General features: G+C 47.1%; 56 protein-coding genes and 5 tRNA genes. 31 read left to right on the top strand and 30 right to left on the bottom strand.

The genetic code is table 11. From position 1 onward, the window contains the following. Window positions 1-380: 380 nt before the first annotated feature. Window positions 381-770 carry a YybH family protein gene (locus AC27IB_RS20575; protein ID WP_487123264.1) on the top strand — a complete coding sequence of 130 codons (390 nt, stop codon included), beginning with the start codon at window positions 381-383 and terminating at the stop codon, window positions 768-770. 94 nt (window positions 771-864) lie between these two features. Here AC27IB_RS20575 and AC27IB_RS20570 read toward each other — a convergent pair whose 3' ends face one another. Further along, the gene (locus tag AC27IB_RS20570; protein WP_487123262.1) at window positions 865-2745 is read right to left on the bottom strand and encodes a winged helix-turn-helix domain-containing protein; all 1881 of its coding nucleotides are present in this window, start codon (window positions 2743-2745) and stop codon (window positions 865-867) included. A 180-nt stretch (window positions 2746-2925) separates the two neighbouring features. Here AC27IB_RS20570 and AC27IB_RS20565 point away from each other — a divergent pair, with 180 nt between their 5' ends. Next, entirely contained in the window at window positions 2926-3678 is a 753-nt protein-coding gene (locus AC27IB_RS20565; protein WP_296052131.1) for a sterol desaturase family protein, read from the top strand. A 146-nt stretch (window positions 3679-3824) separates the two neighbouring features. Here AC27IB_RS20565 and AC27IB_RS20560 read toward each other — a convergent pair whose 3' ends face one another. The 4 genes from AC27IB_RS20560 to AC27IB_RS20545 form a co-directional block, all read right to left on the bottom strand. After that, window positions 3825-4859, bottom strand: coding sequence for a glycoside hydrolase family 62 protein (locus tag AC27IB_RS20560; protein ID WP_487123260.1), 1035 nt, complete (start codon window positions 4857-4859; stop codon window positions 3825-3827). A gap of 151 nt (window positions 4860-5010) precedes the next feature. Beyond that, window positions 5011-6498, bottom strand: a complete 1488-nt coding sequence (locus AC27IB_RS20555) for a hypothetical protein (protein ID WP_487123258.1) — start codon at window positions 6496-6498, stop codon at window positions 5011-5013. Between the two features lie 11 nt (window positions 6499-6509). After that, window positions 6510-8411, bottom strand: a complete 1902-nt coding sequence (locus AC27IB_RS20550; protein WP_487123256.1) for a hypothetical protein — start codon at window positions 8409-8411, stop codon at window positions 6510-6512. Window positions 8412-8518: 107 nt separating this feature from the next. After that, the gene (locus AC27IB_RS20545) at window positions 8519-9718 is read right to left on the bottom strand and encodes a hypothetical protein (RefSeq protein ID WP_296052140.1); all 1200 of its coding nucleotides are present in this window, start codon (window positions 9716-9718) and stop codon (window positions 8519-8521) included. Between the two features lie 347 nt (window positions 9719-10065). Between AC27IB_RS20545 and AC27IB_RS20540 the strand changes: the two genes are divergently transcribed. Then, window positions 10066-10902 (top strand): hypothetical protein, encoded by an 837-nt coding sequence (locus AC27IB_RS20540; protein ID WP_487123254.1) that lies wholly within the window; start codon window positions 10066-10068, stop codon window positions 10900-10902. A 58-nt stretch (window positions 10903-10960) separates the two neighbouring features. Here the strand turns inward: AC27IB_RS20540 and AC27IB_RS20535 are convergent, their stop codons facing one another. Further along, window positions 10961-11311 (bottom strand): hypothetical protein, encoded by a 351-nt coding sequence (locus tag AC27IB_RS20535; protein ID WP_487123252.1) that lies wholly within the window; start codon window positions 11309-11311, stop codon window positions 10961-10963. A gap of 103 nt (window positions 11312-11414) precedes the next feature. Here AC27IB_RS20535 and AC27IB_RS20530 point away from each other — a divergent pair, with 103 nt between their 5' ends. The 3 genes from AC27IB_RS20530 to AC27IB_RS20520 all read left to right on the top strand — a co-directional run bounded on the left by AC27IB_RS20530 (window position 11415) and on the right by AC27IB_RS20520 (window position 14449). Further along, window positions 11415-12266 carry an aldo/keto reductase gene (locus tag AC27IB_RS20530; protein ID WP_487123250.1) on the top strand — a complete coding sequence of 284 codons (852 nt, stop codon included), beginning with the start codon at window positions 11415-11417 and terminating at the stop codon, window positions 12264-12266. A 334-nt stretch (window positions 12267-12600) separates the two neighbouring features. Then, window positions 12601-13050 (top strand): cyanase, encoded by a 450-nt coding sequence (gene cynS / locus AC27IB_RS20525; protein ID WP_296052010.1) that lies wholly within the window; start codon window positions 12601-12603, stop codon window positions 13048-13050. A gap of 196 nt (window positions 13051-13246) precedes the next feature. Then, window positions 13247-14449: an MFS transporter gene (locus AC27IB_RS20520; protein ID WP_487123248.1), complete on the top strand. Its 1203-nt coding sequence runs from the start codon at window positions 13247-13249 to the stop codon at window positions 14447-14449. On the opposite strand, the gene AC27IB_RS20515 is transcribed toward AC27IB_RS20520, so the two are convergent. Beyond that, the gene (locus AC27IB_RS20515) at window positions 14420-14809 is read right to left on the bottom strand and encodes a diacylglycerol kinase (protein ID WP_296051997.1); all 390 of its coding nucleotides are present in this window, start codon (window positions 14807-14809) and stop codon (window positions 14420-14422) included. The genes AC27IB_RS20520 and AC27IB_RS20515 overlap by 30 nt on opposite strands. Window positions 14810-14961: 152 nt before the next feature. Here AC27IB_RS20515 and AC27IB_RS20510 point away from each other — a divergent pair, with 152 nt between their 5' ends. Next, window positions 14962-16092 carry a mechanosensitive ion channel family protein gene (locus AC27IB_RS20510; protein ID WP_487123246.1) on the top strand — a complete coding sequence of 377 codons (1131 nt, stop codon included), beginning with the start codon at window positions 14962-14964 and terminating at the stop codon, window positions 16090-16092. Window positions 16093-16129: 37 nt separating this feature from the next. Here the strand turns inward: AC27IB_RS20510 and AC27IB_RS20505 are convergent, their stop codons facing one another. From AC27IB_RS20505 to AC27IB_RS20495, 3 genes are all read right to left on the bottom strand, one after another. Next, window positions 16130-16555, bottom strand: coding sequence for a universal stress protein (locus AC27IB_RS20505; protein ID WP_296051992.1), 426 nt, complete (start codon window positions 16553-16555; stop codon window positions 16130-16132). 117 nt (window positions 16556-16672) lie between these two features. After that, complete coding sequence (locus AC27IB_RS20500; RefSeq protein ID WP_487123243.1) at window positions 16673-18304, bottom strand: FMN-binding glutamate synthase family protein; 1632 nt, start codon at window positions 18302-18304, stop codon at window positions 16673-16675. 13 nt (window positions 18305-18317) lie between these two features. Beyond that, entirely contained in the window at window positions 18318-19205 is an 888-nt protein-coding gene (locus AC27IB_RS20495) for a cation diffusion facilitator family transporter (protein ID WP_296051988.1), read from the bottom strand. Between the two features lie 241 nt (window positions 19206-19446). On the opposite strand from AC27IB_RS20495, the gene AC27IB_RS20490 reads away from it, so the two are divergent. The 4 genes from AC27IB_RS20490 (at window position 19447) to bfr (AC27IB_RS20475) (ending at window position 22741) form a co-directional block, all read left to right on the top strand. After that, window positions 19447-19917, top strand: a complete 471-nt coding sequence (locus AC27IB_RS20490) for a hypothetical protein (RefSeq protein WP_296051986.1) — start codon at window positions 19447-19449, stop codon at window positions 19915-19917. A gap of 179 nt (window positions 19918-20096) precedes the next feature. After that, window positions 20097-21662 carry a cation:proton antiporter family protein gene (locus AC27IB_RS20485; protein WP_296051985.1) on the top strand — a complete coding sequence of 522 codons (1566 nt, stop codon included), beginning with the start codon at window positions 20097-20099 and terminating at the stop codon, window positions 21660-21662. 135 nt (window positions 21663-21797) lie between these two features. Continuing rightward, entirely contained in the window at window positions 21798-22274 is a 477-nt protein-coding gene (gene bfr, locus AC27IB_RS20480) for a bacterioferritin (RefSeq protein ID WP_105934754.1), read from the top strand. Next, window positions 22274-22741, top strand: a complete 468-nt coding sequence (bfr, locus tag AC27IB_RS20475) for a bacterioferritin (protein WP_105934753.1) — start codon at window positions 22274-22276, stop codon at window positions 22739-22741. Before bfr (AC27IB_RS20480) ends, bfr (AC27IB_RS20475) begins: the two co-directional genes overlap by 1 nt. 1 nt (window position 22742) lies before the next feature. Here the strand turns inward: bfr (AC27IB_RS20475) and AC27IB_RS20470 are convergent, their stop codons facing one another. Then, window positions 22743-23210 carry a hypothetical protein gene (locus tag AC27IB_RS20470; protein ID WP_487123241.1) on the bottom strand — a complete coding sequence of 156 codons (468 nt, stop codon included), beginning with the start codon at window positions 23208-23210 and terminating at the stop codon, window positions 22743-22745. Between the two features lie 228 nt (window positions 23211-23438). On the opposite strand from AC27IB_RS20470, the gene ccoN reads away from it, so the two are divergent. From ccoN to rssA, 12 genes are all read left to right on the top strand, one after another. Further along, window positions 23439-24866 carry a cytochrome-c oxidase, cbb3-type subunit I gene (gene ccoN / locus AC27IB_RS20465; protein WP_105934751.1) on the top strand — a complete coding sequence of 476 codons (1428 nt, stop codon included), beginning with the start codon at window positions 23439-23441 and terminating at the stop codon, window positions 24864-24866. Between the two features lie 12 nt (window positions 24867-24878). Then, window positions 24879-25484, top strand: coding sequence for a cytochrome-c oxidase, cbb3-type subunit II (gene ccoO, locus AC27IB_RS20460; RefSeq protein ID WP_296049231.1), 606 nt, complete (start codon window positions 24879-24881; stop codon window positions 25482-25484). A gap of 1 nt (window position 25485) precedes the next feature. Then, on the top strand, window positions 25486-25647 hold the full coding sequence (locus tag AC27IB_RS20455) for a cbb3-type cytochrome oxidase subunit 3 (RefSeq protein WP_296049228.1): 162 nt from the start codon (window positions 25486-25488) through the stop codon (window positions 25645-25647). A gap of 15 nt (window positions 25648-25662) precedes the next feature. After that, complete coding sequence (gene ccoP / locus AC27IB_RS20450; protein WP_296049227.1) at window positions 25663-26619, top strand: cytochrome-c oxidase, cbb3-type subunit III; 957 nt, start codon at window positions 25663-25665, stop codon at window positions 26617-26619. 146 nt (window positions 26620-26765) lie between these two features. After that, on the top strand, window positions 26766-27257 hold the full coding sequence (locus AC27IB_RS20445) for a FixH family protein (protein WP_487123238.1): 492 nt from the start codon (window positions 26766-26768) through the stop codon (window positions 27255-27257). After that, complete coding sequence (locus tag AC27IB_RS20440) at window positions 27257-29635, top strand: heavy metal translocating P-type ATPase (protein ID WP_487123236.1); 2379 nt, start codon at window positions 27257-27259, stop codon at window positions 29633-29635. The genes AC27IB_RS20445 and AC27IB_RS20440 overlap by 1 nt, the downstream gene beginning before the upstream one ends. A gap of 9 nt (window positions 29636-29644) precedes the next feature. Further along, window positions 29645-29848 carry a cbb3-type cytochrome oxidase assembly protein CcoS gene (gene ccoS / locus AC27IB_RS20435; protein ID WP_296049221.1) on the top strand — a complete coding sequence of 68 codons (204 nt, stop codon included), beginning with the start codon at window positions 29645-29647 and terminating at the stop codon, window positions 29846-29848. Further along, complete coding sequence (locus AC27IB_RS20430; RefSeq protein ID WP_296049220.1) at window positions 29841-30509, top strand: sulfite exporter TauE/SafE family protein; 669 nt, start codon at window positions 29841-29843, stop codon at window positions 30507-30509. Before ccoS ends, AC27IB_RS20430 begins: the two co-directional genes overlap by 8 nt. A gap of 26 nt (window positions 30510-30535) precedes the next feature. Then, entirely contained in the window at window positions 30536-31273 is a 738-nt protein-coding gene (gene fnr / locus AC27IB_RS20425; protein ID WP_296049218.1) for a fumarate/nitrate reduction transcriptional regulator Fnr, read from the top strand. 122 nt (window positions 31274-31395) lie between these two features. After that, window positions 31396-32313, top strand: a complete 918-nt coding sequence (gene uspE, locus AC27IB_RS20420) for a universal stress protein UspE (protein WP_487123233.1) — start codon at window positions 31396-31398, stop codon at window positions 32311-32313. Window positions 32314-32433: 120 nt separating this feature from the next. Then, entirely contained in the window at window positions 32434-33360 is a 927-nt protein-coding gene (gene ttcA, locus AC27IB_RS20415; RefSeq protein ID WP_296049215.1) for a tRNA 2-thiocytidine(32) synthetase TtcA, read from the top strand. 7 nt (window positions 33361-33367) lie between these two features. Then, window positions 33368-34345, top strand: a complete 978-nt coding sequence (gene rssA / locus AC27IB_RS20410; protein ID WP_296049213.1) for a patatin-like phospholipase RssA — start codon at window positions 33368-33370, stop codon at window positions 34343-34345. A 52-nt stretch (window positions 34346-34397) separates the two neighbouring features. Here the strand turns inward: rssA and AC27IB_RS20405 are convergent, their stop codons facing one another. From AC27IB_RS20405 to AC27IB_RS20370, 8 genes are all read right to left on the bottom strand, one after another. Next, window positions 34398-35033, bottom strand: coding sequence for a DUF2987 domain-containing protein (locus AC27IB_RS20405; RefSeq protein WP_487123230.1), 636 nt, complete (start codon window positions 35031-35033; stop codon window positions 34398-34400). Next, window positions 35030-35821, bottom strand: a complete 792-nt coding sequence (locus AC27IB_RS20400) for a glucosaminidase domain-containing protein (RefSeq protein ID WP_296049210.1) — start codon at window positions 35819-35821, stop codon at window positions 35030-35032. The genes AC27IB_RS20405 and AC27IB_RS20400 overlap by 4 nt, the downstream gene beginning before the upstream one ends. Beyond that, entirely contained in the window at window positions 35814-36563 is a 750-nt protein-coding gene (locus AC27IB_RS20395) for a hypothetical protein (RefSeq protein ID WP_487123227.1), read from the bottom strand. Before AC27IB_RS20395 ends, AC27IB_RS20400 begins: the two co-directional genes overlap by 8 nt. A gap of 76 nt (window positions 36564-36639) precedes the next feature. Further along, complete coding sequence (locus AC27IB_RS20390) at window positions 36640-37266, bottom strand: LysE family translocator (RefSeq protein ID WP_296049206.1); 627 nt, start codon at window positions 37264-37266, stop codon at window positions 36640-36642. A gap of 14 nt (window positions 37267-37280) precedes the next feature. Beyond that, a complete protein-coding gene (gene cobB / locus AC27IB_RS20385) occupies window positions 37281-38003 on the bottom strand; it encodes a Sir2 family NAD+-dependent deacetylase (protein WP_487123225.1) in 723 nt (240 codons plus the stop codon). Next, entirely contained in the window at window positions 37996-38832 is an 837-nt protein-coding gene (locus AC27IB_RS20380; RefSeq protein WP_487123223.1) for a sulfurtransferase, read from the bottom strand. The genes cobB and AC27IB_RS20380 overlap by 8 nt, the downstream gene beginning before the upstream one ends. 116 nt (window positions 38833-38948) lie before the next feature. Next, a complete protein-coding gene (locus AC27IB_RS20375) occupies window positions 38949-39812 on the bottom strand; it encodes an AraC family transcriptional regulator (RefSeq protein WP_487123221.1) in 864 nt (287 codons plus the stop codon). An 85-nt stretch (window positions 39813-39897) separates the two neighbouring features. Then, window positions 39898-40713: a mechanosensitive ion channel family protein gene (locus AC27IB_RS20370; protein ID WP_487123219.1), complete on the bottom strand. Its 816-nt coding sequence runs from the start codon at window positions 40711-40713 to the stop codon at window positions 39898-39900. A 400-nt stretch (window positions 40714-41113) separates the two neighbouring features. Between AC27IB_RS20370 and AC27IB_RS20365 the strand changes: the two genes are divergently transcribed. Further along, window positions 41114-42262 carry a methyl-accepting chemotaxis protein gene (locus AC27IB_RS20365; RefSeq protein ID WP_487123217.1) on the top strand — a complete coding sequence of 383 codons (1149 nt, stop codon included), beginning with the start codon at window positions 41114-41116 and terminating at the stop codon, window positions 42260-42262. 9 nt (window positions 42263-42271) lie between these two features. Continuing rightward, complete coding sequence (locus tag AC27IB_RS20360; protein WP_487123215.1) at window positions 42272-43108, top strand: nitrate- and nitrite sensing domain-containing protein; 837 nt, start codon at window positions 42272-42274, stop codon at window positions 43106-43108. A gap of 8 nt (window positions 43109-43116) precedes the next feature. Here AC27IB_RS20360 and AC27IB_RS20355 read toward each other — a convergent pair whose 3' ends face one another. From AC27IB_RS20355 to AC27IB_RS20310, 10 genes are all read right to left on the bottom strand, one after another. Then, window positions 43117-44997: a GGDEF domain-containing protein gene (locus tag AC27IB_RS20355; RefSeq protein ID WP_487123213.1), complete on the bottom strand. Its 1881-nt coding sequence runs from the start codon at window positions 44995-44997 to the stop codon at window positions 43117-43119. Between the two features lie 197 nt (window positions 44998-45194). Next, window positions 45195-47153: a glycoside hydrolase family 97 protein gene (locus AC27IB_RS20350; protein ID WP_487123211.1), complete on the bottom strand. Its 1959-nt coding sequence runs from the start codon at window positions 47151-47153 to the stop codon at window positions 45195-45197. A 230-nt stretch (window positions 47154-47383) separates the two neighbouring features. Continuing rightward, a tRNA-Leu gene (locus AC27IB_RS20345) sits at window positions 47384-47470 on the bottom strand. A gap of 46 nt (window positions 47471-47516) precedes the next feature. Beyond that, window positions 47517-47590: transfer RNA gene (locus AC27IB_RS20340), tRNA-Cys, on the bottom strand. A gap of 54 nt (window positions 47591-47644) precedes the next feature. Beyond that, window positions 47645-47720, bottom strand: a tRNA-Gly gene (locus tag AC27IB_RS20335). Window positions 47721-47941: 221 nt separating this feature from the next. After that, window positions 47942-48511 carry a CDP-diacylglycerol--glycerol-3-phosphate 3-phosphatidyltransferase gene (pgsA, locus tag AC27IB_RS20330; protein WP_296049189.1) on the bottom strand — a complete coding sequence of 190 codons (570 nt, stop codon included), beginning with the start codon at window positions 48509-48511 and terminating at the stop codon, window positions 47942-47944. A gap of 98 nt (window positions 48512-48609) precedes the next feature. Continuing rightward, complete coding sequence (gene uvrC / locus AC27IB_RS20325) at window positions 48610-50427, bottom strand: excinuclease ABC subunit UvrC (protein ID WP_487123209.1); 1818 nt, start codon at window positions 50425-50427, stop codon at window positions 48610-48612. A 16-nt stretch (window positions 50428-50443) separates the two neighbouring features. Next, the gene (gene uvrY / locus AC27IB_RS20320) at window positions 50444-51082 is read right to left on the bottom strand and encodes a UvrY/SirA/GacA family response regulator transcription factor (RefSeq protein WP_105934399.1); all 639 of its coding nucleotides are present in this window, start codon (window positions 51080-51082) and stop codon (window positions 50444-50446) included. Between the two features lie 287 nt (window positions 51083-51369). Further along, on the bottom strand, window positions 51370-51852 hold the full coding sequence (locus tag AC27IB_RS20315) for a hypothetical protein (RefSeq protein ID WP_487123206.1): 483 nt from the start codon (window positions 51850-51852) through the stop codon (window positions 51370-51372). A gap of 71 nt (window positions 51853-51923) precedes the next feature. Further along, window positions 51924-52015 (bottom strand) — tRNA-Ser (locus AC27IB_RS20310). Between the two features lie 260 nt (window positions 52016-52275). Between AC27IB_RS20310 and AC27IB_RS20305 the strand changes: the two genes are divergently transcribed. Further along, on the top strand, window positions 52276-52872 hold the full coding sequence (locus AC27IB_RS20305) for a hypothetical protein (protein WP_487123204.1): 597 nt from the start codon (window positions 52276-52278) through the stop codon (window positions 52870-52872). Window positions 52873-53344: 472 nt separating this feature from the next. Here the strand turns inward: AC27IB_RS20305 and AC27IB_RS20300 are convergent. Then, a tRNA-Ser gene (locus AC27IB_RS20300) sits at window positions 53345-53436 on the bottom strand. A 242-nt stretch (window positions 53437-53678) separates the two neighbouring features. On the opposite strand from AC27IB_RS20300, the gene AC27IB_RS20295 reads away from it, so the two are divergent. The 5 genes from AC27IB_RS20295 to AC27IB_RS20275 all read left to right on the top strand — a co-directional run. Next, on the top strand, window positions 53679-54347 hold the full coding sequence (locus AC27IB_RS20295) for a Bax inhibitor-1/YccA family protein (protein ID WP_296045962.1): 669 nt from the start codon (window positions 53679-53681) through the stop codon (window positions 54345-54347). Window positions 54348-54398: 51 nt separating this feature from the next. Continuing rightward, window positions 54399-54788 carry a sulfurtransferase complex subunit TusD gene (tusD, locus tag AC27IB_RS20290; protein ID WP_487123202.1) on the top strand — a complete coding sequence of 130 codons (390 nt, stop codon included), beginning with the start codon at window positions 54399-54401 and terminating at the stop codon, window positions 54786-54788. Further along, the gene (locus AC27IB_RS20285; RefSeq protein ID WP_487123200.1) at window positions 54788-55147 is read left to right on the top strand and encodes a DsrE family protein; all 360 of its coding nucleotides are present in this window, start codon (window positions 54788-54790) and stop codon (window positions 55145-55147) included. The genes tusD and AC27IB_RS20285 overlap by 1 nt, the downstream gene beginning before the upstream one ends. Then, the gene (locus tag AC27IB_RS20280; protein WP_487123198.1) at window positions 55147-55410 is read left to right on the top strand and encodes a hypothetical protein; all 264 of its coding nucleotides are present in this window, start codon (window positions 55147-55149) and stop codon (window positions 55408-55410) included. Before AC27IB_RS20285 ends, AC27IB_RS20280 begins: the two co-directional genes overlap by 1 nt. Further along, window positions 55407-55747: TusE/DsrC/DsvC family sulfur relay protein (locus AC27IB_RS20275; protein ID WP_487123196.1), on the top strand; the 341-nt coding region annotated here is incomplete at its 3' end. The genes AC27IB_RS20280 and AC27IB_RS20275, both read left to right, overlap by 4 nt.

Raw genomic sequence — 55747 nt, 5'->3', positions numbered from 1 at the left:
CAGCGTACTTAACACTGGGCAATTTACTGCGTTTTCTACTCAGAGTTTAATTAGCGTTTGGTTAATGTATATCCCATAATTTTATGGGTTTAATCCGTTGTAGGCGTTTGCTTTAGCGCTCGTTATGTTAGCTCGCCCTCAAGTCTTGCTCGTTAAACCGTTGACATTTAATCTTATAAATTAAATACTCTTGCTATGAATATGACAGTTACGCATCAGGTTGATTTAGCCTCAGCCCCTTCACACATTATTCTGCTCGCTATTATTAATGATTGGCGGGTTTGATTGTGCGTAATTAAAGTTATCGAAACCCGCCGCAAAGGCGGGTTTTTTGTTCATCAGTCTTTGCGGCACCACCTAACGTTACAGAGACTATAACCATGAAACAATCAATCACTGAATTACTGAGCCATTTACATCAAGCTGTAAATAACGGTGATCTGCAAGCTATTTCAAATTGTTACAGTGACGATGCCAAAATCGTTGCTACCCCATTAGGCCAGCAACAACACGATAGCATTACCGCACTGCAGGCGTTTCAGAAAAAGTATATGCCATCGCATTTGGTTACCACTGGAGATGAAATTGTTATCGAGGCTGGTGATATTGCCTTGGTAATTAGCAAGTTATATCTCGTACCTAAGGCTACGCCACTGGCAACACCCTGCGAGGGAAAGCGAGCTTTGTACGTAATGCAGCGTCAGCCACATGGTGAATGGCGCTGTATTATCGATAACTTTTTTGGTACCGATTTACTCGATTTTGCTTAATGATTTTAATGGTTCAGGGCCGAGTCTCATTGGCCCTTCACTTTATAAAATCGCATTGCAGTTGATTTATCGCTTTAAAGCCTAAGCTTGTTTTTTATTTTGAATAGCGCACTATAGATTGATCATCTAAACCGATACGCTTCAACAATATCAGATATCTTGGATCTTCTTTTATGGGTGCTAAGCGGGGATCTTGTCGGGTAAATACAAGGCAATTTGAGCGTGCTTCGATGGCGTCCTGCAAATTAGCAAAAGCCTGGTCTATGTCATTCAGTAAAATATAATTAATTGCCTTTTCGTAAGGACAAACATAACTGTCAAATTGATCAGCCTGTTTTAGTAAATCTAAAATCTTTTCCTGTTGTCCTGCATAACCATATGCCTGAGCTAGTGCTAAATATGAGTATGGCGATTCAGGGTCGAGCAGGATCCCCTGCTTTGCCAGCCTGATCGCTTCTGAATGTTCCTTTCTTAGTGACGCAGACATACTCGCGCCGCTGAAGATCATCCCTACTTTCGGATGCAGTGTTGTTTTCTCCTGACTCCAGTGCTTCGCGGCTTCCAGTTCACCTACCATGGCCAGCAGCCAGTGTCCCCAATCTGCGATTTCAACGTTCAATGGATCCAATTTATCAGCAAGGGTGATTGAGTTAAGAACATTTTTTCTATCACCAATACCGCTATAATAAATTGCCAAACCCAATTCCGTTTGCGCCAACCTTGGATTGAGTGCCTTGGCGGCAGAGAGTGTTCGTATCGCATCTTCCCAACGCCATGCAAAAGCATAGGCTAAACCAAGAGAGGATAACGCTTCGGCGGAATCACCCTGATGACTAAGCGCGGCGTTCACAGCTGTGGCGACTTCAGGTAATACCTCCACAGGCCTTTCAAAATACGCCATGACATTCCGATACGCATCGGCTTTTGCTAAATAGGCTAACGCAAAGTCAGGATCCAGTTCTATAGCTTGATCAAATAGAGATATTGCATGAAGCAAAGCATCATGGTTTAGCTTGCTCGCTTCATACTGGCCATTTACGTAGAGCTCATATGCGGCTAAATTAGCGGTAGGGAAGCTTGCCAGTGCATGTTGTTCAGCCTGCCCTAATATGAGCTTCAAAGAGTTGGTGACGGAGCGAGCAATATCTTCCTGGACGGAAAAAAAATTGGTATTGTCGATAGTAGTTTCATAAGCTTTATTCCAAATAATTTTATGCTTTTCAATCTCCGATAACTCTGTAGTGATACGTATTTTGCTATCCCCTGACACATTCACAACCGCCGACAATACTAAATTTACTTGAGGCAGGTTATCTTCAAGACTGTCATTATTTGTTTGTTGATTAAATGAGAAAGCCGACGTGGCCGGGACTACTTTTAAGGAGGAAATCCGGCTTAGTTTGCGAATTACCTCGCGGGTCATCTGGTCGGCAAAAGGTTGCCAATTCCCCTCTTCCATACTGGAAATTTCAAAGGGCATTACCAGTATATGCGGCGCCGGTTGTTTAGTGAGTTTTAGTGATGCGATCCCGATCAGTCCAATTAGAAATAAGGTGACAATTGCATAAACTAGGTAACCAGGCGCCCGTAACAAGATTGGAGTGCGTTTTGCTGCGTTGGATATTGATTGTTGATCAATAGGTTTCGAATCTTTCGTTACCGCTGAATGTTCTACTACTTCGCCAACAAATTGATAGCCTCTTCCTCTTACGGTTTTAATTACTTTTTGCAGATCACCGTCATCGCCCAGTACCTTTCGCGCTGATTTTATGTGATTACTCAGGGTTGTGTCTGAAACCGCCCTGCCTTTCCAAATTTGGGAAAACAGCTCATCCCTGGTTATAACTACATCGCGATGGGTTATCAGATAAATAATCAAATCAAATACTTTCGGCTCAACAGAAATAGCCCTGCCGTCGGCCATTACTTTAAATTGTGTTGTATCAATCTGAATATTACCCAGCTGATAAATCATAACGAGGTCAAGTCCTTCTATTAGCCATTATGTCGCGCCGGATTATAGTCACGCACCAATATTTTCACATTTAGATAATCGTTATCTAAATATTATTCAATCGTGTGCTCTTGTTCATGATGAATATTTTCTGCCAGGCATAATTTTAAAACAATTTGGCTATCTATATCCGGAGCGATCATGCCTACACCACTAGAAGTATTACTCGACCCCATTTCACTGGGACTCTTCGCAATGTATTGCGGACTATTTTTAATAGAACATCTATTCCCTGGCAAAAAATTGCAGCGCCCCAAAGCCTGGTACCTGAAATGTACTATAGCGTTAATTAGTTATTTTTACCTGGCCAGTTACATGCCACTCATTTGGGACAATTATCTGGCAAATTATCAACTCTTTGATTTAACCCGGTCAAACGCTTGGCTCAGTGCTTTTACCGCCCTGTTTATTTTTGAGTTATTAATATATATTTGGCACAGAGCGATGCATGAATCCAACTGGTTATGGCGGATATTCCACCAAATGCATCACAGTGCTGAAGTCGTTGATTCGATTGGAGCGTTCTATTTTAGCCCGCTGGATATGATTGGATTTACGCTGCTCGGCAGTATAAGTTTGGTCGTTGTGGTAGGCGTCTCACCAGAAGCAGCAACCTACTTCCTTTTTATTAGCCAGTTTTTAGCTGTATTTCAGCACAGTAATATTAAAACCCCCTACTGGTTGGGCTACGTGATCCAACGTCCAGAAAGTCACAGAGTTCACCATGGCAAGGGGATTCATCAATATAACTACAGCGATTTACCTATTTTTGACATTGTTTTTGGCACATTCAGAAACCCCAAAACTGATGAGCTAGAAACGGGGTTCTATAACGGGGCATCTAACCGGGTTGTAGAGATGTTGTATTTCAAAGATATCTATACCCGAAAATAACCATTGGATTTACTTAAAAAGGACTCTGTTAAGAGTCCTGTATTATTATAAAACTTCAATGGTCCTTACTTTATTTTAATAATTCAATTCAACCGCTTACAGTTGTAGATTGAACTAACCGATTTTCTCAAAGCAAAATATTTATGTTACTTCAGTGTCAACACGCCCAGTTTATAAGGTTCACCGCCATAACCGCCGTTCAGCGATACGCCAGAATCCCCCTGAAAGACAAACTGTAAGTTACACGGGTCAATGGTTAGATATTCATCATAGCCCGAACGAATCATTTCGCCGTGGCTGATTCCATCTGCCCACTTGCCTTCAACCCAGTCAACATTGGCGTTACCCGCAAAGGGGTTTTGTTCGGTATCGGCTAAAGGTGTCCATGGGCCATCTAAATCAGTGGCTGTCCATGAGCGGAAAAATCTTGGTCCATAACTCCCCTCCTCACTATTATAAGCCTCAACCAATAACAGGTACTTACCGGTACCATCAATTTTATATACATTGGCGGCTTCAAATAAGAAGCTATTACCGTTACCGCGATGGTCTTCCATGACGACTTCGTAGCCTACAAAGTTCGGGAAGTTTTCTCTGGATGTTTTCGACTTATAAAGTACACCATCATCCCTGGAAAAGAATAAATGGCAATTCACATCATCACAAATTACCCAGTAATCGAGTTCCGGTTTACCTGTCTCAACGGGCGGACCATCCTGTAAAAAGTCTTTTCTTGGCGTCCAGCTATTGATATCGGTAATGTCACTGGTAGTAGAGTAACCCCGGCCCCATTGGGTAAAGTTGTACCATTTATTGTGCGGGCGATAGAAAAAGACCTGGGGAGCAACGGTATTACCAACGTTAGTGCCGCTCATTGGCTGCTGAACTGCTTTGGTCGCATCCTTCCAATCGGTAAAGTTAAAGTAGACCGACTTCCAGTTTCCATCATTAATAGTGGCCCAAATATGATACTGATTGTCATAAAAAACCACCGACGGATCCTTAAGGCCAAATATCCCTTCATTAGGTGAAACCAGCGCTGAGCTGGCCTCCCACTCAAATTTCGACGGTAATGGACAGCTGGAAGCTAACTCTGTGTTCTCGGTACTGCCTGTTCCGGTGCAACCTGCCAACCAAATAGCTGCCGTTATTAAGCCAACCACCTTTGGATAAAATTTCATCCCGATATTCCTACTCAGTTACCACCGCGATACGCCTCCCTTAGGAAGAATATCACTGTTAAAGTAATGTAAATTAATAGGCCATCATATTGGTATCAACCTGGGATGAAATTATTTTATAAAAGATCTACATTGCGTTATTTGGCAAAGGTTATTCATCCGGGCTTACCTGTTGGGATTGAGATTCTTTGGATTTTGCCAGCTTAAATAGAAAACTGTAATCAGAAGCAAACTCGGACGGTGTTGTGTTTGATGTTTTTGAAGTTGATAACGTTGCTATGTGGGCGTGAGCATGGCATTCAACGCAGCTTGTTTGCTGTACATAGGTTTCCAGTACAGTATTCGCCACGGGAAACGTCTCGGGATTCGGCCGAAATCCGGTTAATGACAAACTATCAACGGGCAACGCTTTAGCTTTATTTTCATCTACCGTGGAGTCGTTCCAGATGACATTAACTAACTGATAGTTCTGATACACCGAATCCGGATTCTCCTGTCTTATTAGCGCGTGCGCCATGTCGTTGATATCCCTAACCGGGTTTTCATTTGTATTGGGGATTGGATATTCTCTGACTACCTGAATGGGATAAGGTAAGCATTGCCCAACGGGCTTGCCTGCCTCGATATTCAGGCCAAATTTTGGTGCAGTATTGGGTTCACAAGTCGTGGTGACTGCTTTGTCCTGGCTTGCAGTTCCCTTTATACAGGCGCTTGGTATTGCCTGCTCTGTACAACTCTCGGAATAAAAATTGTAATCTCTCTTAAGTACTTTTCCACTATTGATATCGGCTTTGTCCGGCGCATTATCAACATGTTCGAAAGTGGACCATATCCAGCTTGGCTGCGACACGGTTTTATGAATTATATGCATACCTATCAGCGCCACAGTATTGCTGCTGCAGTGCTCGGTATCGTCACAAAATACCCCGTTTGCCAGCTTGTATCGTTGCCATTTTGGATCGTCGGGCTCCTCTACTGTCAGCCAGGCCGTTTTAATTTCCATAGCCCCTACTCTGCCGCCCAATTCGCCTTTCGGCAGGTTGATATGGATCCCTTGGCTGGCGGCTTCATTTTGCTTCTTCGCATTATAAAAACCATTACGATAGAAATAGTCGTATTCGTCCTGGTTAACTAGCACTTCATACCACACCAGGTTACCTTGTTTATCGGCCAGCCAGGCGTTGGGACTGGGAGCCGCTTCTTCAATATCACCTGAATCAAAACCATCACTAAATTTGGAAGTTCTGCTCAGATACCGGGGGTGAGCTACCTTCTCACCATTTACCACGGTACTGGTGGTTTGATTACGCCAAGGACCGGGATCGCTACCATCCCCGCCTAAGAATGAATGAATATTCTTATAAGTTTCAAAAACTTTTGGGGTGTAATCACCGGGTGTACCAAAGGTCTTAGCGTCGGCATTAAGATCTGCCGACCAGTTCAATGCAATAAACTGTTGCCACGCCATACAATTAAACGATGCCTGATCGCTTAGCTTGGTATCCTGAGGGATAGTGGATGAAACCGCTACGTTAATCAGGCAATGTGGCTGGTTTACTGACTTTTCTTGTTTATTCTCATCACATGCCGAAATCAACCCACACATTATTAGCATCACCACGGGAAAGAGACGTTTCATATAATGATTCCTTATGGTTGGGCTACAACGGTTAACGCCGCCGGTACGGGTGAAGGGACACTGTCTGGATAATTACTCACCCGAATTCCATATTGGCCTGGCGCGACATTCTCTCCAATATCAATATCAAACACATAAATGATAGTACTGTAGAGCTTATGCTTGCCGGGCACCTGGTTATTACTTGGCGTGTAGTAAGTTATATTTTCCAATTTAATGTCTGCCGCCACGGTGCCATCGGGATTGGTAAATTCGATGGTGGGATTGCTGCCTCCCTCCAACGCTTCGAGCGCCATATCGGTTAACCGACTGCCGGCTTCAACCACCGGTGGCAGCAACGGAATGGTAGCGGCACTAATTGAAGGCGTATTGTTAATGGTTTTAAGCACCGAATTTTTAACCAGAGGCTGCGGCCACGGTTGTTGTTTTTGAGGTGTGCCGACACCGGGATGGCTTGTGGAGTCTTTTAATGGTTGCTTGGTATAAGCGGTGGCGGCGAGGGCCTGATTAAAGGTTTCTGCTATTTGAGAGCCCCACCAGATAGGTTTACCATTAATGGTGATATCACTCACGGTATACCCTCTGTCTGCGGGAACTTCAAAGACGGCGTGGAGGATCTGGTCATAGTTGCGACCTGTCTCGCTGGCCGTTTTACCACGTAGAATTTTAAAGAAATCCCTGGCTTTAGCGTTGGGATCTGTTTCTGTATCTGGCAGTTGGTAATTCGAAAAATCAGGCATTTGCATGTATAGCGCAATAGGATTACTTAATGAAATAGGATAGTTAAGTTGTTTGACAACCTGATTGGCCTGAAACCCAATGTTCGGATCACTGTTACGAAATGAAGAGCCATATTCTGATACACAATTGTTTTCTTGCGGTGAGTAATCAGCCGGGTTTAAATCACGTATTATTGTTGCAGCAGCCCCCAAAAATATCTCAGCCCCCACAGTATTCGGTGGGCTGGTGAGATGTGCCGCACCACCCCTTGATGAAGTGGCCCGATTCCCGTAATTCCATTTATTTAACGGGTTGTAGTAAGGCTTATTACGATAATCATTAACGGTTTTGCCTTTCGCATCCTTAAGGTAAAGGTCCTCCAGGCGAACATTCTCACTCACCAGTTCACGATACAGTTGCAGTACCTTTCCTGGGTCTACATGCCACAGACTAAACCAGTACTCAGGGTTCTCCGCTGTAAAGTTCACGCGAATAATTTTGCCTTGCTCATTGCGCGTGACTACCCACTCATTATATTCGTCTTTCCAGCCTCGGGGGCCTGGCGGCCCAAAGCTATTGAATGATGTTCCGGTCTTCCACTTATCCTCTGGTTGTTGCCAGTTAACGGTCGGGCAAATATCCGATGGCACCGGAAGTTTCGCAAAATTGCTAATATCGTCGCTTGTCAGCGCGGGGTATTTTGTTAGTAATCGATAAAGTTCTTTTTTGAGTGATGGTGATGACTCCCGGCTCACCCAGGCAATGAGCGCAGGATCTTCCGGGTCAAGCCGGCCATCATCAGCAAGTGGATAAAGCAGATCCGTTGGGATCTGGTAAGGGTTGTTCTGGCTGGTACTAAAATACCAGTTAACTCTGTTTGGAAAGGCAGTCCAGGTTATAGGATGAATAACCGTTTGACTCTGTGTCCCGTATTCGTTGGGATCAAGGTAATTACTGCGCGGTGAATCCTGTTCGTTAGTCCAGGGGTTGCCTTTAATCGCCTGCAGATTAAAGGCATTCATATTGTTATTCCATAGCTGATTAAGCGCCTGCTGCTTTTTTGGATCATCAGCAAAATCCTGTATATTTGCCGGCACTTCATAGCGAAACGGCGCGGTCGACTCCCCAATGGCAGGATGAACCGCAGTGGTGGCCAGTATCCAGCTTAAAACCGCTAGTGCTTTACTGTTCATTCTTCTCTCCCCGGGTGAACGTAAAAGTAATCGGTGGCTACATGAATTGCCCCGCCAAACACAATCTCAGAATCATTGCAGCCTGACTCTGAGCAATCGGCTTAGGATTATTTGGTTTGAAATACAATAGGCCACATAAAATCAAGCGGCTTAAACCCCTGTCCAAGGTACACCGTTGACCCATTGCTATCGGCGGCGTTATAGGCAGGATCAAGTGCACCGGTAGGTGAGGAGAAAGGGAATGTTGCCCTGGTAGCAGGATTATAGGCTGCGGTGGCATGGCAACTGTGACAACTGGCGTCAAACGACGTCCAGTAAGCGGGTTGAGCAGTATTCGGCTTGCCAGCAAAATCTTCCATATCGGTGTGTCCCAAAATAACCGGGGTCACGCCATCTGCATTATCGGTAAAGCGTATTTGGGTGCCATTAGGGGCAAAATTCTGGTACTCGGGCGAAGTGAGATCGGCCGCCTGGAGCAGATTCTCGATTTCGCTTTTACTCAGCGATTTTCGCTGCGTAATTAATTGCTCTCTGACGTGGCGAATCCCCGGGTTACCATTAAACTCAAAAGTCGACCAGAACCAACTGGGCTCTTCACTGTAAAACACTTGCGCAGGGTCTTCTAACACACGCATTTTTACCATGATGTGGAGACCTCGCCACCAGTATTTGCCCGCATCAAATTCAAACGTTAGGGCACCCTCCGGCGCCGGGCTTCCGGGCGTTACCTGTAGCCAGGACGCTTTTAGTTCAACCGTGCCAACCGGCATATTCACGTAGTCATTGTTCTCGAAAAAGGCAGCAATATCGGCACGGGTTGTCAGGTGGTTTTCAATCAAATAATCGTAGGAAATGCGATTACGGGTGACTTCTTCATTCGCGCCATCGGGATTTGCCGTGGATACATTACCAACGTTGAGATCCTTCTTCTCCGCTGATGGCATCATCGCAGTGCGAGGCGCGCCAGAAAAATCAAACGGTTTAGTGGTAGCAAAAGTATCCGGGTCGGTAGGCCACGCCATCCATTGCGGCACGGTTTTACCACCGGACATTCCTTTGTGTTTACCGCTGGCTATTTGTTGGTTCACTCTGGCGAAAAACATCCAGGCAATCTTCTGACGCTCTGCCAAATCGCCCTCAAAAGCCATGTTGGCGCAATCCGCAGCAAAACGGGCATCAGATTTATTGATCCAACCTTCTTCTGTACAGGATGAAAAGCGCTTTTCTGCGCCCATAACAGGTGATGTGATTAAGGCACTAACAGCCAGTAATACAGCAGATGTGACAATATAGTTAGGTAGAAGCATGCTCCCCTCCGCAGATAATACAACCATGGTTACGATTGAACAGCACACTGCCCTAATGACACTGTGCTTTACTGCCAGGGACCAAAACCCTTTATTGGCTGGCGTCACATAAAATAACGAGACCAGCCAATATACTTGTTTTATATACTGTCACTGATTGCTCAAAAATCACACTAAAAAGTAAATTAATTTAACATTTCAGTGTGTAACTGCTTCCCTCTACAGCCTCCAGCCCCTCCTTTATAGGTGGCCTATGAGAAAAAATCCTTTATTAATCATGAGAGAAATGGCAATTTAAGTTCACTTTATAACTATAAAAATAAGCAACGCATTAAAGGCGGCCAGTCATGCACACAATAATAAAAGACAAACTTTGCTTACTTACCGATCAGCAGGATGGGGTTAAAGTGAAATTTGGCCTGGCCCTGGGCGTACTGATGTCACTAATGATTGCCTGGCTGGCCCTGAATTTGCTTTTTCCAAAAGACATAAAATCTAACCCGCCGGCAATTATGTACGAACTGGAAAGGTCTGGGCGTCCTGCCACAACTTCTGAACTAAACGAGATCTTTCATTATTACCGCACCATCTGGCAATTCGATTACGACTATATTCAGGCCAACAAAAACGTTATTTTTCAGGACAACCTAACATCCGGTTTACGGCCTGCACACCAGTATTATCATGCCCGGGCCATGGGCGTAGCCCCATTACTGGATAAACCTTTAAGTGAATGGCATGAACAGCTGATAAACGATCCCGCCCCTGCGAGATCACAGGTTTTTCATGCGCTACAGGAAATTTACGGCCGGGCCAATCATTGTGAAGCTTTACTGACACTGGAAAAATTAAGGGCCTGGCATTTCACTAATGCTTACCGAGAACGCCAGCTATCCTGCGGCTCAGCAAGCCAGCGAAGTTTGTTTGAATTTTTATCTTTGTATAACTTAGAAACCCGCCGCCAACCTGCTTTAATATTTGCAGCGATTGCGCAAATCGAAAATCCTTCGCGCAGGCAGTCATTACTGGCCAGTTATGAGACGTATCTAACTACGTTAAGCGAGCTATTTCACCGTTATAATGGTGCGCAAAAATTATTGGAAGCCAGGGAAAGCAGGATGTCATCGCAATTGAAAATTAACTGGTATCTGTACCTGCAGGCCATAAAGAATAAGGCCGCATGAATACGCGGCCAGTCTGTACTGCATGGTAAGCTTCAGGGCTGAAGTTAGCGCAATGCAACTAACCCATAGCATTTGCCTGTTGGTAAAAATGCTTTTCTAACTCACTGTATTCTTCGTTTAATGCTTCAAACCGGCGGTGTATTTTTTGACTCACGTAGGTTGCCATCAGTTTTCTACCGCCAAGAATGACAACCAGAGTCGCAACGCAGAATGAAATGGCCAGTGCTGACACGTCGAGTCCCATACTGGCAATCACCGACATCACCAGTAACCAGGTAATAAGTGTTAAAACAATCCCCACACTTAACAGCAAATTAATAGCATTCTGCTGGTTCATACAAATAGGCAAGGATTTCAGAGTATCCTTCAAATCCAATTCAGAGTCATAACGGAATAAGTAAGTACACATGTTAAGTCAGCACCACAACGTCGCTGATTTAACAGGTTTATACGTGACAGCAAGCGTCGCACTGCGCGTCTGAATTTTGGATAAGACAACAAGGAGACGATATATGTTGAACGAATATTACACATTAGCTAACAACGTACTCATTCCCAAGATTGGCCTGGGTACCTGGATGGTTGAAGACAAAGACGCCAATCAAGTCGTTGCCAGCGCTATAGAAGCCGGCTATCGCCATATCGATACAGCGCAGGCGTACGAAAACGAAGCGGGGGTCGGCCGTGGTATCAAAGAAAGTGGCATACCGCGCGATCAATTGTTTATCACTACCAAGCTGGTGGCCGAGGCGAAATCATACGATGAAGCAAAAAAAGCCATCGATGAGTCTCTGAGCAAACTGCAGCTTGATTACATCGATATGATGATTATCCATAGCCCGCAACCCTGGGCAAACTTTGGTGACGATGATCGTTACTTTGAGGGAAACCTCGAAGCCTGGAAAGCGCTGGAAGAAGCCTATAGCGCTGGCAAGCTCCGCGCCATCGGCTTATCAAACTTTCAGCAACAGGATATTCAGAACATTCTTGATAACTGTGCGATCAAACCGGTCGTTAATCAGGTGTTGGCACACGCCAGTAACACCCCTTTTGAACTGATTGATTTCGTTCAGAAACAGGAAATGCTGGTTGAGGCCTATTCGCCGGTAGGCCATGGCGAACTGTTTAAAAATGACAAAATCAAAGCGTTAGCCGAGAAATATGGCGTGTCGGTGCCACAGCTGGCAATTCGCTACGATTTACAACTTGGCCTGCTGCCACTGCCTAAGTCAACCAATCCGGAGCATATGAAAAATAATGCGGACGTAGATTTTGTCATCAGCGATGAAGATATGGAAACCTTAAAAAATCTGCCGAAAATAAAAGATTACGGCGATGCCAGCGACATGCCGGTCTTTCAGTAGATTGTTCATGAACTAAAAAGCCGCTTCGTTGCGGCTTTCTTCATTTAGAGCTGACCCTGGCGCGCTAACCTGGTGCTTTACCAGGGTATCAATGCGCCATTATAGTTCATTAGTGCGGCCTAACGCCCCCTAAAAAAAGCCACACCTTTGTTTATTATAGCTTTATTAATATGGCATCGATAATGCTTTGGGTTAATGAACAAATTAATTCATAAACACGGTCTATGTGTTTGAGCAAAGACGCTCATGCTGTTCCAGCTTGCTGGAGGCGGTATGGGCGTTTTTTTGTGCCCAAAATTTAACAATGTTTAACACAATACAGGAAGCTATCACCATGATTACCGATCGTACCCAGGTTACAGCAATCATTCAGTCTGCCAAAATTACTAAGGGCATTAAATGGTCTGAAATCGCCGAAGTTGTAGGGCAGTCAAAAGAATGGAGCACTGCCGCGTGTTTAGGCCAGATGGCTATGACTAAAGAGCAAGCCGAAGGTGTTGGCGCCCTGCTCGACCTGAGCGATGAAGCCGTTGCCTGGTTACAAATTGCCCCGTATAAAGGCTCATTGCCCACCGAAGTCCCAACCGATCCATTAATCTATCGTTGGTATGAATTGGTTAATGTTTACGGCACCACCCTTAAAGAGCTTATCCATGAGGAATTTGGTGATGGCATCATGAGTGCTATCGACTTCTCCATGGATTTACAGCGTGAGGAAGATCCCAAGGGCGACAGAGTTCACGTAGTGATGTCAGGTAAATTCCTGCCCTACAAAATGTATTAAAGGTTTCATTGGCTGTTCCCGGCCGGTTTCGCAACCTAACACCGTTTAGGTTGCGCCTTTTTTCCCTATGGGTGGTTAATTTAAACCTGAAATCTGTTATTCCTGACCTAAGTTAGCCCACAGCGTCGAGCGAATCTGTTAGCATATCGCTACTTTATTAATGGCTTCAACGCCCTGCTCCCCAATATTTCCCATAATGACACAATCTTCGGTTTTTACATCTCGCTTTGTCTGGTTTTTGTTTGGACGCGGTATTTTTAGTGCCATTGAATCAATCATGGCAGTGGCTTTTGCCTGGCATTTGTATGAACGCACCGGTGATCCCTTCGATTTAGCACTGGTGGGGTTGTTCCAGATTGTGCCGGTATATTTACTCTTTCCGATTACCGGCTGGGCCGTTGATCATATTTCCCGCAGTAAAATTCTACTGGCGGGCGCTACCATGCAGCTCGCCGTGCTCAGCGGTTTCGCTCTGTTGATGATGATCCCGGAGTTTAATAAATGGTATCTGCTGGCCTTAATTAGCTTACATGGTTGTGGTAAAGCATTCATGTCGCCGGCATTACAGGCAACGTTACCTAATCTGGTTCCGCCCCATCACTTAAACCAGGCTGTGGCTATCACCAGTACCGTCTGGAATATCGCGCTAACAGTTGGGCCATTTGTAGCCGGGATTTTAATTGCCTTGTTAGATCGCCATATCTACTGGTTATTAGTGGCCGCTGCCCTTGCTACCCTTACCTGCTTTTATCAGATCCCGACCATGGGGGCTGCTAACACCGGCAAAGGGAAAAGAGACCTTCTTGGCGGTTTACGATTCGTCAGACACAATCAAATAGTCCTGGGCAGTTTAAGCCTGGATCTGTTTATTGTGTTACTGGGTAGTGTGGTGGCGTTGCTACCAGTGTATGCGGCAGACATTCTGAAAGTCGGTCCCGAAGGGCTGGGATTTTTGCGCGCTATGCCAGCAGCGGGTGCAGTATTAATGGGCATTTATCTCTCCCGATTTAAAACCGAATTTGACAATACAGGCACTACGCTGTTTGTATCACTGGGCGTGTTTGCCCTATCCATTATTACTTTTGCTTTGTCTGATACTATGTGGCTGGCTGCCGCTGCGCTATTTGTTTATGGTGCGTCAGATATGATAAGTGTGGTGATCCGCGGTGCGGCGGTGCAATTAAATACCCCGGATGAACTGCGCGGACGGGTGAGTGCGGCCAATTCTATTTTTATCGCCTCTTCTAACCAGCTTGGCGACTTCCGTGCCGGTGCGATAGCCGCGGCGGTAGGCCCGGTAGCAGCTACCCTGGCTGGCGGAGCCTGTGCAATGGTTATTGCCGTAGGCGGCGCAGTTTGGTTTAAAGACTTACGACGCTTGAAAAAGATCGAAAATTAACGGGTACAGGATAGTTGCCCAGCAAAACAGCGCCAGCATAATGGCCACGAACACCGCTGCCGAACCAATATCTTTGGCCTTGCCGCTGAGCTCATGAATTTCAGGGCCTATTCTATCCACCACGGCTTCTACTGCGCTGTTAAGTAACTCAACAATAATTATCAGTAGCAAACTGCTCACCATCAATACCCGCTCTACTGCAGTCACGTCCAGCCACCAACTCAGTGCCACGCCACATACCAGTAAAGCCAGCTCCTGCCGGACTGCGGGTTCACTCAAAAAAGCCGCTTTCAGCCCTTTAAGTGAATACCAGGTTGCATAATATAACCGTTTAATGCCGGTAACTTTGGTGACAAACATCGCTGCTCCATGACTACTCTGCGTATTACGCCGGACTACTTTATAACACAAACTTACGCCGCAAAAATGAATGTGTGGTGTACAGATTGCAAGAATAATTATTGGTTGCTTTTCTGTAGTGTAACGCAATTAGATTAAGGGAATCTTAAGTCATGGAATTTATTGATGTTTTGACAACAAAGCAAAGCATGGTTGCCGGCGCTTGCCTGGCCATTATCGTGATTCTGTTCATCGCAAAACGCCTTTTTCTGGTGCGTTTACGCGCCCAGATGCAGCAACAGGACAGCGAACATAATCATTTTTATCAGGTACTTATTCTCGCACTTAACGCCCCCCTCAACCTTACTATTTTCACTATTCTGCTGTGGCTGGGTCGTTATGGTGTCACCATTACCGGGGTGTTGCCCAAAGAAGATACCGAAATTCTCGGCCATATCATCAAAGCAATGGTCATCATCACCCTTATTTTGTTTATCGAACGCTGGGTAACCTACGCTATTAAAGTGTATGCCTCCCGTTCGCCATTACTGAACAATACCCGCAGTATTGCCAGTGGTGCCATCCGAGCCTTACTGATTGGGTTATGTATACTGCTGGTACTGGGCTCCCTTGGCATATCCGTTACGCCTTTAATTGCCTCTTTGGGGATCACATCGTTAGCGGTTGCCTTAGCACTACAGCCTACTCTGGAGAACTTCTTCTCCGGCGTGCAAATCCTTATCGACAAGCCTTTTCGCATTGGAGATTTCATTGAACTGGAAAGCGGTGAACAAGGCTTCGTCGATAAAATTGGCTGGCGTTCAACCTGGATTAAAATGCTGCCCAATAACATTGTGATAGTGCCAAATAGCAAAGTCTCCCAGTCGAAAATTATAAATTATTACTATCCTGAAAAGGAGCTTTCTGTACCGGTAGAGGTTGGGGTGCACTATAATTCGGATCTGGAGTTTGTCGAGAAGGTCACCCTGGAAGTGGCCAATCAGGTGCTGCTGGACCACGAATGGGGCGTTGAGTCTTACGACCCTTTTGTGGTGTATCACACCTTTGATAATTCCAGCATTAACTTTACGGTGATGCTAAGAACCAAAGAGTATTTCAATCGGTTTTTTGTTAAATCGACGTTTATTAAAGCACTGCACAAGCGTTTTAATGAAGAGCAGATAGTGATCCCCTTCCCGATTACCGCGCTTAACTTGCAGCAGGAAGGCGCCGAAAACGTCATGGCAGGCAGGTATGCCGAGCAACTTAATGCCGGTCATTCCGAATCTACCGAAGGTCAGTAAAACCACCACACAGCCCGAGTGGGCTGTGTGGGTGCATTTAGACTTTTACGGCCAGCAAATCACATTCAATGCCGTGCAACACAGAATTAGCTGTGGAGCCAAGCAACAATTGCACGCCACTTTGGCCATGAGTGCCCATAACAATTAAATCGGCACTGAGCTTTTTCGCCATTTCGTGGATTTCTTCGGCGGCAGAGCCAATTGCCACGTGCAGATGGGTACGTGGAATACCGTGTCCATCAGCAATTCCCTGCAGTTTTTTCAGTGCCTGTTCGCGAACTTCTTCCGAGAAATCACGTTCCAGAAATAAGCCGTAGGGCTCAAAATTAGTTTGTGGATAGGCCACATATATCAGATTTATCTTGCCTGCTGAGCCAGCCAGCTCCAGGGCTTTTCCAACCACTTTACTGTGCTCGTTAGCAAACACATCAATTGCTACTAAAACGCTATTATAACCACTCATTGTCAGCCTCCTTGTTTGGCTGTTTTGTTAATCTTAGTGTAGTACATCTGCACGATGACTATTTGATGTTTATCAATAAATTAAGTTATCTGTAAAAGCCACTTAGCGTTGCCGTCGTTAAACCGACTGGGTTTCATGGTCTACTTCTGCCAGGGTATTGGCCGGTTTGAATGTCGAGGCGCAGGCCTCTTTTAAATGCAGCTGGTAAGCTTTGGGGGCATCATCTTCATCCAGAAAACAGCCCGGACTGATTAATGGGAATATTTCGTCGTAACGTAACACCGTGTGCTGATTGACCCGACGGAAAATGTGGGTGCGATTTAAGTGTTCGGTGCTGCTGTGTCCGGTGGACGATAAAATATCCACCATCGCCAGGATGGTCTTTTTATGGAACGTCGCTACCCGATGGCTTTTATGATTCACATCCAGGCCTTTATAAAGCTTAGGATCCTGCGTAGCCACGCCGGTTGGGCAGGTATTGGTGTTACATGAAAGAGATTGTACGCAGCCAATGGCAAACATCATTCCACGGGCGCTGTTACACAGGTCTGCTCCCAGAGATAGATTTTTTACAATCTGAAAAGCAGTGATGATTTTGCCTGAGGCGATAATCTTAATACGATCCCTAAGGTCAAATCCCACCAGAGCATCATCAACAAACGCCAGGGCTTCTCTCAGTGGAAAACCAATTGAGTTTGAGTACTCCAACGGTGCAGCACCCGTACCACCTTCCCCGCCATCCACAGTAATAAAATCCGGCGTGATACCGGTTTCCTTCATGGCCTTACAGATAGCCAGAAATTCACTTTTACGGCCCAGCGCCAGTTTGAAACCGATGGGTTTACCGCCAGATAACTCACGCAATTTTTGAATAAATTCGAGCATTTCTATAGGCGTGTTAAAGGCGTTATGGGTGGGCGGTGAAATCACATCCTCACCGGCAGTCACGCCGCGGATGCTGGCAATTTCCTCGCTGTTCTTGTGAGCGGGTAAAATACCACCATGGCCAGGTTTTGCCCCTTGCGACAGTTTGATTTCTATCATTTTGACTGCTGGCAGTTTCGCTTTTTCTTCAAATTGCAGTGCATTAAAGCGGCCATCTTTGGTACGACAACCAAAATATCCGGTACCGATCTGCCACACAATATCACCACCGTTTTCCAGGTGGTAAGGAGTGAGCCCGCCCTCCCCGGTGTTTTGGTAAAAACCGCCCAGGGCGGCGCCTTTATTGAGTGCCATAACGGCATTTTTACTCAGGGCACCAAAACTCATAGCAGAAACATTAAGAATACTGGCGGCATAGGGCTGTTTACAATCCGGTCCGCCAATGATCACCCGTGGATCATCATCCAGATCTTCGGCGCTTAACGCCGATAATGAATGGCCGATCCATTCATAGCCCGATTTGTAAGTATCGATTTGAGTGCCGAACGGAACGCTGTCCATACTGCCTTTAGCACGCTGATACACGATCGAGCGAAACATCCGGCTAATGGGTCGGCCGCTGGTTTCGGTTTCCAACAGGTATTGTTGAAAAAACGGCCTGAAATCTTCAATGATCCAGCGCATTCTGCCAATCAGAGGAAAATTTACCAATAAAGAGTGTTTGTGCTGCCGGGCATCGTAAACAGCAACGCCCAGTAGCCCGCCGGTTAACAACACCAACCACCCTAAACCTGGGAGCCAAAGGCTAAGTAAAATACTGAGTACCAACGCTGCAATCAGATAGGTAAAAATTAGCTGTCGCACATCAACTCCTTGATTATGTTGATTTAGCAGGTTCTATATGAATGATGACATCATACAGCTCAAACTCTTCTTTGAGGCGGTCTTCGAACGCATGAGACAGGGCATGCGCCGCAGTAAGTGACAGTTCAGGGTTTATTTGCAGGGTTAAATCACATATCACCTGCTCCCCCATTGCCCGACTGCGAATATCCGTGACGCCATCGATCTCCACAAACTCACTGACCACCCGGGCCAGTTGCTCAGGCGAAAATTGCTCAGCGGTCACATCCGCATCTACCAGTACCGGCAAAGCCTGTTGAAACAACTCCCAGGCCAGCTTGCCAACAACGATGGCAACCAGCAAACAAAACAGGGTATCTAACCAATAATAGCCCATTGCCGCCAACTGCCACCCTACCAATACGGCAATGGATGTCAGCACGTCGCTGAACGTATGTTTGGCATCGGCGGCGAGGAGTTTTGAACCGAGTTTTTTAGCCTGGCGGCCTTCCCACTGGCTCAGAGTAAAATTGACCATAATGGCCAGAATAAGAATGCCTAGTCCGGCATAACTTTGCTGAACCACCTGTCCATGATTTTCATAGGCATAGGCTACTAATTCAAAGGCCACCACGCTAAGCAGTACTGCCAGAATAAATATCGCCAGGTATTCAAACTTCTGGTGACCATACGGATGAGAGTGATCCGGTGGTTTATGACTGATCCGCAGTGCCACCACAGCAATAATGTTGTTGGTTAAGTCAGTCAGTGAATGGAGTGCATCGGCGAGGATCACCGAAGATTGGGTGACTAGGCCAATGACCAGTTTCACCAGACACAATAACAGGTTAACCGACCCTTCGATGATAAGTACGCGAGTGATGGCGCGGTTTTTTGACGTTTCCTTACTGGCTGCTGACAACTGACTTCCACCTTATTCCGTCAAGTAAATTTACAGCGCGAATCATACAGTTAAACGCAATAAATGTGCAAAACGCTTAAATGGACGTCAAATATTTGACTTTTGTAGCATTGCGTGCTCAATTAATCACCTGTAACATCGGTCTGAGAAATCGGTGTGTTTACGATTCTTAACATCATAATAATCCATAAATATAAATTCTGGCATTAAATCAGTCGGATAAAATAATAAGTGCGCAAAAATGGAAAAATTAGAAACCGTAAAACGATTAGTTCGTCAGAACAATTATAAAGACAACGACATTACTTATAAGCAATGCCAGGAGCTCGGCGTTACTGTTAACCGTGTTGGTCTGGAAATATTTGCTCGCAAACTTCGTACCATGGACAGAGCCGATGAAATCAACGCTCATAAGGAGCAATCAATGGCTGCTCAGAACGAATCCAATGGCTCTGCACACTCAGCGCTGTCTTTTGAAAAGTCTTCTTACCTACCCGGTTCTTTCGAACAGAACCACTCCTCGTCGGCTCACTACTCTAACGTAACGCCTTTAAATAAAGCGGAGGTTCGTCGAAAACCGCTATCTGTTGATCCAAACGAACGTAAACGCGAGATCACATTTGAGCTGGGCACCATTAAGGTTCGCGAATATGAATTGTTGCAGGAACTGAATATTCTGGAACACAGTGAGAAATTGGCCGAAGCGCATTAGCGCTTGCTTTAGCGTTGCTTTTACACTTTTAAGTACCCTGAAGTTCTGCTCAGGCCAGTTTGTCGCCCTAAGACCTTGGTATATCGGCATGGCTTGGCGGGAATTTTTGCGTACTGGCTTTGCCAGCCATTGAGTTATCGTGATATTTTGTACTGAAACCAGTCTTTCGATAGCATTTAATGGAATATATATTTTTACTCTTCGCTTTTGTTTGCGGTCTGGGTGTAAAACTTATCGGCATCCCGCCGTTAGTTGGCTATCTTGTTGCCGGGTTCCTGCTTAACGCATTTGGTTTTTCTGCCACCCCCGCTATTACCACGTTCGCCAATCTGGGCATTACCATTATGCTCTTTACCATTGGCCTGAAACTGAATTTAAAAGATTTATCCAAACGCGAAGTCTGGGCAGGCAGTATTGCTCACACAGTTTTGTGGGGAGTGATTATTTCTGCGGTACTCATTGGTGTTGGCGCGGTACTGAGCGGAATAACCGGCCAGATTGACTGGCAATCTGCGGCGCTAATAGCCTTTGCGCTGTCTTTCAGCAGTACGGTATGTGTTGTAAAGGTGCTCGAAGAAGCAGGTGAGTCGAAAACCCGACATGGCAAGCTGGCCATTGGTGTACTGGTAATGCAGGACATCTTTGCGGTGATTTTCCTGGTGGTGGCTACCGGTAAAATACCCAGTCTGTGGGCCCCGTTATTACTGTTAATCATCCCTTTAATGCCGTTATTAAAACGTGTGCTTAATCAGTCTGGTCACGGTGAGTTACTCCCTCTTACCGGGTTTATTTTCGCCCTCGGTGGCTATCACCTGTTTGAATTGGTGAACATAAAAGGCGATCTGGGCGCGTTAATCTTCGGCTTATTGTTTGCTCCTCATGCCAAAGCCTCTGAAATGGCCAAGTCATTACTGGCTTTCAAGGATCTTTTCCTGATTGGCTTCTTTTTATCGATTGGGTTAACCGCTCTGCCGGACATCAGTATGCTAATGATGTCAGGTTTACTGGTAGTGATCATCCCGATTAAGTTTATGCTGTTCTTCTGGTTGTTTACCCGTTTGCAATTGCGTGGCAGAACCGCTTACCTCGGCGGGCTGGTGCTTTCTAATTACAGCGAATTTGGCTTAATTGTAGGCGCCCTGGCAGTCAGTCTGGGGATGCTGGGTGAAAAATGGCTGGTCGTGCTGGCGGTAGCCACTTCCGTGTCGTTTATTTTCACCAGCATTATCTACCGTTATTCGCACAGTATTTATCAGCGTATAAAAGAGCCGGTTAAAAAACTCGAGAGTCCGGTACGTCTCAAAGAAGATATTTATCCTGAAATTAAGCGGGCTAAAATACTCGTAGTGGGACTTGGTCGGGTTGGTATAGGTGCATTCAGTTCGCTGAATAAAATTGCCGACTCCCGGGTTTGGGGGATGGATGCCGATCGCGCCAAAGTACAGCGGATGCGAAAGGATGGCATGAATGTTATTAATGGCGACGGTGAAGACGTTGACCTCTGGGAAAACCTGGATATTCGTCATGTGCAGTTAGTTTTGCTGGCCCTGCCATCCATTGAAGATGCCATCAACATTACCAAACAGCTCAAAAATGCCGGCTACAGTGGCAAAATTGCAGCCATTGCCCGATACGAAGATGAAGTCTCGGCGCTGGCCGATAACGGTGTGGATAAGGTCTTTAACTTCTTTACAGAAGCCGGGTTAGGTTTTGCTGAGGAAAGTTTGTCGCTGGTTGAACAGTAACCCTGCAAGACAAATACTAACAAAGGACAGACCGATAATCGTTATCATTTGTATGTGACTGTTTTTTATAGAAAAACTTGATAAATCGTACAATACACCCTACACTTAAGCCATTAAACGCTCAGGAATCAGATTATGCAAGGCGATAAATCGGTAATTGCCATACTAAACGAAGTGTTAACCAGTGAGTTGACCTCGATCAATCAATACTTCCTTCATGCCCGGATGTTTAAAAACTGGGGGCTGGAAGAGCTGAATGAGAAAGACTACAAAAAATCCATCAAAGACATGAAACAAGCCGATGAACTTATCGAGCGTATATTGTTTCTCGAAGGCCTGCCCAATCTTCAGGCACTGGGTAAGTTATACATTGGTGAACACACCGAAGAGATGCTTCAGTGTGATAAGAAATTTCAGGAAGAACAGCTTCCCCTGCTCCGCAAAGCAATCGCCCTGTGTGAAGAGAAACAGGATTACGTGAGTCGCGATATTCTTGAATCGTTACTCGAATATGAAGAAGAACACTTAGACTGGCTCGAAACCCAGGAATACCAGATTGAAAACATGGGTATCGAGAACTATCTGCAAGCACAAGTAATGGGAGATGACTAATGCAAGGTAATCAAAAAGTCCTTGAAGGCCTCAACGAACTGCTCTCATACGAGTTAGCGGCCATGGATCAGTATTTCATCCATGCGCAAATGTACCTCGACTGGGGTTTTAACAAGCTGTACGAGCGCATCAATCACGAGTTTGATGACGAGAAAGGCCATGCCACCAAACTTATCGACCGTATGCTGATGCTGGAGTTCGCTCCGGATATGACCCAGCGTACCGGTTTTAAAGTGGGTAAAGATGTGCCGGAAATGCTCGAAAGCGACCTGCGTGTAGAGTATGAAGTGGGTGCCAAGCTCAAAGAAGTTATTGCTGTTTGTGAAGAAGCCCAGGATTACGTTACGCGTGACTTTTTAGTGGAGCTATTGGATGACACCGAAGTTGACCATGCTCACTGGCTTGAGCAGCAGCTTAAACTGATTAAAATCCTCGGCTTACCCAACTACCTGCAGTCTCAGATGTAACTTACATCTGCGTGGTGAAGAATATCCAAACCGGCTCCGGCCGGTTTTTTATTTGAACAACCATTTGCCATTGCATGGTGGGTTCTGTACAAGCACCCAGCATAAACCAGCCCTGCCACTGCCGGCTATTTTCTGGCTCAAGTGGTAGCGGAATTTTACCCATAAACATATTCACGCCTTCAATATAGGCTGAGTCTATTTGCAGCCCTTCAGGCAAAGTTACCGTTAACGGAATTTGTTCTTCGATTGTCGGCAAACGGTCCATCACTACCGTTAATGTGCCTTCCGGTAGCCCAATTTCGCAAGAATTACCAGCCAGCCAACATGACGTTTTATTATCAGATTTATAGTTATTATTCTCGCTAAGAATATTGACCATTGCGACCATCGCAACAGTAATAAGAATTACCGCAAAAACAATGACATGTTTGGCCTTATGTAACCGCTCAAATGTTAAATTTTTGATCATTAATATCACTATTTTGTAAATGTCAGTTTTTCTTTATTGACTAGGATCAAGCGCTCCTAGTTTATGGTATCTTTTTATTATTAAAAACTTTATTATCCGCGGTACCAACTGGCCTGTAGACAATAAACCATAAACTATAGGCTTCAGGGGATGTCCGCAACCTCACCTGAAATACGTTAGTATCACGGTTGGAAACCCTTTTTTAAAAGAAGTGGAAGATTCATTACAATGAGTGAAATAAGCCAAGCACAGCCAGATTACAACTATAAAGTTGTACGGCAATTTACCATTATGACCGTTATTTGGGGTATTGTGGGAATGAGCCTTGGGGTATTTATTGCAGCGCAATTATTTGCCCCGGCCCTGAACTTCGACATTCCATGGTTAACCTATTCTCGCCTACGTCCTTTGCACACCAACGCCGTTATTTTTGCTTTCGGTGGCTGTGCATTGTTCGCAACCTCTTACTACATCGTTCAGCGTACCTCTCAGGTCCGTTTGTTCAGCGATAAACTCGCCGCCTTTACCTTTTGGGGTTGGCAGGCCGTTATCGTTGCAGCAGTTCTGACCCTGCCTTTCGGTTATACAACCAGTAAAGAATACGCAGAGCTGGAGTGGCCAATCGATATCCTGATTGCGCTGGTGTGGGTTGCTTACATTATTAACTTCTTCGGAACCCTTGCTATTCGTAAGGTGTCGCACATTTATGTAGCGAACTGGTTCCTGGGTGCCTTTATGTTGACGGTTGCGGTGTTGCATATTGGTAATAGTATGGCGCTTCCTGTTTCATTCATGAAATCCTATTCAATGTATGCTGGTGCCGTAGATGCCATGATGCAATGGTGGTACGGACACAACGCGGTAGGTTTCTTCCTGACTGCGGGCTTCTTAGGCATGATGTATTACTTCGTTCCTAAGCAGGCCGGACGTCCGGTTTACTCTTACCGTCTGTCAGTGGTTCACTTCTGGGCCCTGATTTCACTGTACATCTGGGCTGGTCCTCACCACTTACACTACACTGCCCTGCCTGACTGGACTCAGTCACTGGGTATGGTGATGTCGGTGATCCTGTTCGTACCGTCCTGGGGTGGTATGATCAACGGTATCATGACGCTGTCTGGCGCATGGCACAAACTGCGCACCGACCCTGTTCTGCGTTTCCTGATTGTTTCTCTGTCTTTCTACGGTATGTCTACCTTCGAAGGCCCGATGATGGCAATCAAAACCGTTAACGCATTGTCTCACTACACCGACTGGACCGTAGGTCACGTTCACTCTGGTGCATTAGGCTGGGTTGCCATGGTATCAATTGGTTCTATCTACCACCTGATCCCGCACCTGTTCGGCCAGAAAGCAATGTACTCTACCAAACTGGTTAACGTTCACTTCTGGTTAGCAACGATCGGCGTAGTACTGTACATCGTGGCAATGTGGATGTCGGGTGTTCTGCAAGGTCTGATGTGGCGTGCAGTAAATGCTGACGGTACCCTGACTTACAGCTTTGTTGAGTCACTGGAAGCATCTAAACCATTCTACGTAGTACGTTTTGTAGGTGGCTGCTTCGTTGTTGCCGGTATGTTAATCATGGCTTACAACACTTACAGAACAGTAAGTGCACCGAAAGGTAGCCTGGTTCCAGAACCAGCCGCGGCATAAGGAGTAGTAGAAATGCGTAATCCACATGAATTAGTAGAAAAGAACGTTGGTCTGTTAACCGTTCTTATCTTAGTTGCTATCAGCTTCGGTGCTCTGGTTCAGATCACCCCGTTGATGTTCCAACAGCAGGTTATGGAGCCGGTTAAAGGTCTTAAGCCTTACACTGCGCTGCAATTAGAAGGTCGTGACATTTACATCCGTGAAGGTTGTGTAGGTTGTCACAGCCAGATGATTCGTCCATTCCGTGCTGAAACAGAACGTTATGGTCACTACTCAGTTGCTGGCGAGTCAGTATGGGAACACCCGTTCCTGTGGGGCTCTAAGCGTACTGGTCCTGATCTGGCCCGTGTTGGCGGCCGGTACAGTGATGAGTGGCACCGCGTTCATTTGATTAATCCTCGAGATGTTGTACCTGAGTCAAATATGCCAGGTTTCCCATGGTTAGCAGAAAACACGCTAACCGGTGAAGACACCGCTAAGAAAATGGAAGTATTCCAGACGCTGGGCGTGCCTTACACAGCAGAAGACATCGAAGGTGCACAGGCGGCAGTAAAAGGCAAAACCGAAATGGAAGCCCTTATTGCTTATCTACAGTCTCTTGGCACATACCTGAAATAGTATGGACCAGGGTACTGTAGGCAGCATATTTACTGTCATCGTCTTCGTCATATTTATGGGCATTGTATGGTGGGCATTTAGTGGTCGAAACAAGAAAAAGTTCGACGAGGCCGCTAACCTCCCCTTTGCCGACGAAGACCAAGAAGAATCAAAGAAAGAATAGCGGGAGTTAACACTCATGAGCATGTTTTGGACAATTTGGATCTCCGTGATCACACTGGGAACCATAGTCGGAAGTTACTTGCTGTTACGTTGGAACCTGACCAACTACACCGGCCATCCGGAAGGCGAGTCAATGGGGCACGAGTTTGACGGGATTGTTGAAATCAACAATCCGCTGCCAAGATGGTGGACCATTTTATTTTACATCACAATCGTATGGAGCTTCTTCTACTTAGCCCTGTACCCTGGTTTAGGTTCTTGGGAAGGCTTTTGGGGCTGGAAGAGTTCTAACCAGAATGTGCAATCTTTAGAAGAGTCAGCACAGGCGAGAATTGACGCGAAAGAAGGCGGTTACCTGGTTCAGTACGACCGTGAACTCGACTTTGCCGCAGAAAAATTTGACCCTATCTTCGAAGCGTACGCCAAAGTACCTGTTGAAGAGCTGGTTAAAAATGAAGAAGCCGTTAAAGTAGGTCAGCGTCTGTTTATGCAAAACTGTTCACAGTGTCACGGTTCAGATGCCCGCGGTAACATGGGCTTCCCTAACCTGACTGATGACGACTGGTTGTACGGCGGCTCTGGTGCCAAGATCAAAGAAACCCTGACCAACGGTCGTAATGCAGCAATGCCTGCGTGGATCGATGCCATGGGTGAACAAGGTATCAAAGAAACCGTTGCCTACGTACTTAGCCTGAGCGGTCGTGAAATGGAAGAAAACCACGATGCACTGGCAGAAGCCGGTAAAGCCCGCTTTATGGCCTGTGCCGCGTGTCACGGTATGGACGGTAAAGGTAACCAAATGCTTGGTGCTCCTAACCTGACAGACAATACCTGGTTATACGGTGGCTCTGAGCGTGCTATCACCGAAACACTGACCTACGGTCGTAACGGTGTAATGCCTTCGTTCAAGAAAACACTGGGTGACAACAAGATCCACGTAGTTGCTACTTACGTGTACAGCTTGTCAAACTAAGGTTTTAAAATATAATGCAAAAGCCTCGTTTTTTACGGGGCTTTTTTATTCTCAATAACAGTAATGCTAATTCGCATAAAGCCCGTTTTAGGGGTTATCCGAATTCGTATTAAACCGGTTCCATAAAGTTCATCAGGAATGCAGTAATGGAAAAAACAGATACCAAACCCTGGTACAAATATTTTTGGCCGTGGTTTCTCATTGCCGTCCCTCTGTCCTCGTTTATCATGGCTTACTTTTTAGTAACCTTTGCCGCGAATACCGAGGACTCGCTGGTGGTAGATGATTACTATAAAGAAGGTAAAGCCATTAACGCCAGTATGGCGAAAGAGGAAGAAGCCCGTCGCCTGCGGATCATTACGGACTTATCAGTTAATGAAGGGCAGATTGCGCTGGAATTTCACAGCGGTATACCCAGTACCGGTAACGCCCTTAAATTAAACTTTTATCACGTCACCTTGCAGGAGAAAGACTTTTCGCTGCTGTTAACCCGCGACGCTAAAGGTATCTATCGTGGCTTTACAGAACAAGACACTACAGGTAAATGGCGGGTATCCCTGACCCCTGTGGACGAAAGCTGGAAAGTACAGCAGGAAATGACGTTACCCCGCGACAATAAGATACGTTTCATTCCCTAATGAATGTAACGGCCATCGAATGCTATCACTGCGGTCTGCCAGCTGAGCCAGACAGTCCTTATCATGCCAACATACTGGGCAAAGACCGCATTATGTGTTGCCCTGGTTGTGAGGCAGTGGCACAAGCCATTGTTGAAAATGGCCTTGAGGATTACTATCAGTTTCGTACCGAACCTGCAGCGCAGGGAGATACCGAGTTTCAGGCTACGCTGGGCAAACTGGCGATGTATGACGACCCTTCCCTGCAGGAAGACTTCGTTATTGATGAAGGTGGTCACAAGCAAATTCAGCTTACGGTAGAAGGGATCACTTGTGCTGCCTGCGGCTGGCTGATTGAAAAACAACTGGCCAAAGTAACCGGAATTAGTCAGGTTTCGGTAAACGTGTCTGAGCGCCGGGCTGCAGTAACCTGGGCAGATGACGTTATTCATTTAAGTGGCATATTAAAAGCGCTGAAAAAGATTGGCTATGCCGCCCTGCCTTTTCAACCGGATCAGCACGAAGCCTCCTATCAGAACGAACAGAAGCAGTTTCTTAAAAAACTCGGCCTGGCCGGGCTAATGACCATGCAGGTGATGATGTTGATGACCGGCCTGTATTTTGATTTGTTTGGCGCTATCGAAGCCGAAACCCGTCAGTACTTTTACTGGGTTGCGCTGGTGTTAACTACGCCGGTGGTATTTTATTCAGGAAGCACTTTCTATTTAGGCGCCATTAAAGCGTTCAGCGCCCGCACGGTGAATATGGATGTCCCGGTGACTATTGCGGTGTTTGGCACCTATATCGCCGGTATAAAATCGACTTTGCTGGAAACCGGTGATGTGTATTTTGAATCCATCTGCATGTTTATCTTTTTGCTGCTGTTAAGCCGCTACCTCGAACACCGCTCCCGTCACCGGGCAACGCAGATTTCAGCGAATATGATGCAGTACATCCCGGTTACCGCACATCGGTTAACCGACCAGGGTAACATTGAGCCCTGCCTGGCTAAACACCTCACCGTTGGGGATAAAGTGATAGTCAAAGCCGGCGAAACCATCCCCGTTGACGGGCGCATCCTCGACGGCGCTTCAGCCATTGATGAGTCGATGCTGACAGGTGAATTTGAGCCGGTGTTGAAAGCCAGCGGCTCCGCAGTTTTTGGTGGTACGGTCAATCAACAAAACACCCTCACCGTCGAAGTGCATCAGCAACTGAAATACGCGCTGGTAAACCAGATTATACGCTTGCAATCTACCGCGATGGCTAATAAACCTAAGGCGGCGCAAATGGCCGATTCCTTTTCGCGCTATTTTGTATTTGCAGTGCTGGCGATCAGTGCCCTTACCTTTGCTTATTGGTCTGTGCAGGGTAACGACGAAGCATTCTGGATTGCCATTGCGGTGCTGGTTGCTACCTGCCCTTGTGCGCTGGGGCTTGCCACGCCGTCGGCACTGACCTGTGCAATGGCCAGGCTCAATAAACAAGGTATCCTGCTCAAACGCGCCGATGCCCTCGAACAGCTCACCGGTATAGATACTATTGCCCTGGACAAAACCGGTACACTTACCGAAGGCAAATTCGGCATCGCCGACCGCTGGTTTGTTAGCCCGGAGCAAGCAGAGCAACTGTACCGGATAACTGCGAGTCTGGAATCCCGCTCGGAACACCCTATCAGCAAAGCGTTTATCAGTAACGAGCAGTTAAAGGTAAGTGATTTTGAGGTAACCGCCGGTGGCGGGATTCGCGGTACTATCAACGAACAACATTACCTGCTGGGCTCAGCAAGCTTTACCCAGACCGACCCCGCCTCGGTGCCAATTGCCGCTAATGTTTATCTGGTATCTGATGGTCGGTGTCTGGCAGCCTATGAAGTGACTGACAGCCTTAAAACCGATACGGGTGAAACCCTGGCCGGTTTAAATGCCTATCAACTCGTACTGTTAAGTGGTGATACCCAGCAAAACGTTGAAAGCCTGGCAGCTAAACTGCCGCTCGCCGTCGCCACCGGCGGCCTGACGCCAGAACAAAAATATCAGGCCGTGCAAGCGTTACAGGCACTAGGCCACAAAGTGATGATGTTGGGTGACGGTATCAACGATGCGCCGGTACTGGCCAGTGCTGATGTGTCGGTAGCTGTGGGTAACGCTACCGATATCGCCAGAAACGCCGCTGACGTAGTGTTACTGAGTGAGTCGCTGGCAACGGTGCCGGCATTACTGTCGATTGCCCAGAAAACCCGTCGCAAAATACGTCAGAACATTCTCTGGGCTCTCGGCTATAACCTGCTGATCCTGCCTTTTGCGGTATCCGGGCTATTGTTACCGTGGATGGCCGTGATCGGGATGTCATTAAGTAGTATCATAGTGGTTTCAAACTCGATCCGATTATTAAAGTAAGGCGGTAACGTGAGTATTATATATGTGCTGATCCCGTTGGCTATTATTCTGGTCGCGGTGGCCTTAGGTATCTTTTTCTGGGCCGTAAAATCCGATCAGTTTCAGGATCTTGAGCGTCAGGGCTACAGCATTTTGTTCGACGACGACTTACCCGAAGAAGAGCGTAAAAAAACCGCCAATCCCCAGGACAAGCCCCATAACGACAATGAGTGACTATGGTTTTATTTCTGCTTTTGTCGTGGGACTGGCCGGTTCACTGCATTGCGTTGGTATGTGCGGGGGCATTGCCGGGGCGTTACGTGCGGCAGTCCCCGGCGGAAAGCCGCCATTAGCCTATATATTGAGTTATAACCTCGGCCGGATTACCAGTTATGCCATTGCCGGGGCGATAACCGGTGTACTCGGTCAGGTTGCCCGTGCTTCGGTAAGCCATGGTCTGATGATATTTCAGTTGCTAAGCGCCCTTATGCTGATTGCCATGGGGTTATATTTAGCCCAGTGGTGGCGAGGCCTGGCTCGTCTGGAAAAGCTCGGCAGCGGCTTGTGGCAACGCATTCGTCCGTATTCCAAACGGTTTATTCCGTTTAAGTCCCCGGTGTCAGCTTTTCCTTATGGATTTATCTGGGGATGGCTCCCCTGCGGACTGGTGTATTCAACATTAACCTGGGCATTAGTCAGCGGTGATGGTTTATACGGAGCCGCCACTATGGCAGCCTTTGGGCTTGGCACTTTTCCCGCACTGATAGCGGTAAGCATTGGCGCTGGCTGGCTATTAAAGCTCCTACAACACCCAAAGACTAAGTCATTAGTCGCAATTTGCCTTATTATATATGCGATTTTCTTGATTTACCGCACCCTAAACGGTAATAATTGAGCGACGCCCACACGGAGACGTAATCTATGTCAAAAGGCTCAGAATTTTCTATTCATTGTCAGAGCTGTAGTTTCAGCCATTTGTGCCTGCCGGTTTCGTTAAATAAAACCGAACTCGATTCGCTGGATGATATTATCGAGCGCAAAAAGCCGCTGCATAAGCACGATAAACTGGTGAAAGCCGGTGATAAATTTAATTCGCTTTATGCAGTACGCGCTGGCTCATTTAAATCGTTCGTCAGTAGCAAGGACGGCGAAGAACAAATTATTGGTTTTCATTTTCCCGGTGACATTATCGGTTTCGATGCCCTGCGCGAAAACGCTCACCAAAGCTATACGCAAGCGCTGGAAACAGCCATGGTTTGCGAATTACCTTATGAAACGCTGGATAAAATGGCGGTACAGTTCCCTAAACTGCGTCATCAGATCATGAGTTTTATGAGTGCTGAAATTAAGCAGGATCACGACCTGATGATGTTGCTGAACAAACGCACTGCAGAAGAGCGACTGATCTATTTCCTGGCGCATCTGTCTAAACGGTTTGAAGACCGCGGATTTTCACCTCGTCAGTTTAACCTCAGTATGACCCGTAATGAGATTGGTAATTACCTGGGATTAACCGTTGAAACGATTTCCCGGCTGTTAACCCGTTTCCAGAAGGAAGGCATTATTAAGGTTGATGGCAAACTCATCACTATCATCGATTTCGAAGCGATGGACAATAAACTGCATAGTATGGATATACCTTCCACCACTGTCAGTTAATCGCTTCTCAGGCTGTTTTTCTCCGGTATTTATCTATAACTTGATCCCGAACAAGTCAGAAACTGGAGAAACAGCGACTCACGTCGTACACTCATAATGAGTACTTCGCACGGAGAGTCGTTATGATTGATTACACCAACATTCTGGCCGTTGTTGAACCTGAAAGGGAAAACCAACCCGCCATCTCCAGAGCCATTGAACTGGCTGAAAAAACCGGCGCGAAAATTACCGCCCTGATGACTATCTACGATTTCTCCTACGAGATGACCACGATGCTTTCTGGTGAGGAACGCGAGGCGATGCGTCAGGCAGTAGTCAATGAGAGAACCGCCTGGCTCAAAGAGCAACTGGCTGTCTATGGCCAGCCCATCGAAGCAACGGTTGAATGGAACAACCGCCCTTACGAGGCGATCATCAAATATGCCCTGGCCAGTCAGGCCGATATTGTGGTGAAAGCCACCCGCTCTCATGATGATTTGCGCTCGGTTATTTTTACTCCCACCGATTGGCATCTGGTGCGCAAGTGCCCTACTCCGGTTTTGCTGGTTAAAGAGCATGACTGGCCTCAGGATGGCAAGATTGTGGCAGCCGTTAATGTAGGGACGGAATACCGTGAGCATGCCCAGTTAAACGATCGGCTCACCACTATTGCACAGGATTACGCAAAGCTGCTCAGCGGCCATGTGCACCTGGCCAATTGTTATCCGGGCACACCACTTAATATTGCCATTGAAGTGCCGGAGTTCGATCCGGAGTCTTACAATGCCTCGGTGAAAAACCATCATCTGGAAGAGATGGAGAAGCACAGCAGCAAATACTGCATTCCATTGGACAACTGCCATGTTAAGGAAGGCCTGCCTGAAAAAGTGATCCCACAGGTGGCCAGCGAACTCGACGCCGAGCTGGTGATCATTGGCACCGTTGGTCGCGTTGGCATTTCTGCCGCGCTGATCGGAAATACTGCCGAGCATGTTATCGATGAACTCAATTGTGATGTACTGGCGGTTAAGCCCGAAGGCTTTGAAAGCCCGGTGAGCTAAAGCAAATTGGGCGTGGCAGTTTTACCGGCTGCCACGCTGAACTCTGACATTAATCAGGGATGCAGCCTCCTCTGGCTTCACGTATAATGGCGCCCATCGCAATATGGGTCTTTCTTTATCATGAGTTTAAACATCAACAACGCCGCACCGGCAACGCAAACCAAGCAAAAATACAGCTTTAATAAACTACAGAAGCGCTTGCGCCGTAATGTCGGTAAAGCCATCGACGACTTTGGCATGATTGAGGATGGCGATAAGGTTATGGTGTGCTTATCCGGTGGTAAAGACAGCTATACTATGCTGGACGTGCTGATGTATTTACAACGTATTGCGCCCATCAGCTTTGACATCGTGGCGGTCAATCTTGATCAGAAACAACCCGGTTTCCCTGAGCATATTCTCCCTGGGTATTTGCAAACGCTGGGCGTAGATTATCGGATTGTTGAGGAAGACACTTACTCAATAGTGAAAGACAAAATCCCGGAGGGCAAAACCACCTGCTCTCTTTGCTCACGGTTACGCCGCGGCATTTTGTACCGCACGGCTACAGAGCTGGGCGCCACCAAAATAGCTCTTGGCCATCACCGTGACGATATGCTCGAGACCCTGTTTCTAAACATGTTTCATGGTGGCAAGTTAAAATCCATGCCGCCGAAACTGGTCAGTGATGATGGCCGCCATGTGGTGATCCGCCCCCTGGCGTATTGCACTGAGCGGGATATTGAAAAATACGCTACAGCGGTTGAATTTCCGATTATTCCCTGTAACTTATGTGGTTCACAGGAAAATCTGCAGCGGCAGAACATCAAAATGATGTTACAGGACTGGAACAAGCGTTTCCCTGGCCGCATCGAGTCCATGTTCAGGGCTCTACAAAATGTGACGCCTTCTCATCTGGTTGATAAAAACCTTCATGACTTCAAAGCCATAAAAGCAACAGGCGAAGCGCAACCCGATGGTGACATTGCCTTTGATGCGCCCGAATTTGAATCAGCGAGTCGTTCTGACACTGCAGAATCCATTAATATCGTAAACTTGACGGAATAAGGTTGCTATGAAAATAGGCATCGCTCTGGGCTCAGGTGCAGCCCGCGGTTGGGCTCACATTGGTGTGATCCAGGCACTGGAAAAGCTGGGTGTTAAAATCGATGTGGTAGCGGGCTGTTCGATTGGGGCTTACGTAGGCGCCGCTTACGCCAGTGGCCGGCTCAATGAATTAAAAGATTGGGCATCCTCTCTTACCGAGTGGCAAACGCTGAGTTTAATGGGGATTGGGATCCGTCGCGGCGGTCTCGCCAGCGGTCAGAAAGTATTCGATAAACTCTCTGATGAATTTTGCGCAGCCACCTTTGAATCCATGGATAAACCCTTCGCCTGTGTTGCCACCGACTTGTATTCAGGTCGCGAAGTGGTTTTTAATAAAGGTGATGTGGGCAATTCTGTACAGGCATCCTGCGCAATCCCGGCACTATTTTCACCTATTGCTTACAACGATCGCTGGCTGGTAGACGGCGCCGTGGTCAATCCGGTGCCAGTAAACCTGTGCCGTCAACTGGGTGCAGACTTCGTTATTGCGGTAAACCTCAATGCTGATTTCAGGCCACTGCAAATTGCACGGGAAACCGCCAAGCACGAGGAAACTCAGGAAAAGAACGAGCACTTTTTTAAGAAAAGCCAGGATGTAGTGCGCCAGTGGTTCTCACCGGAGCCAAAGGACGACAGTAAGCATGCGCCAGGCATCTTAAGCGTAATGAGCAGTTCACTGGAAATTCTGCAGGCCCGGGTCACCCGGTCCCGCCTTGCCGGTGAGCCGCCTGACATTTTAATTGAGCCCACTCTTACCGATGTGGGGCTGATGGAATTTCATCGCTGTGCAGAATTGTGTGAAACCGGTGAACAGGTAGTTAAACGGCTCGCCGAGCAAATTCGCTATCAGTTGGTGCTCGATGAAGTACTGCCCGCGTCAGAGGTTGATACCGACGCACTGGAAGCGCCTAAAGCACCGGATGAAGAAAACGAAGAAGTGAATTAAGCATAAGAAAAGGGGCTCATAGCCCCTTTTTATTTTGCGTCACACGCTCACACTAGCTTTTGGCCAGTGCCGTAATTCGTAACGGGACCTGGGGTAATTTAAGCGATTTCCCCTGCTCCAGCCATTCGTTATCCAGCATTAGCATACCGTTGGTAATTGATGGCGCGCCGGGCACCGGTGCATCCAGTTCATCATCACTGAAACGGAATGTCAGTCCTTTAACCGATGGCATCATAAACGACAAAAAGCCGCCCATTTCGTTAAAGAAAGCTTCGTATTGTTGTTTGATGAAACCCAGTTCTTCGGCGCTGTACTCGGTTTTCAGGTGCTCTGCTGTGGTTTCGATTTGCACCGACATATCACATACATTTGCCGCATCCCCCAGATCAATCACTATCGCCGCATCGGCCAGTTTAAGGGCTCGTTCTTTGGGAACCAAAAAGCGCTGTTCCGGTGATATTGTTAAGGGGATATCCTGTTTCTGGGTGACTATGGTGGCCTGGTTGATAGGACACAGGTTACTGGTGCCCACTCTTATAAACCCAAAAGCAAATTGTAATGCAGACGTGTTTTCATCGCCTAATTTGTTGATATGGCTATAAAAGCGTTTGTATTCCACTTCAATTTGCTCGGCGCTAACGTTAAAGGCAGAAGCCAGCAAACTCAGTGCGACTAAGGTACGTTTCATTCGGTGATAAACCCTTTGTTGTATCGGATCATATTTTGCAGTTCATTGACGTAGGCAGCACCGCGTTCGGAATAGTTCATTAACCCTTCGGCCAGTGCCAGCCCCGTTACCGGCAATTGTGCCCGACGTAAAGAGGCTCTGATATGACGTAGCTCACGATATGCGTCATGACGGTTAATATTTCGCATGTAGGTGTAAGTAGCGCGCGATAAATTCTCAAATTTCGCCACTTCATGATTAGCACCGCTGTTACGACGGGCCGGCACAAAGCCACAGCCCTTTTTGTAACACCACAAACCAAAGAAGTTATACCCTTGCTGAGCAAAGCGTGATGTGCCCCAGGCAGACTCGTTAGCGGCCTGCATCAGGACCAGTTCAACCGGTAGAATATCGACCTTATTGAGTAGTTTTGGAATTTGCGCATCGGCCGGTAAATCCTGGCCTACCCGGTATTCGCCGGCGAGCCACTCCAGGCGTTCATCATCGTCCTCTGTCAGACTGTTACCAGCGGCCAGCTGACGCTGCAAGGTTTGCAGATAATGGCGCAGACTCAGTAGGTAATCGTTTTGTTTTTCCACCTCGGGTTTTAAATAGGCAAAAAATGCTTTCTTCTTTTCCGTGGTATCGTCTATCGCTTTAAAGTTCGGTACGGGTTGCTCTGCCTGCTCAGTTTCCGGAACATCCAGAATGTCAGGCTCGCTGGTACCGGTCATCCAGGCAATAACCACTATCAGCGCCATAATGGCTATCGCTATCAGGATTATTTTACTGGTTTCCCGTTTATGCATCGAGTATCGAATCCTTGTCGGTCGGGTGAATTTGTTGCGGCGCTTCATCAACCCCGAACAGGTCGGCATACAAACGCCCCATTACCAGCGTATAGATTGGTCCGACCCACAAAATAGCAAGTCCCATGGTGAACAACACCAATACAAACATCATGGCAAACGCCAGTAGCAGTAACGTAAAAGATAATAAATAGCGGTTGGTAACCCGCGCAGAAAGGATTATTGACGGTAGCAGACCAAGCCGTTTCTCAACAATCAGCACAACGGTAAACTGGGTTACCAGATACACATACAAGCCCGGTAGAATGAGAAGGTTAAGCCCTACCTGCATCACCAGACTGATGAGCAGATTGGCTGTTACCAGTACCAGAATATGCGGAAAATACTGAAACAACTCATTAATGCTGGTCGATTTGTTTTGACTAAGTTTAATACCCAGCACCCTGAAACCAACGATCATCGGCGTCATCAGGATAAGCATAGCGATATCCAGCAAACCGGCATTGCTGGTTTGCATACTTTCTACAGATGTCATATCGAGCGACAGTACATTGATCAGCACCATCATGGCCCCCAGACCGATTGCCATCAGCAACCCGGTGGCTTTTAACAGCAAGCCCAGATGCTGCTTATAATGGGTTTGTGCCTCAGCAAACAGTTGCCTGATATTAAACTGATATTCTCCGGCCAGAGCACGCTCTAAACGGGAGCTATTTACAGGCGATTGATTATTGTCGGTCAAAATGTCGTCTCATAGGGTAATCTCGCCGGGAAGTATACCATTGCCACCTGACTGACCCCAACCACAAAGCATCGATTCAGAGTGTAACCAGTCGTATTGCCAGTGCTACTAACACCACGCCCATTAATCGATCCAGCCAGTAGCCTTTATCACCAATCAATTTGGCCACTTTTGAGGTACTTAGCAGATAGGATAAAAAACAAAACCAAATTCCCGTGGCTAACGCCAGGTAAGCACCGTAAAAAGCTTTTACGGCAAACGGCGTTTCAATATCAATAATGGCAGTAAACAAAGACAGGAAAAACAAGGTTGCTTTAGGGTTCAGACCATTGGTCAGAAAGCCACTAATAAGCGCTTTTTTGGCACTGATAGCAACGGTCTGACCGCTGCCAGACACCGTTGCGGCCGAGTCTGATGGGCCTGCGCGCAGGGCTCCCCAGGCCAGATAAAGTAAATACGCTGCCGACAAATAGCTGATGGCCGAATACAGCCAGGGGGTTGTTTTAATCACCACACTCAGCCCAATCAGCGAGTACGCCACATGTAATAAAATCCCCAGACCTACCCCCACGCTGGTATACATAGCGATACGCCGGCCATAACTAATGCTGTTACGCACAACGATGGCAAAATCCGGGCCCGGACTAGCAACCGCTACCAAATGCACCAGTGCAATGGTGATAAACTCACTCATATATTCCATAGATAACGATTCGCTTAGCAATAATCCTGAATAAACTGCGCCACAAACTCAGGAAGCGTCTTGCCAGCCTGGCCGACGATTTTCTCATCAAACAGACTGTTTTGCTGGCTGGGTTCCAGGTTGATTTCAATGGTACGGGCACCGCTGTCGGATGCCATGGCCACAAAATTAGCGGCGGGATAAACCTGGCCTGAGGTACCGATAGCAATAAACACATCGGCCTGTGCCAGTGCCATGATAATGTCATCCATATGCATGGGTACCTCACCAAACCAAACGATGTCCGGGCGCATCTGTTCGCCGGGTAAACAGCACCGGCATTCAGTGGTGTCGTCGAAATCATCTTGCCAGGGAATCGCTCGGCCCGTGTTGCAGCAGCGTGCGGAAAGTAATTTGCCGTGCATATGCAGCACCCGTTTACTGCCTGCCCGCTCGTGCAGGTCGTCTACGTTCTGAGTAACCAATAAGAATTGCTCACCAAGAGCCTGCTCCAGTTGTGCCAGCGCTTTGTGTGCAGGATTAGGCTGTACTTCGGGCTGTTGCAATTGTGCTCTGCGCTCATTATAAAAGCGATAAACCAGCGCAGGATTAGCCGCAAAACCTTCTGGCGTGGCCACATCTTCTACCCGGTGGTTTTCCCACAAACCATTATTATCGCGAAAGGTTTTAAGGCCCGACTCAGCAGACACCCCGGCGCCGGTTAACACAACGACTCTGGGTTTATACGTATCAGTCATGGGTAACCTCGACAGGTAATGATTGATTGCCACCCCATTCAGACCATGAGCCATCGTAAACGGAAACCTGTTGGGCGCCGGCTTCCAGAGCGGCCAGTCCAATTACGCACGCCGTAACCCCCGAACCGCAGGAGCAAATAACAGGTTGGGTTAAATCGATATGCTGACCGGCAAAGTACTCTCGTAACGCCGTTGGCGATTTTAAGGTGGTGCCATTGTCGAGTAATTCAGTGAACGGCACATTAACAGCCCCGGGCATATGGCCGCTGCGCAAACCGGCTCTGGGTTCCGGCGCACTGCCTTCAAACCGGGGACGGCTTCTGGCATCCCAGATAGTAACAGCCGGATCGTCGATAGCAGCAAGCACCGTTTGCGTGTTACAGAACCACTCCTGGCGGTCTTGCCCGGCAAATTCCCGAGGGTGAGGGTCTGCTGGTTTATCGACAATGTGGTGTCCGGCTGCTTTCCACGCCGGCAGGCCACCGTTTAGCACTACCGCATTGGTATGGCCCATGGCGGTGAGCATCCACCATACCCGAGGCGCACAGAACAGCCCTGAGTTATCGTAAATGAGTACTGGCGTTTGATGAGTGATACCGAGTTTACCAAACAGCGCGCTAAGCGATGCCGAATCGGGTAACGTATGCGGGAGTTCGCAGCTGTGGTCGCTGCCCTCGCCGTCCAAATCAAATTTTATGGCACCAGGAATGAATCCATCGGCTGGATCATCAGCCTGGCCTGACACCGGATTGGTCATGGAAGCAAACAACACAACGTAGTCAGTTAAGTTGTTTGCGCTAATATCGTTTACCGAAATAAGTCGCGGCAATGCTATCTCCCCGAAGTGCAACAAATAATGACTGCATCACCCCATGCCTGGCAGCATAAAGGTGATATGAGATATTGCTTGGGGTGATTATGCCAAAATTCCGCGGAGTTTTTAAATTATTTACTTAATAACAGCAGGATATGGGATCTGGCCTCATGATAAGGGACCTCAGGGTAAAAACTGAGCCGTTCCACAATCACAGGAAAATCGCTGGCCTGTTCATTATTTTCAGTTAAAAAATCCGTAGTGATGTAGTTGACTGCGGCTTCCAGTACCTTATCGCCACCGGTAACGCTCAGGCGGGCATAACGCCCGCCCGGGATGGTCTCAAAGCGCATATCATCTTCCAGCACTAACTGTTTAGCCGGCCGTTCGCAGGCTATATCGAAGCAAAACGCTTCCGGTGTCACGGTAGTCGGATCGTTATGCAAAAAATTAAACGTGCGGTACTGGCCAGGCGGCAATTTATTTTCCCGTCGCCAGCCAATAAACCGCTGAACACTGCCATTTAATCTGGCCGGATGACCCGTATGGCGTAAAGCGCACACCTCCAGTGGCGGCATGGAAATAATTGATACGTGGTCGTTAAAATTGTCTGCTAACGATGATGACATAGCGCTAAGCTCCTCATTCCATTGATGTAAGTAGGGTTGTAACGGTGGCACTGTACCGGTTGCCTTTGCTTTAAACTGAGATGGCGTATAACCGGTTACCCTTTTAAACGCGCGGCTAAAGCTATCGGGTGATTCATAGCCACACTCAAAAGCAACATCCGTAACGGATAACCAGTTTCGGTAAGACAGCATAAAATAGCCGCGCTGAAGTCGGATAAGCTCATTTAACTTACCCGGACCAAGCCCCAGCTTTTGCTGGCACAAGCGTTGAAAATGGCACGGACTGTAGCCGGCTATTTTTGCCAGTTGATGCAGAGAAATATTCTGATCATGATGGGTTTGGAGATAATCCAGAACGTGTTGCACAGCAGCGCACCTGCTTTAGTAAGGGTCAATAGGGCTACCCTAGCAAACCTTAGAGCGCCCCGCCCGACAGATATTGCGATAGAGGTTAAAGCATTCGGACTTCCCGCTGCGGGAACGGAATATCTACTTTTGCTTGCTGGAGTGCTGCAAATATAGCGGCATTGATGGCGTAGCGAATTTCGAAATGACGGTTTGGATCGGCCCATACCCGCACACCAAAATTAATACTGCTGTCGCCAAAGCTTTCGACACCAATAGCCGGGGCTTTGTCTTCCGACAGTCCGCTTACCGTTTTAACCGCTTCGGCGATAACCTCGGTAACCTGTTCTATATTGCTGGAGTACGCCACACCAATTTCCAGCTCTATGAGCATTTGGGCCGCAGAGTTGTGCAGGATCTCCCCCACAATTAACTTGTTGGGGATCTGAATAGACACATTGTCTTCATTAATCAGTAGGGTGTAGGGAAGCATAACCTTGTCAACCACCCCGGCAACCCCACACACCTGTATGGTATCGCCAACCACAAATGGCCGGGTAATGATAATGGTAAAGCCCGCGGCATAATTTGCCAGCATCCCCTGGATAGCCAGGCCGGCGCCTAAACCCACTGCACCAACGGCGGCAATAAGCGGAGTAACACTGATACCAATATTGCCAAGAGCGATAATAAAAACCAAGCCCAGAACAATAAGCTTACTGGCGCCCCCGGTAAACCGACTGAGCGTAACATCAATATTGCGCCCCACCATCATGTTCTCGACTACGCTGCCTATTTTGGCCGCTATCCACCAACCAATCAGCAAAATAACCAGTGCACCGGCCAGCTGGAAACTGTAGGTAACAGCAAATTCAATAAGGGTGTCGTAGAGAGCCTGGGCTTGCTTTATTTCTTCTTGCATGGATGAGCCAGAAACAGATGTGAGAACAAGCAACAGAGCATAAACAACAATAAGACCGTTAACAAGTAACGGCATCACCCCCACGAATTTTAGTCATGAGAATCAACCGACAAACCGCCCCCCCGGTGGTCTGCCGGCACCAGGCGGCAGGGTTAAAAATTCATGTCGAATAACACTGTTTTGGGGCAGGTTTGAACAATTTCGGTGCACGTTCCTGACTGTTTTTGCGTAAACCATTCATTTTACTCACTTCATCAAGGCTAAAATGATGGTATTCTGTTTGCTAGTTATTATAACGTAATAACTTACGGTCACTACTTTGTACTAGCCTCACGCTGCTATTTTGTAGTTGTAATAACGCATCCCAATGCAAATGGATTGATGGCCAGAAGGAACCGGAATGAAAACAGTGATTGAATCACCTGCCTTAGTGCTGATTAAGGCATTTGGTTTAAAGCAGGCAGCATTTTTAATTGTGTTATGTAACCTGGCCGGTTACGGGTATGTTGCCCTCACACCCACTGCAAGTTTGCCCGTGACACTCATCTGCGGCGCACTCATGACCTGGTTGGTTGCTTCCATGCTTACCTGCTTACTGGATGAGCTCTTTGTTATCGATACCCTGTTGGCTGACGCCAGCAAGAGTCATAACGAATTTGAATTGATCGCCCGGGCCCCCCGCATTCTTACCAACCACATGAAGTCGGTGTTCGATTTAACCAAAGAAATCTCCCGCGAACGAGATAAACTGGAAGAGTACTTTTCCGAAATGAAGTACTCCTCACTGCAGATGATTGATTCGGCGAATAAAGTGTCAATGAATGCCACGGAACAATCGGCGGCGACTGAATCTACGGCCGCCGCAGTCAATCAACTTACTGTGTCTCTGGGTGAAATTGTCGAAAAGTTCACGCTGGTGAACGAGGCGGCTGAGCGCGCCAGTGACTTTGCTCATCAGGGCTCACAAAATATTGCCGATCTGGTCAGTGAGTTTGAACTGGTGCAACAGGAGGTGTCGCAAACTCAGCAAGCCATTTTGGTGCTGGGCCAATCTGTTGAAACCGTCCTGGATCTGACCACCTCCATACAAAGTATTGCTGAGCAGACCAACTTGCTGGCCCTGAATGCGTCCATTGAGGCAGCCAGAGCTGGTGATATGGGGCGCGGCTTTGCCGTGGTTGCTGACGAGGTACGTAATCTGGCTGAAGACAGCCGTAAAACCGCCGATATCATTAGTAACCGTATGGCTGAGCTGGATAGTCAGCGCATTCAGGTTGCCGATAAAATGCAAAGTGTCACCAGCCATTCACAGATTTGCTCAGATAAAGCTCAGGGGGCTGCAGAGATGCTGGCTCGCATTGAAACTGAATCGGAGCATTCCAGATCCCAGGTTATTGAAGTTTCTGCCATCACTACGCAGCAAAGCAAAGCCACCGAAGAAATATCTAAAAGCATTGAACGGGTGGTAGAAGGCGCCATTGAAAATGCCAGTATTGCCCGCCAGACCTCTACCGTAGCCGATTACCTGCGCACCCTTACTACCCGCTAGGAGAAACCAATGATAGCTGTAATTTCAGGGATGATCGGATTGTTATTTGTGTTAGTGGGTATCCAGTTATCCATTACCCGCAAACAACAAAAAGAACGCTTCAAAGCAACCCTAAAACGCGTTGCCATTATTAAGCGTATCATTGGACTAAGCCAAAAACACCGTGGCCTCACCGCAACTTATCTGCAAGGCAATAAAGCCGTTGCCGGTGAGCTCCATGAAATCAGGCGACACATAGAATCACTGATAAACGATGCCAACCAGCTCACACAAACCACTGATGAGGAGCGCTGGGAAGCCTACCTGGATCACTGGCGGCGACTGGAGGCAACCAGTATGCAACTCACGCCACCAGAGAGTTTCAGGCAGCATACGAGTCTGATAGAAACTTTGTTATATCTGTTACAGGACGTTGCCGAGCACATTGAGTTTGCCGAGACGGACCCATCCATCAACGACGCTCACTTTTTATGGCGGGAATTTCCCCAACTGGTGGAATATATCGGTCAGGCCAGAGCAATAGGCGTTGCCACGGCGACTAAAGGCGTGTCTACCCAAATTGATAAAGTAAAACTGGGCTATCTTTGCGAAAAGATTAATCTGATGAGCGAAACCGTGTTCGGTAAGTTAAATCAGGTCGCCAGCGTTTCAGAAAGCAGCCAGTTGCACCAAGCAAAACAAGCCTGCCTGCAAATGGTCTGTTTAATTAACGAGCAGTTAATCGGCCCCGATAAGGTTAGTATTACCAATCAGGATTACTTCGCCAAAGCCAGTCACACCATGGAGCAATGTAATACTTTGCTGGATAACGAGTTGTCGGCAATTGTTACCCGGTTTAGTGATTAACAGCCTGTTCAGGCGGGTTGCATAGCTCCGACGGGCAGAATAGTTTGTCCTCTGCCCTGCTTTTTGGCGGTGTAGAGTAATTGGTCGCAGTGGGCAATTGCCAGATCGATATCCTCATAACTGCTGAGTTCGACCAGCCCACAAGAGAAAGATACCGCAAACTCCTCAGCGGTGCTTTGCCAGGTGGAAGTGGCGTGCAAAGCCGCTCGAATATCATCCATCACTTCTTTTGCCTGGTGTACTGTGGTGTTTTTTAGCAGTAGCAGGAATTCTTCTCCGCCGTAGCGACAATACTGATCGGTACTGCGTAATCGCTGTCGTATAATCTGACTGCACTTAACCAGCACTTCATCACCGGTTTGATGGCCGTAGGTATCGTTAACTTTTTTGAAGTGGTCGATATCAAGTAACGCAATACAATTTCCTTTGCGAGGTTTGGTAAAAACCTTGGTCAGCAAATTAAACATAAAACGTCGGTTTGGTGCATTGGTAAGCGGATCAGTATAAGCCAACTGATGTATCCGTCGCCGTTGCACAAACAACCAGGCTGCCAGAGTGGCTATTAATAACATCACTAACAACGCGATGATCGTTTTGAGGTTGGCGGTTTCGATGACTTGTTGCTGAGCGATGTGGTCGGCTTTTAATTTTTCAAAATTAACCAGCTCAATATCTGCCTGCATGCCTCCGCTCAGTTTTTCCAGCCGGTTATTTAAGGCATTCAGTAACTTGTCACGTTCTTGCTTTACCAGTTGATAACTGGCCTTAATGGCTAGCTCAGAATCACTGTTAAATTCAGCTAAAAAACGTTCTAACTCAGTAACATGTTTAAAATCGGTCAGATTAAACTGGTTTTCATTTTCGGCCATAACCTGTTTGAGTTGCGTAAGTAGTGCCTTTGCAGCAGGCATATCCCTGCTTAAACCTGCTTCCGTGGTATTAACGGCCAGCATTCTGGCTTCATCAACCACATCCCAGTCTTCTGGTTTTGACGACAACCTGGCCAGCCCAAGCAATTGAAAAGCCTGCTGCAAATCACCCGGTTGCCCACGTCTCGCATACACAGACACCTTGGCCAGTAAGGCATAGAGCTGCGCAGACGGATGCTCTCGCTGGGCTATAACCAGCAGTTTATCAGCATAAGCAAGCGCCTCGTTGTATTTACCCAGCTGGCTGGCTAACAAAACCATTAAAAAATAATCACTGCTGGCCATCATTTGCGGTGAAGTTTTCGTCGCCAGCTCGAAATAGGTTTCGCCATATTGATAAGACGACTCATAAGCCCCTAAATCATAAAGAATAGCGAATAGGTGAAAGAGAACAAATTCCTTATCGAATAATAAGCCATACAAATCATTACCGGTATTGGCCTGTATTTCAGGTAGCGCGTACATCAACTCTTCCAGCGCGTTTAATGAGTCCTGTTTAAAATCGAGATAAAAAACGGCCAGCATACTGGCAACCTGAGCAACAGCAACTTTGTTGCCGGTAATTAAGAGCTCCTGTTTAAGCGCCTGAAGCTTAGCTTCGTCCTGCTCAATAAAGCCCGCCATCAGAGAGCGTGCAGCCGCGTAGTAAACCTCATCAATGGCTTTTAGTGTTTGCCAGTCTGCTTCTGACGGAGACTCGATGGATTGCCATGGGGTGTATTGAGCCAATTCTGGCTGACCACCCTGAACATAAATATAGCGAAACACACGGGCAACGGGGGTATTCGCAGTCAACAGATCGGTTTGTCTGGCTGCTTCAATAAATTCCGCAGTATCTTTATTTCGATACTGAAAGAGACCGGAATACTGGTAAAGCGATGGTTCAGCCTCGGCGGCCTGAACATGAGGAAGGGTTAACAACAAAAAACAACAACACGCGAAAACCTTAGCTTTAAACACAAAAATCCCTTTAGTGCGTTAACGACAAACTAATAGGGTTAATTTACCTTTAAGACCAGATAGATGCAATTACCGTGGAATCATTGTTGCGCTAGTCGTCAGCAAGAAAATCTCACGAAAACTTTTAAAATAACAGCTAAACCACGATGCCCGTTGCTACGAACATCGTGGATAGATAGAGGGGTTATGAGGCTTCGCTATCTGGCAACCAGCACAACGCCGCCCTGGCCTCTTAATGACAGCGTCATCTGGCCATTTTCAGGTACGGTGACTTTTTTGCTTTGCGTTTTGTTATTTGCATTATCAAACAATAATTGCACTGATTTTCCAGCCAGCATCGGCAGATTCACAGACACTTCCTTGGCATTTTTCTCGCCATTTACCGCCACTACATACCAATGGCTGCCCTGTCGTCTGGCAAGTACAACGTGCTTACCCGGATAACCATCGACAAACTGGGTTTCATCCCATGTCGCCGGGACTTCGCGAATAAAGTCGAGCACATGCTCAGGTTGCTCATTGAGGTTATTAGGCGTTAAGCCAAAATGCTGCACCGGCGACTGATACAACACACTGGTTGCCAGTTCAAAGGTGTCGGTGGTTGAACGAATCGTTCCGCGCTGCTGATCGCGGGATAAGCGGTCATTTAAAAACACCGGCGCGAAATCCATTGCTGCAACGGTATTACGCGTAAACGGCAATATGGTGGCACTGTAGGCGTGCATATCCAGTGCATTCTGGCTGAATACCAGGTTTTCAGACGCTAAAACGGCCTCAGAGGTGACGAAGTTAGGAAACATGCGCTCCCAACCCCGCGGTAACGTGCAGCCATGAAAGGTTACACCTATGCCATAATCGTTAGCGTCTGACAGGATCCCTTCGTAAAGCGCCATGGTGGCTTGTTTGTCACCGCCAAAGAAATCAACCTTAATCCCTTTTACGCCAATCTTTTGCAACCAGGCCATTTCCTGTTTTCGGGCAATAGACGTATTCATTTTGTCCTGAGGCGTTTGTGGCGCATCGTTCCACCAACCGTTTGAGTTGTACCACAGGATCACGGCTACGTTTTTATCCGCAGCATACTGCACCAACTCTGCCATTTTATCCCGGCCGATACGGGCATCCCACCAGTTATCAATCAGTACATATTCAAAATTAAGTTCGGCGGCCATATCAATGTACTTGATCTGGTCCTCGTAATTAATGCTGTTATCCTGCCAGACAATCCAGCTCCAGGTTGCCCTACCCATCTTGTAGTCTTCAGATGGCTCATACAAAGGCTTAACCACATCGTAACTCACTGTTGTTTCAACAATGGGCTCTAAATCCTGCCCCACCGTAATGGTGCGCCAGGGGGTGGTTGCCGGTAATGCCATAGAGGCATAGGTATCACCAATACCGGCATTTTCACCGGGTTGTGGAAAGGCAATCTTGTAAATCCCTTCGGCATTGCCCTCACTGAGACGAGAGCCTACGTAATGGCTGTCTACCCCGGTTTCAGACAGTAATAGCCAGCCCTTGTCGTCATTTTTAAACAATGCCGGAAAAGTATAGCCAACGCCGTTTGGGGAGGCTTTGGCCATCGATTCATCGTAGGTATACCCTTCTTCGTAACTGGGCTTAGTACCGTTCCAGCCTGTCATAGGCAGGGCTTGGTGGGTAATAAAAGTTGTCGCTTTGTTTGGCAGGTTAAAACTGGTGGCTTCACTGAGTACCTTAAAGCGGGTCGCTTCATTATTGGATACCACGTGGTAACGCAGTGCGATGTCGTTATCAGACACCTGGAATATGATGCTGATCTCATCCCCTTTTGCATTACGAAAGCGACTGGTTAAACCGTTGGCCTCATAAGTCACCTGACTGACTTTTGCTCTATCGAGTTCGTACTGTTCCAGAATAGTGTTACGTTTGCTGTCGATATACGTCAGGTTCTGACTATAATCTCCAATAGAACTGTTTAGTCCCAGCGGTGAACTTTCCAGAAATACTTCACCCATATAGGTAACAGTGTAATGAGGTTTACCCTTTGATAGTGACAATGAAACGGCGAGTTGATTATCCGGCCCTTTGATTGTTTCCAGTAGTTCAGCCAACGCCGTCTTGGGCGCAATAACGGTTGCCAGGCAAATCGGCAATATCATTCCGTAGCGTTTCATTGAGTATCCTGTATTAGTTAGTAGCACATCCTTATTAAGTTATCATAATACAATACGACATTAACAATTTAATAACTAATCAGATTTAATTTTACCCGTTATGATAATCGGTATTCAGGGGGAGTTTTAAAAAAGGAAAATTGCATCAGTCAAACAATATAATCGGGACACAATAGCAGATATCAAAGTCTGTTTGAGTTTGTGAGTAATAGAGAAGTTTATATTTGAAATGGTGCCCGGGGCCGGACTTGAACCGGCACGCTGTTACCAGCGAGGGATTTTAAATCCCTTGTGTCTACCAATTTCACCACCCGGGCATGGGTTGCACTGGTGTGCTGGTGCGGGCTGGGTGCCCTTAAAAAATGGAGGCGGAACCCGGAGTCGAACCGAGATCCACGGATTTGCAATCCGCTGCATAGCCATTCTGCCATTCCGCCTTTGATTGCGTTGTGACGACAGGCCGTCTACTGCAAACGCAACATTCGAGAAATTGGAGCGGGAAACGAGATTCGAACTCGCGACCCCAACCTTGGCAAGGTTGTGCTCTACCAACTGAGCTATTCCCGCTTTCATTTCGTGCTGGTTAACTTACCGAATGGCTCACTTACCTGATGGTAAAACTCCTGAGAGTTGTTGTGTTCCGTTCTAGTCAGTATGTCCTGCTTCGAATGTGGGAGGCATTTTACTTGCCCTCACGAATGTGTCAACTACTAAAAAACCACATTCGACGCTATTTTCACCAAAAACGGATCGTTTGGTCATAAATCCGTCATTTAGCTCAAAAATTGCTAATTTTTAATGCCTGATAAATGCGGCCAGGCTGCCCGCGTGTAGCTAATCATTGACCAAACCGACAGCCAGGTAGCGATATAGAGTAAAATATACCCCAGTGAAACCCAGTAAATTGGAAAACCCATAAACTCTTCCAGGCCCGACAACAGCCCAATTAAGGCTAACATTTGCGCAGTGGTTTTCGCTTTACCGATAAAAGACACCTGAACAGTATCCCGTACTCCCTGAGAACCCATCCATTCCCGTAAGGCGGAAACATAAATTTCCCGCACTAACAGTAAAATAGCCGGCACGGTGATCCAGACTGAATCATAAGAATGAGTAATCATTAATAAAGCCGCAGCAACAATCAGTTTGTCAGCTACGGGATCTAAAAACGCACCAAATGGTGTTGATTGCTGTAACTTGCGGGCCAGGTAGCCATCAAACCAATCGGTAATGGCCGCAAACCAAAAAATAAAAGCAGCCGTTTCGTGCGCCCAACGCCAGTCGAGAAAATACACACCTACAAAAATTGGAATTAGCACTACCCGGATTAGGGTAATTACGTTAGGGATCGTCCACATAAACTACTCGGAAGGGGTTTCCTTTTTATTAAGGCTATTGTCACACGATATAACCGATTAAGAAACTGCCAATTGAATTTAATATAAGGTGACTCTTATTAATTATGCAAATGGTCGTAAATCGTCTCGGCCAGCTCATCGCTGATCCCCGGTACACTGGCAATCTCATTGCGGCTGGCTTTTTTAAGCCCCTGCAGACCCCCCATGTATTTCAGTAGCGCCTGACGTCGCTTAGCCCCGACTCCCGGGATAGACTCCAGTGAGCTGGTTGTTTTGACTTTCTGACGGCGATTACGGTGCCCGCTTATGGCGAATCGGTGCGACTCATCCCGAATATGCTGTATAAGGTGCAGTGCCGGACGGTCTGCGTTAAGGGGAATGGTATCGTGGGTATCAGCCAGGATCAGCGTTTCCAGACCGGGTTTACGGGTGGTGCCCTTGGCTACCCCAATTAGCAGTGGCTTTTTGTCGTGCGGCCAGTCCGCAAAGAAATCTTCAGCCTGGCCCAACTGCCCTTTACCGCCATCGATAAAGAGAATGTCAGGGATTTTCTCCGCATCCTGCACGTTTTTATAACGCCGCTTTAAGGCCTGAGCCATGGCGGCATAGTCATCACCGGGTGTAATGCCTTCAATATTGTAGCGTCGGTAATCGCTCTTTAATGGCCCTTCACGGTTAAACACCACACAAGAGGCCACGGTTTGCTGACCGGAGGTATGACTGATATCAAAACATTCCATGCGCTGAATAGGATCGTCCCACTCCAGTGCTGATTCTAAATCGATATACCGGGCAAACACCGACTTTTGCTGACCATACTGGGCATCCAGGGCATTCTTCGCATTGGCCTGCGCCAGTTGCAGGTATTGTTTCTTTTCTTCTCTCGCGCCGCGGTAAAAGCGTACTTTGTGCTTGGCTTCCTGACTGAGCAGATCGGCAATAGCGGCTTCATCCGACAGTCCCTGGGGTAACACAATTTGTTTCGGAATAATTTTATTGCCGGCCAGATAAAACTGCAGCAGAAATGCTTCGAAAATTTCGCTCTCGGTGGTGGTCGATGGAATTTTCGGGAAGAACGCTTTGCTGCCTAACAGCTGGCTGTCGCGGATAAACATCACCTGAATACAGGCCATGCCTCCACGGTAGGCAAACCCAAAGATATCCATTTCATCCTGTGTGCCGGCCACCCACTGGCGCTCCTGTACTTTACGCAATGCGCCAATCTGGTCACGATAGCGTGCTGCAGCCTCAAAGTTAAGCTGTTCACTGGCGGCTTCCATCTTGTCGGCTAAGGAATTGATGACCTGCTGGTTTTTTCCTTTAAGAAACATTCGGACCAGCTGAACCTGTTCGGCATATTCTTCATCACTGATATAACCTTCTACACAAGGCGCCGAACAACGTTGCATCTGGTATTGCAAACACGGGCGACTGCGTGCGCGGTAGTAGCTGTCTTCACACTGGCGTACCGGAAACAGTTTCTGCATGGTGCGCAGGCTTTCTCTTACCGCCCAGGCGCTGGGATAAGGTCCGAAGTATTCCCCTTTACGCTTTTGTGGCCCACGGTGAAAGTCTAGCCTTGGGTGTTCATGGGCAGAAAGAAAAATAAAAGGGTAAGACTTATCGTCACGCAACAGCACGTTATAACGTGGCCGGTATTTCTTGATGAAGTTATTTTCAAGCAGGAAGGCTTCGGTTTCGCTGTTTACCACCGTCACATCCATACGGGCTATCTGACTGACCAGCGAAATCGTCTTCGGGTTATCCAGGTGTTGTTTAAAATAACTGGAAACGCGGTTTTTCAGGTTTTTGGCTTTTCCTACATAAATAACTTCATCAGCGGCGTTGTACATGCGGTACACGCCGGGCTGATGAGTTAACGATTTAAGAAAAGCGTTAGAATCAAATTCTGTCATTGAATCCTGTCAGCAACTACGACAGTTCAATAAGCTTATGGCGCAATGCCAGGTGGGTTAGCTCAACGTCGGTGCTGATTTCAAGTTTATCGAACAAGCGATAACGATACGTGTTTACTGTCTTCGCGGCAATATGCAATTGTTCAGCAATATCCGGCACCTTCTGACCACGGGTAATGCGAATGGCAATATCCAGCTCTCGTCCCGACAAGTCACTAAAAGGGTTATCGTTGTCTGGCGATAACTTGCTCATTGCGATGCGCTGGGCGATCTCCGGGCTCAGGTATTTCTGACCAGAGGCCACTTTGTAAATCGCGTTGATCATCTCATCCGGCTCAGCGTCTTTGGTTAAAAAACCAAACGCCCCCGCCTGTATTACCTGAGATGGAATTGGATCTTCTTTTTGCATGGAAAGGCCAATTACTTTAATGCTCTCACCAATGCGCAAAATTTGGCGTGTGGCTTCAAGACCACCAATGCCCGGCATATTTAAATCCATTAATACAACGTCAGGCGCAAGCTTCCTGCAGTTCTTTACGGCTGATTCACCATCTTTTGCTTCACATACAACAGAAAAGTCGGCGACATCCTCAAGAATACGTCTGATACCCGTTCTCACCAGGTCATGATCATCTACTAGCGCTATCTTGATCATGTATTACTCACTTCGGCTGTTTTAGTCATTATTTATGAAAGGTGTCCTGTACCCCGCTCGTCTCTCACTTATTAAACGAGCAATTGCACCTTTTCCTGTGCCAATACAGCGCATATTAATCAAAAATACGGGTAAAGGTAAGCCTAAATGAATGTTAATTTAGCGGCATGGGTATAAATCAGACAATAAACCCGCGCTGTCAGCCCTCACTTTAAACACGACAGCGCGTCTTCGGCGATATTTAATCCAGCAAAGACCCGTAATATTCCGGTTGCCAGTCATTATCATCATATATACAAGGCCTGGGAGACGGTTTCATTGGTTGCCGATAACCTTAAGTGTTGCCAGCCAGCTGAGGCCGGGTAAATCACACTGCAGGCAAGATTCTGGTTAACGTGATCGACCTGAGGCAGCAGAGCCAGTGAATTGCCTTCACGACTTTGATTAGTCAGGCTAATGGCGACCTTACCTGAACCATAATGTGTGCCAGTCACAATGCCCCGGCTTGCGGCCCCTGTGACCAACGTGAAGCCGCTGCTGGCCGATATTTCCGCCGCTAGCACGTGTAATGGCTCTCCGGCTTGGTCAAACTGCCAGCTAAGTAAGCTTTTATCGTTTTCGCCAACCACCCCATCCCACTGAAAATAAAGCTCCCGCCGCCAACGGCTATTACTGCACAACTTATTCGCAGCGAAAGCCGGCGTATTTAGCTTTTTAGAAATGAATTGAAAGTTTGGATAGTGAAAGCAGCTTTCCTGTCGATTTGTCAAACCCCACAGTCAGCCGTATCGCTTTTCTAAAGGCAATAAAAAACCCGCAACATGTGCGGGTTTCTTAAATTTGGCGGAGAGTGAGGGATTCGAACCCCCGGAAGGTTTGACCCTTCGTCTGATTTCAAGTCAGGTGCATTCAACCGGACTCTGCCAACTCTCCTGAAGTGATGCGTATCATAATGATATTTTTGTGTCTGTAAAGGGAAACTTTAAGCAACCAAGCCATTTGCTTAGAAAACCGACACTACCGTTGGATTTTGTTTAGTTCTTCACCCACATTTCGCTTCGCAAACTCAGTTTTATCGGCCGCAACCTGTCCTCCTTCTGCGTGCGAACGCTTGAACCTTACCGCGCGCAGGCGTATAAACTTTTTATAAGTATTGCTTACTTATGCTAAGCACAAAATAAGGATCCTTTGCGTTGCCACACACGGAAGCGTCGCCCAGACTCATTATTCTTATTATCTTTTGTCTCTATCTGCCTTTTATGGAAAGCCTGCATGGCGCCACTCTTTGGGGATTAAGCTGGCAATCGCCTGCCCTGATGGATGCAACAAAAGGTTATCTGAAATTAGTTAAACTAGTCATGGTTTTAGTGGCCGCTTATTTAATGGCCTTCAAATATCAGATTATGCAGAACACCATCAGGCATGGCGTTTTGCGAGCCGTCTTCGTTATCTCAACCTGGATGTTAGTGGTAGTGCAGATCCCAATGTTATTACTGGGTATTTTATTTGGCGAAGTATTAAGTGCTCCGGCTGACTACGTGCACCGCGAGCAAACATTTGGCAACGATACCGTTTATGTGTATACGTTCGATCCCGGTGCAATGGGAAAAGCCTATCACTATTTTTATATAAAATGCCCCGCGCCTCTGGGACGCTATCAGTTAAATATGGTATCGAGGCTAAACTGGATGCGAGATTTCAGTTTCACGCTGGATGGCGAGCAACTGTTAGTTAAAGAGCTCGATGGCGAAACTTTTGAGTTTACGATTACTGAACACCATTGCGATTAATATTGGGAAGGTGTAAAAGTCAGAGCGAACTTTATTTCAGGCAATAAAAAAACCCGCAACATGTGCGGGTTTCTTAAATGTGGCGGAGAGTGAGGGATTCATTCGCGCCGTCCATGGCGCTCACCCTTAATTAATCAAGGGCAGCCTGAAGGCTGTGCAAATCGACTATCCTATCGATTTGTCAAACCCCTCCCGGGGGTTCTCACCCTCACAGCCAGCCGTTTTGCTTTTCTAAAGGCAATAAAAAACCCGCAACGTGTGCGGGTTTCTTAAATATGGCGGAGAGTGAGGGATTCATTCGCGCCGTCCATGGCGCTCACCCTTAATTAATCAAGGGCAGCCTGAAGGCTGTGCAAATCGACTATCCTATCGATTTGTCAAACCCCTCCCAGGGGTTCTCACCCTCACAGTCAGCCGTTTTGCTTTTCTAAAGGCAATAAAAAACCCGCAACGTGTGCGGGTTTCTTAAATATGGCGGAGAGTGAGGGATTCGAACCCCCGGAAGGTTTGACCCTTCGTCTGATTTCAAGTCAGGTGCATTCAACCGGACTCTGCCAACTCTCCTTGAGTGATGCGAATCTTAATGAAATTTTTATGACTGTAAAGGGTTAATTTAAAAAAAAGAATTGTTTGCCTGTCTTTTAAACAAAAATCCGTTTATTTAACCACTGCTAACAAAAAAATCGTTAATTCCCGTCAGTGATAGCTTTTACCTATTGAAAAACGGAACTAAAACCCATACAAATGCACTAAACTATATCGTAATATGGTTTTGTTTAATTTTGCCTGTCCTATTGGAGGAAACAATGGATAATCGTTCGGTGTATACTAGTGCATCAAGGCCTTCGGTTTTAGAAACCAATAAGGTTTTGCGTAATACTTACATGTTGTTAGCCATGACACTGTTATTCAGTGCCGTGTGTGCTGGTGTCACTATGGCTATTGGCATTTCACCTATGATGTCACTGATGATGACTATAGGTGCGTTCATCACTCTTTTCGTTGTACACAAAAAAGCAGACTCAGCGTCTGGTATCTACTGGATTTTTGCGTTTACCGGCTTGCTTGGCGGTTCTCTGGGCTATATGCTTAGCTTCTACGCGTCAATCCCTGGTGGCCCTGCCCTGATTGCTCAGGCTCTGGGTGGTACAGCATTAATTTTCTTCGCGTTATCTGCCTATGTGCTGACTACCAAGAAAGACTTCTCTTTTATGGGTGGTTTTTTGTTTGTGGGTATGATGGTAGTACTGGTTGCTGCGATTGCGAATATTTTCTTCTCAGTCCCTGCGGTTCACCTGGCCATTAACGCGGCTATCGTGTTCCTGATGTCTGGTTTCATCCTGTTTGATACCAGCCGCATCATCCACGGCGGTGAAACCAACTACATCCGCGCAACCGTTGGTCTGTATCTGAACATCTACAACCTGTTTGTATCTCTGCTGCAATTGCTGGGTGCATTCGGTGGTGATGATTAATCGAAACGTTATGTTTTGAGAAAACACCCCGTTAAGGGGTGTTTTTGTTTTATGCAACGAATTTCAGTTTTAATCACCAGTTCGCCTGAATCATTATCGGCCTGTACAGATGCCGTGGCTTTTTGCCATGCAGCGGTGGCGCAGGGTCAGTCCATTGAACAAATATTTTTCTATCAGGCCGGGGTTTATCACGCCAACGGTCTCATCGACAAGGCAGCCAGTGAGGTGGATTTACCCAGCGCCTGGCAAACCTTTGCTACCGCGAACAATGTTCCCCTGTTAGTGTGTGTAGGAGCTGCCGGTAAGCGAGGCGTCGTCGATGCCGAACAGGCCGAGCAGGCGGGCCTGGAACAGCACAACCTCTTTGCGCCCTTTAAACAAGTCGGCCTAGGCGAGTTTTTCACGCTTTTGCATAACTCAGATAAACTGGTGCAATTTTAATGGCAACCCTAACCGTTTTATTAACCCAGCCGCCCTACGCTTCTCAGCAAGCGTCAGACGGTATTGAATTTGCCTTGGCCTCAACCAATTACGGTCATGAATGCAACGTGGTATTCAGTGGTAAAGGCATTTTGCAATTGCTGGCTAATCAGCAGCCTGTTGAACGCAAAAACCAGCTTAAACAAGTCCGGGTTTTGCCCTTTTACGATATTGAGCCGGTGTATGTTTGTCAGGCTTCGTTAGCGGCGTTAAACCTCAGTGTTACCGATTTAGGCATCGATGAGGACGATATTACCTTATTAGACGCACCAGCGCTGCACCAACTATTAGCCCACTCTGAGCATACGGTAACCTTCTGATGATTGTTCGTTTTGCCTCTTTTCATCTCGACAGTACCGCGCAGGCACTGTTAAACAGTTTAGCTACCACAGACATCATTGTGTGTTGTGGTGACGGCGTATACGCTTTCAATACTATCTGCCACGCTTATCCAACACTTAGCGTCATGGCAATGGAAAAGGACTGTGCTGAGCGGGGGGTGGCTGTCGAAGCCGCCCTAAGTTCTGATAAACTTAGTGCTCTTCATCAACAACATCAGCAGTGGATTAACGTCTTACCATGAGCGATAACTTTCAGTTTGAATGGCAGGGTCAGTCCTACGCCACCGATAAACTCGGCTACCTGTTAGATTACAAGCAGTGGCAACAGGAGATGGTTCCGTTGTTAGCCGAACAAGAAGGCATTGAGCTGACCGAGGCGCATTGGGAAGTCGTGTTATTTGTGCGGGAATTCTATCTGGAATATGAAACCAGCCCGGCCATACGAGCACTGGTCAAGGCGATGGCGGCCAAATACGGACCGGAAAAAGGCAATAGCCGCTATCTGCAACGCCTGTTCCCTAAAGGGCCCGCCAAACAGGCCACAAAGCTGGCCGGCCTGCCAAAGCCTAAAAAGTGCTT

Source organism: Alteromonas sp. 4NH20-0104 (assembly GCF_057547795.1).
The sequence above is the reverse complement of the archived record's forward strand: the minus strand, read 5'-3'. Positions and strand labels throughout refer to the sequence as shown.

Bases quoted from the DNA above. Each gene is read 5' to 3' on its own strand.
- AC27IB_RS20575 (WP_487123264.1), top strand. From the start codon at position 381: ATGAAACAATCAATCACTGAATTACTGAGCCATTTACATCAAGCTGTA.
- AC27IB_RS20570 (WP_487123262.1), bottom strand. From the start codon at position 2,745: ATGATTTATCAGCTGGGTAATATTCAGATTGATACAACACAATTTAAA.
- AC27IB_RS20565 (WP_296052131.1), top strand. From the start codon at position 2,926: ATGCCTACACCACTAGAAGTATTACTCGACCCCATTTCACTGGGACTC.
- AC27IB_RS20560 (WP_487123260.1), bottom strand. From the start codon at position 4,859: ATGAAATTTTATCCAAAGGTGGTTGGCTTAATAACGGCAGCTATTTGG.
- AC27IB_RS20555 (WP_487123258.1), bottom strand. From the start codon at position 6,498: ATGAAACGTCTCTTTCCCGTGGTGATGCTAATAATGTGTGGGTTGATT.
- AC27IB_RS20550 (WP_487123256.1), bottom strand. From the start codon at position 8,411: ATGAACAGTAAAGCACTAGCGGTTTTAAGCTGGATACTGGCCACCACT.
- AC27IB_RS20545 (WP_296052140.1), bottom strand. From the start codon at position 9,718: ATGCTTCTACCTAACTATATTGTCACATCTGCTGTATTACTGGCTGTT.
- AC27IB_RS20540 (WP_487123254.1), top strand. From the start codon at position 10,066: ATGCACACAATAATAAAAGACAAACTTTGCTTACTTACCGATCAGCAG.
- AC27IB_RS20535 (WP_487123252.1), bottom strand. From the start codon at position 11,311: ATGTGTACTTACTTATTCCGTTATGACTCTGAATTGGATTTGAAGGAT.
- AC27IB_RS20530 (WP_487123250.1), top strand. From the start codon at position 11,415: ATGTTGAACGAATATTACACATTAGCTAACAACGTACTCATTCCCAAG.
- cynS (WP_296052010.1), top strand. From the start codon at position 12,601: ATGATTACCGATCGTACCCAGGTTACAGCAATCATTCAGTCTGCCAAA.
- AC27IB_RS20520 (WP_487123248.1), top strand. From the start codon at position 13,247: ATGACACAATCTTCGGTTTTTACATCTCGCTTTGTCTGGTTTTTGTTT.
- AC27IB_RS20515 (WP_296051997.1), bottom strand. From the start codon at position 14,809: ATGTTTGTCACCAAAGTTACCGGCATTAAACGGTTATATTATGCAACC.
- AC27IB_RS20510 (WP_487123246.1), top strand. From the start codon at position 14,962: ATGGAATTTATTGATGTTTTGACAACAAAGCAAAGCATGGTTGCCGGC.
- AC27IB_RS20505 (WP_296051992.1), bottom strand. From the start codon at position 16,555: ATGAGTGGTTATAATAGCGTTTTAGTAGCAATTGATGTGTTTGCTAAC.
- AC27IB_RS20490 (WP_296051986.1), top strand. From the start codon at position 19,447: ATGGAAAAATTAGAAACCGTAAAACGATTAGTTCGTCAGAACAATTAT.
- AC27IB_RS20485 (WP_296051985.1), top strand. From the start codon at position 20,097: ATGGAATATATATTTTTACTCTTCGCTTTTGTTTGCGGTCTGGGTGTA.
- bfr (WP_105934754.1), top strand. From the start codon at position 21,798: ATGCAAGGCGATAAATCGGTAATTGCCATACTAAACGAAGTGTTAACC.
- bfr (WP_105934753.1), top strand. From the start codon at position 22,274: ATGCAAGGTAATCAAAAAGTCCTTGAAGGCCTCAACGAACTGCTCTCA.
- AC27IB_RS20470 (WP_487123241.1), bottom strand. From the start codon at position 23,210: ATGATCAAAAATTTAACATTTGAGCGGTTACATAAGGCCAAACATGTC.
- ccoN (WP_105934751.1), top strand. From the start codon at position 23,439: ATGAGTGAAATAAGCCAAGCACAGCCAGATTACAACTATAAAGTTGTA.
- ccoO (WP_296049231.1), top strand. From the start codon at position 24,879: ATGCGTAATCCACATGAATTAGTAGAAAAGAACGTTGGTCTGTTAACC.
- AC27IB_RS20455 (WP_296049228.1), top strand. From the start codon at position 25,486: ATGGACCAGGGTACTGTAGGCAGCATATTTACTGTCATCGTCTTCGTC.
- ccoP (WP_296049227.1), top strand. From the start codon at position 25,663: ATGAGCATGTTTTGGACAATTTGGATCTCCGTGATCACACTGGGAACC.
- AC27IB_RS20445 (WP_487123238.1), top strand. From the start codon at position 26,766: ATGGAAAAAACAGATACCAAACCCTGGTACAAATATTTTTGGCCGTGG.
- AC27IB_RS20440 (WP_487123236.1), top strand. From the start codon at position 27,257: ATGAATGTAACGGCCATCGAATGCTATCACTGCGGTCTGCCAGCTGAG.
- AC27IB_RS20430 (WP_296049220.1), top strand. From the start codon at position 29,841: ATGAGTGACTATGGTTTTATTTCTGCTTTTGTCGTGGGACTGGCCGGT.
- fnr (WP_296049218.1), top strand. From the start codon at position 30,536: ATGTCAAAAGGCTCAGAATTTTCTATTCATTGTCAGAGCTGTAGTTTC.
- uspE (WP_487123233.1), top strand. From the start codon at position 31,396: ATGATTGATTACACCAACATTCTGGCCGTTGTTGAACCTGAAAGGGAA.
- ttcA (WP_296049215.1), top strand. From the start codon at position 32,434: ATGAGTTTAAACATCAACAACGCCGCACCGGCAACGCAAACCAAGCAA.
- rssA (WP_296049213.1), top strand. From the start codon at position 33,368: ATGAAAATAGGCATCGCTCTGGGCTCAGGTGCAGCCCGCGGTTGGGCT.
- AC27IB_RS20405 (WP_487123230.1), bottom strand. From the start codon at position 35,033: ATGAAACGTACCTTAGTCGCACTGAGTTTGCTGGCTTCTGCCTTTAAC.
- AC27IB_RS20400 (WP_296049210.1), bottom strand. From the start codon at position 35,821: ATGCATAAACGGGAAACCAGTAAAATAATCCTGATAGCGATAGCCATT.
- AC27IB_RS20390 (WP_296049206.1), bottom strand. From the start codon at position 37,266: ATGGAATATATGAGTGAGTTTATCACCATTGCACTGGTGCATTTGGTA.
- cobB (WP_487123225.1), bottom strand. From the start codon at position 38,003: ATGACTGATACGTATAAACCCAGAGTCGTTGTGTTAACCGGCGCCGGG.
- AC27IB_RS20370 (WP_487123219.1), bottom strand. From the start codon at position 40,713: ATGCAAGAAGAAATAAAGCAAGCCCAGGCTCTCTACGACACCCTTATT.
- AC27IB_RS20365 (WP_487123217.1), top strand. From the start codon at position 41,114: ATGAAAACAGTGATTGAATCACCTGCCTTAGTGCTGATTAAGGCATTT.
- AC27IB_RS20360 (WP_487123215.1), top strand. From the start codon at position 42,272: ATGATAGCTGTAATTTCAGGGATGATCGGATTGTTATTTGTGTTAGTG.
- AC27IB_RS20350 (WP_487123211.1), bottom strand. From the start codon at position 47,153: ATGAAACGCTACGGAATGATATTGCCGATTTGCCTGGCAACCGTTATT.
- pgsA (WP_296049189.1), bottom strand. From the start codon at position 48,511: ATGTGGACGATCCCTAACGTAATTACCCTAATCCGGGTAGTGCTAATT.
- uvrC (WP_487123209.1), bottom strand. From the start codon at position 50,427: ATGACAGAATTTGATTCTAACGCTTTTCTTAAATCGTTAACTCATCAG.
- uvrY (WP_105934399.1), bottom strand. From the start codon at position 51,082: ATGATCAAGATAGCGCTAGTAGATGATCATGACCTGGTGAGAACGGGT.
- AC27IB_RS20295 (WP_296045962.1), top strand. From the start codon at position 53,679: ATGGATAATCGTTCGGTGTATACTAGTGCATCAAGGCCTTCGGTTTTA.
- tusD (WP_487123202.1), top strand. From the start codon at position 54,399: ATGCAACGAATTTCAGTTTTAATCACCAGTTCGCCTGAATCATTATCG.
- AC27IB_RS20285 (WP_487123200.1), top strand. From the start codon at position 54,788: ATGGCAACCCTAACCGTTTTATTAACCCAGCCGCCCTACGCTTCTCAG.
- AC27IB_RS20280 (WP_487123198.1), top strand. From the start codon at position 55,147: ATGATTGTTCGTTTTGCCTCTTTTCATCTCGACAGTACCGCGCAGGCA.